This is a genomic window from Mesorhizobium sp. LSJC280B00 (assembly GCF_000502835.1).
Taxonomy (GTDB): Bacteria; Pseudomonadota; Alphaproteobacteria; order Rhizobiales; family Rhizobiaceae; genus Mesorhizobium.
The window spans coordinates 1-44,008 of record NZ_AYVL01000038.1 but is presented as its reverse complement, the minus strand read 5'-3'; the positions used below and the strand labels follow the sequence as shown (position 1 = coordinate 44,008).

Below are 44,008 nucleotides of genomic sequence, written 5' to 3'. Positions count from 1 at the left end.
TCGGGGAATGCGATCTGCAACAGAACCATTCCGGCGCAGCGCCGATGCCGGCCGCGATGCCGCCTGGACCGCGACGGGCGGCACGCCGACCGCATCAATGACCGGAAACCCTGCCGCGTCAGGTGCCAATGCCGCGCCGGCGTGGGCGAGGCGCTTGCGTTCCGAACAGACCGCGCGCGCCCATCGCCACGCCGCCACGCAGGCCGTCCGCGATGGCGATCGGGGTGGAAGCGGCGCCAACCCCTCTCTCAACGATAAGGAAGACTAGATGCTCTTCAAGCGACCTGTTCAGCGTTACGGGAAGACGCCCCACCCCGTCACACCATACCAGAAGGCCGCCCAACTTTGGGACGAGCGCATCGGCACTGCGCGCGTGCAGGCAAGGAACTGGCGCCTGATGGCCTTTGGCTGCCTCGCTCTGGCCACCGGGCTCTCTGGTGGACTCTTGTGGCAGTCGATGCAGGGCCGCGTCGTGCCCTATGTCGTCGAGGTTGATCGTTTCGGCGAGGCGCGCGCCGTCGCTCCAGCAATCCGGGACTACGAGCCCACCGATGCCCAGATCGCCTGGCATCTCGGCCGCTTCATCCAGAATGTCCGCTCTGTTTCCACCGATGCGGTGCTGGTGCGGCAGAATTGGCTCTCGGCCTACGACTTTGCCACCGACCGCGGAGCCCTCTTTCTCAACGAGTACGCTAAGGCCAACGACCCGTTCGGCAAGATCGGCACGCGCAGCGTCTCGGTGCAGGTGACGAGCGTGGTTCGAGCGTCCGACAGCTCCTTTCAAGTCAAATGGACCGAGCAGGTCTTTGAGCGCGGCAGCCTCGCCAGCACAACGCGTTGGACCGGGATCCTCACCATTGTGATCCGGCCGCCGAACAATACCGATCAGCTGCGCAAAAACCCGCTCGGCGTCTTCATCAATGCCATCGACTGGTCGCGCGAGCTCGACAGTGCCGCGCAGACTTCCGTTCCCCCAAAGGAGCCCGCCAATGATAAATAGACTCTCGTCGCTCCGCACTGCGCTGGTCCTGTCGACGTCGGCTGCGGTCATCTCCGCCTGTGCCTCGAAGCCGGTGCCGCTACCTCAGATTTCCTATGATGCTGCCAAGTTCCAACCGGCGGCAATCGAGAAGGCGCCGGAGAAGCCCGTCAAAGTCGTGGAAGTGCCGAAACCGCTACCGCTGCCCGGCCAGTTGCAGCCCGAGCCGGGCAAGGCTGCTGAAGACAGGCGCTCGCCTGAAGAACGTGTCGCCGATGCCAACAAGGCGGCGACGCAGCAACCCACCAAATATGGCTATGTGAATGCGGTGCAGGTTTACCCCTTTGCCGAAGGCGCGCTCTACCAGCTCTATGCCGCACCGGAGCGCGTCAGCGATATCGCTCTGCAGTCAGGCGAGAAACTCCAATCCGTGTCGGCCGGCGATACAGTGCGCTGGGTAATTGGCGACACCGTCAGTGGCTCCGGCGATGACCAGCGCACCCATGTGCTGGTGAAGCCCTTCGCGCCAGGACTTGCCACCAATCTGGTGATCACCACGGACCGGCGAAGCTATCACTTGCAGCTTCAAAGCACGGATAAGACCGCCATGGCGGCAATCTCCTGGACCTACAGCGAGGACCAGATTATCGCGCTACGCCGGCGCGATGCGCAGGCCGAGGCTGCTATGCCAGTGGCGTCGAATGTGGCTCTCGAAAATATTCGCTTCCGCTATTCGATTACCGGCGACATGCCGCCCTGGAGGCCGACGCGCGCGTTCGATGATGGCAGCAAGGTCTACATCGAGTTTCCGCGCCGCATCGATCAGGGTGAGGCCCCGCCGCTCTTCATCGTCGGTGCTGACGGGGACAACCAGCTCGTCAACTACCGCATACGCGGCAACTATTACATTGTCGATCGCCTCTTCGCCGCGGCCGAACTGCGCCTCGGCGCCAAGCAGCAACAGGTGGTGCGCATCACGAGGACCGACGGCAGGCAAGCGCCGCTGCGGAAATTGCTCTTTTCGCGTTCCAGCAGGTGAGGGACGGCCCATGACGGATACTTCCCGCTCCGATGCTTCACCGAAACTCGATCCAGAACAGCTGCAGCTGCGGGCCTCGCCTCGCCGCGCTGTGCGCTTCAAGCGCGGCATTATTGTCGCCATTGCTGCTGTTGGTTCCGGGACCGTTCTAGGCGTCACCATGATGGCGCTGCAGGGACCGGCGCTGCGCATCAAAGAGCAGGCTGAAGAGCTTTACAACACTGAGCGGAAGCCAACCGCGGAGGCAATTGAAAGGCTGCCTAAGGACTATTCCGGGATCAAGCCCAAGCCTCCGGTGCTTGGACCACCGCTGCCCGGCGACCTCGGCCGCCCCATCCTTGAGCACCAACGCCAGCTGGGCATCGCGCCGGGCCAGGAGGTTTCGGCGGAGGAGCAGCGCCTTGCACAGCAGGCGATCGAGGCGCGCGAATCGCAAGTCTTCTTCCGGATCGAAAATCGACCCCGGCAAGCGGATGCCGCCGGCAACGGGCAGGGCGGGCGTCCACCCTTTGATGGAACGGCTCCACAATCCAATGCCGCACGCGATTCAGCTTCCGTTGCACCGGCCGAGGGCGACCAAAACAATCAACAGCGCAAGCTCGATTTTGTCAGCCAGCGGAACACAAGTGGAATCTACAATCTGCATGCACTGCAGACGCCGGCTTCGCCGTATCAGCTGATGGCCGGCAGCGTCATCGCAGCGAGCCTGATCACTGGCATCAATTCCGACTTGCCCGGCCTCGTCGTCGCACAGGTCACCGAGAATGTGCACGACACAGTCACCGGCAGCACCTTGCTCATTCCGCAAGGCTCTCGCCTGATTGGCACCTATGACAGCGTTGTTGCCTTTGGACAAAGGCGCGCGCTGCTGGTCTGGCAACGGATACTGCTGCCCGACGGCTCTTCGATCGAAATCGACAATCTGCCGGCGACGGACACCGCCGGCTATGCCGGGCTTGAGGACAAGGTGGATTTCCACACCTGGCAGCTGATGAAAGGCGTTGCGCTGGCCACGTTGCTGGGGGTCGGCACGGAGCTGAGCCTCGGGCAAGACGAAAGCGACCTGGTCAAAGCAATCCGCGAATCCGCTCAGCAGAACGTTAGTCAAGCTGGCCAGCGCATCACCGAGAAGAACCTCAATATTCAGCCCACGATCACCGTCCGCCCTGGTTGGCCACTGCGCGTCATCGTGCACAAGGATCTTGTGCTACGGCCGTACCCGAATTGACTGGAGTCATCATGACCAATCTGAAACTCGGCAAACTTCCGGATCGGACACCTTCGAAGATCACCATAAGCGTAAGTGCAGACCTGAACCAAGCACTGAAGGACTATGCGGCCCTTTATCGTCAGACCTATGGCGAGTCCGAATCGGTAGCGGAACTGATCCCGTTCATGCTGGCGGAGTTCCTGGAGAGCGATCGAGCGTTTGCCAAGGCCAGAAAGGAAGGGCTCCCTGTCGTCGACAAGTCAGAGAAATCGCGGCGGCAGGCAATTTCAGGGTCCGAATAAGTGACAGCGACCAGTGAGTCCGAGGGGGCACCTTTCTAGGCGGGCGAATGCATTGAAGCAACTTGCCGGCGGCAAGCCGAAAAATAGGGCACAATAGACGAGCTGATCTGCCCCGAACCAATGCCGGCTCTGCGCCGCAAAACAGCCATTCGAGATCGTTCGTACTGACGCCGGAAGCGGACATGTCCATGACCGAATGAGCATACGCAGGTGTGCCGCGACTCTATTGGCGCGCGCTCGTTTGACTGGAGTTGAGCCGGACGTCGGGAAGCGGTTCGTATTACCTTCTGAATCGCGTTGTAGTGTCTGCACCTCGCATTCTCTATCGCAAATAGCCTGCGGGCGGATACTTCCAGCCATCTTGCTTACCCTCGCCAAGCAGACGCCGCCCCTTCATGCCTTCGATGTTATCGATCTCGAAGAACGATATCGTGGCTTGGGGCTGACCGTGGGTGTGGAACACCTGTCGCTCATAGGCTCCCCCCTTGGGGACATGGGCGTTGCTTCCTCCATAGGCTCCGTTGTTTGCGATCAGGACGAGCTGGTACATATGATAGTGCAGCGCCTGCGCCATCTGATCGAAGGTGCCCACATCGAGATTCAGCGCCGGGATCGCGAAAACGTCTGACCGATCGCGAAGATCACTTGCTAACCTCAGATCGGTTGCATCGTAGCAGATGGACGCTGTGAGCCACAGCGGATCACTGGCCGGATTATTTGACCATTCGTACCCGACCAGCCATTGGCACGGCCGGAATCCAGTTACCAATTCAACTGGCGAATTGAACGGCAGCTCCATCGGAGAAAGGTGCTGCTTCCCTTGCCGCCTGATGATGGTCTGCAGGCCCTGACCCTCCACCATTCTCGGTATGATCCACAGAGCGGAATTGATCAGCGGCTGGCCAGGAACGACGCGTTCGTAGACCATTCCGGCCAAAATAGCGGTCTTGAACGCTCGAGCGAACGGAATGAGGTGAGTGGCCACATCATCCGGATGTACCGACAGCTCTGGTAGGATCAGCCAGTCCAGGCGCTTGTTCGCTGGTTTGTGGGTTTCGCGCAGGTCCAGCATTTTTTCCACTGCGGCCAGTGCCGTCGACAGATGCCTCCGGTGTTTCCGCCGAACAGCGCGCGAGCGCATTTCGAGATCGGCCGTTGAGAAATCATTCTTCTCGGGCATGATCGATTGGACGACGCATGCCCGGAGCGGCCGACCCTTAAGTGCCGTACCCGGGATCGGCGCATTCACCTTGAGCATAAGCGTGCCCGTTGCCGAGCCGACTGCGGCGTAGGCGTTGGTCAGCGCGGTGCGGATCCGAGATGCTGTCTCACCAAGAGAAAGCTGATCCGCCTCGGACTTGCTGGTGCGGCAGCCCGGCCAGATCAGAAGGTCGAACAGAAGATCCTGTGTGAATTGAGATATTGGAAGCCAGTCGTCGCCGAACGCCTCGTGTCCATTGTAGAACCCGTACTGCCTCTGGAACCAATGCCCCCTTGTGGGTCGATAGACGGGCTCTGCTTCCCTCCACGACGAAGGCCGAACTGGAAGGCTGAAATCTATCCTAGCCGTCAAAATGAAGCGCATCAGATAACCGAGCTGAAACCTCCAGCGTTGGGAGTCCGGGGCCCATGAGGGAGCCGTGTAGATCGACCTGTAGGCTTGGGTGATCTGAGCGGATCTGAAGACTACCTGATCCACACGGACATATTTCCCGACATCACTCACCGCGATCTGCGTTGTGGAGGGCGTTACGACATCCGGCACGTTTCCCTGCGCGATATGCTCGATGAACTTCTCGGCGAAGCTCAGAACGCCTATCTCGTTTCGCAGCGGATTCAGCGGTCCCTTGTCCTGAACGTACGACTGCAAGGAATGCATGTCGGGCGAACTCGACCACTCGATGGCCCCCAAATCCTCGGCGATTCCCGCTGGCATGGTGAATTGCCGGTCGACGGTGCGGAACAGGTCCCGAGCGAATTCGATGTCCCGGGCAGCAATCTCAGCAAACCTATCCGGAGTCAGCGTCCTTCCGACCAGTTCCACAGCCTGTCCTTTGCCCAAGAAAGACCGACGGATGACGACTGCGAGTATCGCATATTCCCGTTCCGACGATGGTTCTCGTCTTCCCGTCAAGAAGGAGAGGAGCCTCCAATATTGTCGATTGGTCTTCAGAAGTTTGGGCGGACGTATCGACTGAGGGTTATGTACGGCAATGTAGAGGAGAGCCTGCTGGGTGAGGTACCATGGTACCTGCGTCGCTTCGCCGTTGGCCACCCGGATTGCGGACTTCAGGAGAAATGACCGGTATCCAGCGACATCAACCGAAGCCGGAAGGCATTCGAGATCATCGACGAAGCCGGTCTCCGTGGCTCCAGCACGAAAGATCTCCGCGAGGCAGTAGTAGGCGATCCGACGGCTGCCGGCCGTCTTGATACGCCCGTCCAGATAGGGATCGATGAGCTTTAGCACCTCGGCCAACATCTCGGGAGAGGGCCAAAGGTCCAGGGCGACACGAAGCAGTCGCACATTGGATGGATCGGAAATCCACCGCTCAACGAGGATCAGTGCGAAAGCGTGCGCTTCATCGTCCAGTTCCGCCTGCGAAAGCCGGGTACGCCGGAACGTCTCTTCGCCGAACTCGGGGAGATCCATGAAGGGGCGATCGTCGAGGAGCGGTCTGAGAGAACGGAAGGTCTTTCTAAAGCGACCCGCGGCGAACCTGCCGATCGTCTCGTCCTTGACGTCAGGCACTGCCCTCAGGCTAGCAGGGCCCGACGCCCGCTCGGTGTCATTGAGATTCAGTTGGGACCTGACCAGCGCTTCGATCGCCTGTATTACTTCTTCACCGCCGCTTGCGTCGAACCCGCCGGAGATTGCAGTCTGAATGCGCTCCATCTTTCGGGACTGGCGAACGAGAGGCGTCTGCTCGCCGCCCACCGAGGCCGTGGAGGTCTTTTCGGGAGCGAGTTCCAGGGCTGGACTGGTGTTCGTGAGCGTTTCCTGCAGCCAGGCAAAAACGCGTGTCTGAGCCTCTGCTTGCGAAACTCCAGGCGCCACGGTGATGGTTAGCCTAATGTCGTCGACGTACCGACATGCGTCCTGGAGCCAGACTCCGTTGGCTATCTCCCGCCCAAGCTGGCCCAGCACGGTCTGGTCGAAAGCCAGAAGCACTATGTTCGAGAAGAATCCGGCTGCCACTAGCCCCTGAGGAAGGGAGACGCCGTCGAACTCTGGTATCGAGGCACCCTGCTTGTAGCTTTCGAACCGGCGCTGATCGGCGCCGCCCCAAGACCAATTGAGCACTTGGCTGGCAAGATCGAAGAACCCCCCGTCGTCGTCGGGAGCCTGCAGCGTCCGAATCTTGGAGTTTAGAAGTTCGGGCGTCACCCGATCATAGAACTGCATCAGGTCGGTCTGGACGATCAGGATACGATCCTCGTCAACGAGGGTTGCCGCAACCAATTCTGGCCGGTGGAGAAAGGACCGGTAATCCTGAAAATAAGCGCGATAGAGCTTGGAGGAGCCCCAACGATGGACCAGGCGGTCACCTGCCTCCGCGCGATCGCAGAATAGCCGATTGCCGTAGGACATCACTGACCGTCGGACTGCGGGGGATCCGACGTTCCCACGAGGGTCTCCTTGCGCGGTTTCAGCCCGTTCGCTCAGGCAAAGGAGAAGCGCCGTCGCGGCAACCTGGTCGGCTAGCGAGACGTGGGCGAGCGGCCGCGTCTTCGTTGGTCCGGATCGAGTGGGTTTCCAGAGCCCCTGGGCGTCGAGCTGCCAGCGCTGGCTCTTAGGAGCGGGAACGAGTTTCAGCTCGTCGGTTTCGTAATGTCCCGATCGGAGACGCCTCGATAGTCGGGATATGAAATTCGGAAGGTCCGCGGCGGCCCGGTCGAGCTCTAGGGTGTCGGAGAACCAGTTGTGATAGCGGATGTAGCCAGCCGCCTTTTTCCAAGCCTGAACGAGGACATATTCCTGAGATATCTGATCGAGTGTCGGAAAAAGCCGCTGCACTTTCTCACCTGTTTCACGCGCCGCGCGTCTTGGCACGAAGCCCCAATGGTCGGGCCAGTATTTACTTCAGCACCTGTCAGCGCTCTTGGAATTGATATCCCATGGGCCAAAGACAGACCTAGATGTAGTACTTGAATGGTAGCGGCGGTGTGTTGTCGGTTGGCCCGGCTGTCAAAATTTCACCGACTAAGTCCGCAAACCGCAGTGTCACCGGGAGTCCATCCGAGAATCCGGCATTGTTGAAGTTTAGCTTGGTTAGCGCCAGAAGAGTCGGCGAGAACGCGTTCAATATCAGCCTCGCCGCGAACGATGTCCACGGTGAGCGGGTTGGGCACCTCCCGGCCGGGATAGGTGTTGAGACGAGGTGTGAATCCGGCGCTCCAAAGATAGGCCTTTCGGGTCCCTGCAATCATGGCCGTCCCCCGCAATACGGGACGGTCACCAAAGCGAAACAGTTTGATCTCGGTCTGCCTCTTGATGCGCACGCCGACGAGTTTGGTGCCTTCCGGCACCGTGCTTGCAAAGCCGGACCACTCATCGTCGCCGAAGGCTGCCTGGCCGTGGATGAAAAGCTCTGCGGGCGGATTACCGTGCATCTCTTTGTAAGCCTTGACGACCATATCCATGAGTTCGGCTGCTTTCGCCTTCGAGAGCTGGTACTGGTCGTTGGCCTGTGAATACCAAGGGCCCACCGCGCCTTTGAAAACGACGCCATCCCCACTGGCAAGGAACATCTGAGCGCCGCAACAGGCATTGTCGCGCCCTTTGGCATTTTCGATCAGCTTGTAGACCAGTCCGACATAACAGACATCTTCGCGCACATCGGCGATACGCCACGGCCGCCCGCCGGACTTGTAGAAGCTCGTCGTGGTGAGATTCCATGCGACCGAAGCGGGATCCTGCAACGATCGCCGGCTGTCTTCTTCAGCGAGGAGCGGCGCGAGCGTCGTCTCGCGAACCACTTGGATCACCTGTTTTGTATCGAGGAGCCGCGCCTTCAACTGGTTGTGAAAATTGAGCTCGTACTCATAGATTGCAGCGGCCTCGACCTCTTCGGGAAAGAGGGAACCTTCACGAAGGATCCTTTGCGCTACACGCTTACCTAGCCCTCCCTTTGCGGGCTCGCGAATATCGCGTGGTACACTCGATTGCGGCCGCCCGTAACGGAAGACTTCCTCGGGAACGATCGCGTACCATAGCTGCGGCCGTGCTTCTTCTTCCCGCATGTAGCGGCGCAGGGCTTCTTCATACAGGTCAACCGCCTTATAGATCGCCTCATGGCGGTCAGCGCCGCGTATCCGGCGGCTGAGTTCTGCGCCGTCGATCTGGCAAAAGGCGAAGGGCTTGGCGGGCCAAGGAATGCCGAAGACGGCCTGAAAACCTGGCCACATCATCTTGTTCTCGGGTTTCCCTTTTTCCGCTTCGGCAATCGTCGCCTGGATCGACTGGACCCAGCTTTCATAGATCGCCGTCGCCCGAGTGGTGCCGATGATGCCGATATCCATGCGTGCCGGATTCTGGTTGGAGGCCGGCGGGCCGAACAGGAACAGGCCATCTTTCGGATGTTCCGCTTTCTGGCCAAAACCGAATGCCAGCTGCGGCTCGTCAATATGGACCAGACGCCACCCTTTCATTCCGCCGCCTCCGATGCATCCTCGTCGGCCTCCTCAAGTAAGAAGTCGTCATCACCGTACTCGTCAATTTCCGACTCGGCGGGGTCTTCTGCATCCTCCGGTTCCAACAGCGCCAGATCGTCCGACATCCGGCGCGCGGCCGGCAGCTCAAGCAGGGACCCGTTCAGGACCAACCCCTGAGCGCCAAGGCTGATGGGGATGTTCTGACCGTCAGCGACAAGGAACGCGCAGAAAGCCTGCTGCAATTGCCGCCAGTGCTTGTTCCACCAGTTCATGCAGAACCGCCGACGGATCGCCGACGTCTTCTTTGCATCGGCGATGGCAGCGAGGCCTTCTTCGGAAAAGCAGATATAGGGCTTGAAGCGCACGAATGGCGTTTCGCCCAGTGTGAGGTTGACCTTCATGGCTAGATGCCAGAACACCTTATGTCGCTCGCTCCGGCCGACGACATTTTTCCTCGCGGCTTTACCCGACGCGGCCAGATACGCGACCTTGTCGTTCGTGACCAAACCTTTGGGGAAATAATATGCGGCGCCGGACGACGTTTCGTAACGTTTGAGCCCGCGGCTAACGAGATGGCTTTCAACATGCTCGCGCAGAAGATGGGTGGCGATATTTCGCGCGTCCGCAGCGCGCGGTGAAGTGACAGCCGCCGTCTTGCCTGACAGAAAATCTGCCAGCGGCACCTGTGCCCGGAACAAGAGCGTGTTGGACGGCAGCATGCTGGATTGCAGGCTGGCCAGGTCGAGAAAAGATATGATTAGCCTGTGGAAAGGCCGATGCGGCAGCCCCGCACCCTGCAACGCCTTCCTGATCACATCTTCGGAACCCGCATACTCGTAGAAATTCACGGAACTCGGCAGCGCCGCGATGGGCAACCAGTTAGTCAGGACCCGTTCTTCGGCCTCTTCGACGAAAACGGCTTTGCTGGTAAAACCGTCTCGCCAGGCCTCGAATTCGGCGGTGCGATCGTTCTGATTCCGCGGAACGTTGGCCGCCTCAAGAGTATCCAGCAGCTCGATAAATCGGGCGCCCCAATCGCGCGAAAAGTCGATTGCGTTGAGCTGGTGGACCTGGATCGGAAATTCGCCGAACGGGACATCATCTACCCGCACCGGAATGATGAAATCTGGATCGCGCAAGGATTTCTTGAGAGCATCCGCGACCGAGAGCTCGTTGCGGACTCCCGATCGCGCTGGGTCTACGCTCTGGCGGGAAACGACGAAGATGACTTTGATTGCCCGCTGGCGCAGTGCCTCTTCGATCGTGACCCAGAAAGGGGTCCCTCCCTTCAATTCGAACAGGTCTGCCCAGACGCGATATCCATGCCCGCTCAGCCGCGCGCCGAGCCACCTGACGAACATATTGTCGTCAGGAGTCGCATGGCTGATAAAAACCGTATCCCGTATCATCCCGCTCCCACGTTCCTCAATTATTATCTAAGATTCTTGCTACGAGTTTGTCGAAGAAAAACGCTCAGTAGCAGTTATCCACATCCTTGTTTTTGTTTTGTTCCTAGGCTCTCATTCGGAGATGACTGCAATCGATACGAGTCCCGCGCTGGCGTAGGTATGCCTGCTTTCACGGAAGCTCCCAAAAGGCGACAATGAAGTTGGGAGGCGAACGTCAAACTATCGCATATCGAAGCCAGCACCGGACAGTCCGCTCACGGGCCCCATTTTGACATTCAGTCAGACGGTCCCGCAATGCGCCGACGACAATTCTTTCTCTGAGATGCCTCAGTTGGCTCCACTTTGCATTCTGCTGGAGCTTCGTCGAAGAACATTCCTGCCGCTAACCCAAAGGTTATCGTGGAATTTTGCTAGCCACTTTCTTTGACAAGCGGCTTGGTTTCAATCGCTCCTTGAGGATAGGTTCTTCGCTTCAACTTTAGTTGGCGACGCTCTTGATGCCAGATGCGACCGCTGCGTTATCAGCGGATTGGGTTATGCTGTTGAAAAGGACACACGCACTTTCTTTTTTGCGGAAATTGAACCCTAAGCAGGATTTGTCGTTTGCACATTGCAGTATGCAGTCTGGATATCGGAGCGGAGAGGTCCAATAGGCGTTGCCAGAAATTTCCGTTTTTGTGGCGAACACCAAATTCGAGTAGCGCAAATTGCTCTCGACCACTTTTTTTGCGGCCATGATCGACTCTTCGCTTTTGACCAGTAGCGATGCGTCCCCTTTCATGAAACAAGCTCGAAATTTTGTGTTATAAGTAACCGCTAGACACCTGAAGTCGGTGTCGCAGGCGGTTTGACACTGCTCAGAACTCACGTTCCTAATTGGCATATCCGGCAGGTCGTTTCCGATCGCGTCCCACCCGGACACGACAACAAATCCACTATCTGGATCGACCTCTGTCGCAGGAGTTTCTGCGGGGACAGTTGCGGCCTGCTCTCGTGACGAGTCAGGAATGATGTCTGAAGACGCAAATGTGCGACCATCCAGCCACGCGCATCTTGTTGCAAGATCGACGGCGGATGAATCATTAAGGCCGACCAACTGAAGCGTCTGAGCAGCAGCGCCAGGCCCGGCTGGTGGCGCTGTCGGTGCAGAACGAGCTGCCAATGATACATTTACGTCTACGCCGTTCACACTCCGCCGAGAGTAACACCACGCTCGGTCCCAGGTTTGGTCGTTCTCATCCTTGAAGTGGTGACCTGTGATTAACTCCCAAGTGGTGCCTTGGAACTCGACGTTCTTGGTGGCGAACTTGTTGAAGTCGACGGTCACCACGTCAGGCTTGGTAGGGACGTCAGCCTGGGGCGCCTGCTCCTGAGTTGGCTTTGGAGTTGGAACAGGAATAGGCGGCTCATCTTTTGGGGAGGTGAGATCGCTTGGCTGCTCTATGGTCGGCAAAGCCGCCGGCTCCGGCAAGGTTTTGTCCCATAGACCAAGATTGATGCCTAGCCCAATCCCGACCGCCGCCACTGCAATGGCTCCGCCAGTCGCCATTCGGCGAAAGGCGGTCGCTCGGGCTGTCTTCTCTTGGGCCGCGGCTTGAGCCTGCAAGGTTGGAATCGCTGACCTTTTGACGGCGAGATCGACGGCTTGCTCAAGCAGGGTGGTATTATGCCGGACGAGCACTTTTGCGACCCTTCATTGATACCGTCACGAGGTCTGAGACCTCAGGCGGCAAATCCTGGTCGAGGGCCTTGCGAAGGACTTCGGGATCATCGGTGAAGAGCGGAACATAGAGGATCTCTTTGACCACCTTTTCCACAGGCACCTCAACCCGCTTCTCAACCTCTTTCTCGACCATAACTTCGACTGGTACCTTAATCGTTCGAATTCGGCGCCACCGCCAACTCAGAAGCATTCTGCGGAGCAGCCTGGAAATCTTGCTGTCTGAATTGTCCTCTTCTCGGGCGGCAATGCGCTGGAGCGCTAGAGCGACCATTGCCGAAATTGGTCCCGCGAGCGCGGCGATGAGCGCGAGCGAGCCGAACCAAATCACAGAGATTATTCCGGCCTGTGCCTCAGTCACCAGTTCAGGTTTGCTGCCGTACCACCGTGAGGCAATACGGCGGACCTGATCTGTCCGCGCCATTGGGATCCGCTCCTTGGCCAAGGCGCTGAGGGCTTTGGCAATCTGGTCCTGTCTGACCTGGTTTTGCGCCGAGGTGTTTGCCTTGTTGGCTTCTGCCGCCTGGGCATCTGCGAGCCGTTTGCCCGCTTCATCCAATCGACGCTGCCAAGCCGCGGCATCACTATCGCGCGTTTGCTCCAGAGACGAACGCCTATCGACAAGCTTCTGCCTCTGGTCAGTAGTCATAGGAGGGCTATTTGCCCGCAAACGATCGAAATTTTCGCGCAGCGCAGCAATCTCTTGATCGAGCGGCTCAATCCGAGTGTCGAACTTGGTGATAATTTTCGTGCGGGGGTTGGCAAGTTTAGCCACTTCCGATTCTAGCCTGCGTGCCGAGTCGCTGTCGCCTGAATCGCGCGCCATCTTGATACGTTCAACAAAGCTGTCGCGTTGGCGCTCAAACTGATCGACAGCGTCTTTAACTTCGCGATCACGCTGTTGAATCAGCGCCGATCGAACAGCATTTTTCTCATCCACTTGATCGCGAACACGCGAGGCCTCTGGAGTAAGGGCTGTCGTTCCCTCCAATTCCGCATTGGCCTCGGCAATTTGCGACTGAGAGGTCGCACGCGATTTTTCTGCAAGAGAGGTTAGCTGCTCAATTTCGGAACGGGCTTGATCGACCTGATCGGCTCTTCGACCAAGTTCGTCAGCAGAGGCGAGCTTTGTCGCTTCCTGCTCAAGGGCATCAATCTCGTTTACGAGCTCCTCATAACGCAGCTGACGCAATGCGCCTGCCCTCTCCATCCCCATAAAGACAGTTTCGAAAGTGATGCCTGCAAGAACCAGGAGGAAGACCAAGATTATGGGCTTCCAGAGCCAAGACGCGCTGAAAAGCAGTGTAGCTATCGGTATCTTGGTGAGCTCCGCGATTGCCACCATGAGAAAGGGTGCACTGGCGAGCGTCAAATCCATTGCAGTGACAGACTCGCTTGCAGAAAACGCTTGTACGCCTAATGCTACACCTGTCGTAAGACCAATCGCTGCGGCCGCAATCTCTAGGGCCCAGGCACCACGGTAGGTCCACTGGCCATAGCTTGCCAGCTTTTGACTCATCACAGTCTGCATTTTACTCGCCCCCCCGACAGGGCAACATCACGCCTTGATCGCCTGCCAGCATACATTTAACGGTTTTGAAAGTCTTAGTTAAGGCGTCTCTTCTCTCTATTGTCGCAATAACTTTTTCTGCCCTTCAGATATAGAATACCTCGTCAAAAAATGGGGTTAGCAGACCGCGTCGCCCATGCATGGTTTTCGTTGGATCGGTGTAAGCGGAAAGCCGAACAGGCCGTAGCGCGCTTACTCCGTTACATTTCAGCTAGCAGAGTGTTTCGCATGGGATCCCATCCTTGTCGCGATCGAGTTTTCCGCCCCATGAGCAGTTTTGCAGGTACCAGTTGGCTTCGTCGCAGGAACCGATCTGCTTGCACGTTCTCCGCGGCTCGCAAGAATAGCCGCTCTGCGCGACCAGCTTACGGCTGATGATGCCCAGCGGGCGACTCGACGGCGCCGCGCCGTCGGCGTGCGCAGCGCGCCATTCCCAGGGTGCCTGAAACGTCCCGGCCCACAGGCCGATCTTTGAGGCTTGGGCTTGCGCCTGCTGCCCCCCATAGGCGCCCTGGCTGTAGTGAGGCCAATCCAGCGCCTGGCCGTGCTTGACCATCCAGGCGGCCACGCCCGCGCCGTCGGCGCGCCGACAATCGCCGACAAAGCGGTGGTAGCGGTCCCACGTCACGAATGTGCATTCGAGCGGCCTCGACGCGGCCAGGAAAGTGTCCAGCGCTTCGGCCGATCGCCGGCCGCAAGGATACTCGGCGCCATTCGCATCGCGGCACAGCTGCCGGCTCTCTGGCGCGTCGATGCCGTTGAAGCGGACGCGCTGGCCGTGGATTTCGATCGTATCGCCGTCAATGACGGAAGCGACACCGGTAAGCGAGGCGGGCGCCGCCCTTTGTGGGCTGGCCTTTGATGCATCGTCGCTACGTTGCGCGCCCGACGGCGCCAGGAAGGCGGCCACCGCCGCCGCTGCCGTAAGACCGAGCATTGCCGGCACGCTCGCAAGTTGGCGCCGCCACAGCTTGGCACCGGTGGGTCTCTGCCACCGATTGGATCGATATTTGCGGTATGGCCTGCTCATCCGCTACGCCGACCAGCCCGGCCATGCGCTGTCGACCATGGGCAGGCCGGCGCAATAGTAATCGTCAAGGAACCGCCCGGTGGACCGGTCGCGGCAGCGCCAGATAACGCTGTAGTTCTGGCCATAGAATTGGTCCCACGCGACGCCATAGGTTTGTGGTGGCGGTGGCCGGTAATATGTTCCGCCTCCATAGCCGTTGTTGGCAGCGACACCCACAGCTGCGCCGCCGACAGCCGCGATCGCTATGCCTGTCGCGACAGCATTGTCGGTTTGCACAAGCCTGGTGCACCTCTCTGCTGTTGCGCCCCTGCGCACTAGAAGGGCCGCTACCCTGCTACGATACTGTTCGTCCGTGCTGCTGGCGAGAACGTGACATAGCGCAACGGTATTCATTGCCGTGAGATCGCTGTCCGACACGACAGCGCTCGTAGAGCAGCCGCTGACGCACAGGGCTGCACTTGCGATGAGTGCTCCAATTTTCATGTGAATCCCCCAAACAAATATTGGGGCGAGTCCGACCTAGAAGTCCAGAGTTTTGTTTTTCACTTTGCTACGATTCACAGCATGCTGCGGCTAGCTGGCATCCACTGCAACCAACCCTTCCGCCGGTCGTTGACTGATGCTGGGTTGATCTCAGCCACTCCAGAACTTGCCCGCTGGCTCAAAACCGGCGGGCTTTTTTTCCGCGACGCCGGAAGGCTCTATCTCGCCGTATGTTGGGGTACATCGCCACGCCGTCATCGGGCCGTGCCGTTGACCGAGGTGGTCCCTCCGCCATGGTCGGCCGGCGCAGCCTTGACCGTCCGCGCGGGCCATCCCAATCAAGCCCGCTGGCTTCGGTCGGCGGCTTTTTATTTGATGCCCGGCGCCGTCGGCTTGGATCTAGATCCTCGCCAGTGCCGGATTGAAGGTAAGCTGCGGCGGTATGATCGCACTTCGCGCGGGACGGACCATTGGTGTGCAGCAAGAGCGCCGAGTTCATTCGGCCAAGATTCTGCACTAGGCCGAGGTAGGTGAAGGCAGATAGCTATCCGGTAATCGCTGAGATATTGGAGATAATGTTCCCCCATGGAGGTGTGTACCAGTATTACAAGTTTCCAAACTTCATGTACGAACGCCGTGGACGAGCTGCTGTGTGCGCTTGCCGTAAATCGCTTCCGCGAGTTCACAGTCGGAGGTTGGCTAGGACCCTAACGCGAGAGCTTCAACGGCCCCCTTCGCGATGAACTCCTCAACGAGCCGCGGTTCACGTCCCTGGCCCAGGCCCGCGCGAGGCTCAATGTATGGCGCGCCGATTACAACGGCGCGCGTCCGCACTCGCACATCGGATGGCAGACACCCAACGAATGTGCATCGACCTTCAACCCGCGACGGTCGCTCGCGCTGCGCAACGTGAAACGCTCCGCGCCAGCACCCGTCGCGTCCACCGGCCATCAGGGCAAATCCACCCCCGGAAACGAACTCACGACTGGATAGAATTGGGGGAAACGTCAGGGCGGCCATAACTTTGCAGTCTTCAGACGCGAGGCGGCCTACAACAGCGCTGCCCACCATGCTTGTGGCCCGCGACCCACACGGCTTTTCCCTTCAGATCGTACATTATGCTTCCTTCATGATTACCGATGTCTGCATGACCTTGAGGTCTTCCCGCACCATTTCCGCGGCGAGCTCGCGCACGGATGTCTCATGCACCCAGCCGAGCTTCTCCTTCGCCTTGGTGGCATCGCCCAGGAGAAGATCGACTTCCGTGGGGCGGAAGTAGCGTGGGTCTACCTGGACTAGGCATCTGCCGGTCTCGACATCATAGCCCTTTTCGTCGACTCCCTCACCACGCCATTCGAGCGCGACGCCGACATCTTCGAAAACCCATTCGACGAATTGGCGGACAGGGGTCGTCTTGCCCGTCGCCAGCACGTAATCATCCGGTTGATCCTGCTGCATCATCATCCACATACCACGCACGTACTCACGCGCATGGCCCCAATCGCGTTGAGCATCCAGATTGCCGAGATAAAGCTTGTCCTGCTTGCCGAGGTAGATAGCAGCGGCGGCGCGGGTGATCTTGCGCGTCACAAAAGTTTCGCCGCGCAGTGGGCTTTCATGATTGAAGAGAATGCCGTTGGAAGCATGGATACCATAGGCCTCGCGATAGTTGACCACGATCCAGTAGGCGTAGAGCTTGGCGGCGGCGTAAGGGCTGCGCGGATAAAAGGGCGTTGTTTCGTTCTGCGGTACGGATTGCACGAGGCCGTAGAGCTCTGAAGTCGAGGCCTGATAGAAGCGGGTCTTGTCCTTCAGACCGAGGAGGCGGATCGCCTCAAGAAGTCGCAATGTTCCGATACCGTCGGCGTTTGCTGTGTATTCCGGCGTTTCGAACGACACCTGGACATGGCTCTGAGCGGCCAAGTGGTAAATCTCGTCTGGCTGGGATTCCTGAACTACTCGGATGAGATTAGTCGCATCAGTGAGGTCACCGTAATGCAAAATTAGGCGCGGATCGGGATCGTGCGGGTCTTGGTAGATGTCTTCGATGCGACCCGTGTTGAAGGAAGAGGAACGTCGCTTAATCCCATGAACGACGTAGCCTTTTTCCAGCAGAAGACGGGTAAGATAGGCACCATCCTGTCCCGTTATGCCCGTAACCAGAGCAACTTTCCTGTTCTCGCCCATTTTCTTCCTGCTCTATTATAGTTGAAGTTTCGACTCCGGCTCGCCACACCGCCAGCAAACTGCGGCCCGCCCATACCCTATGGTAGGATTTCGACAGATGCGGCGCGGAGCTCGTCATTGACAGTGTCAGCCAGCGAGCACACCTGCTCCTGCTTGGAGGCATAGCAAAACAGAGTCTCGCCGCTAACCTGCCTAAGTCGCACATGCGGCCTGAGTGCCGAACTCAGCTCACGGGGTGAGCGACATAGATTTCAATCACGTCGCACCCGATTTGCTCATCAATCAGCGAGTGAGGACGCACGTCCGTTCTCAAGCACGCAGGTCGGTTGCATAGCCGCTCCGCTTCTTCCACGAAGTGGGTGGCCAGTAGAATCGTCTTGCCCTGCGCCAACAGGGCACGTAGCCATTCCCAGATAAAATGGCGGGCATGTGGGTCCAAGCCGACAACTCCACCTTACCGCTCTCTTGCGCTAACCAAGTAATCTTAATCATTGCCTGCTTCAGCGTCTTCTAATGGAAATTGTTTTGATCAGTGAAATCGATTGTTTGGATGAGGTGCATCCATAAAATGGATTGTTTGACAGGGCAGCGCGGCACATTGGCGGCACAAAGTCGTGGGCGCGAGGTTTCGCTCCGCGCGAAGACAAAGTTCGTGGCAGTCGGGGGCTTTGGGCGAACCGCACATTTGAGACGGCGGCGAAAAGCCGGGTAGGGCATTACGTATTGACCTCCAAGGAATTTCGGGCGCGCTAGCCCGAAAACGGTAGCTGGGCTTCAACGATGGGGGGACGAGGCGACCATCAAACTGTGTTTCATACTGTAGGCGATCGCAGTGCGGCGAATTTGAACGGCCGCCTTTGCCAGCCCTCGCCATCGCATCCGGCTACAGGTGCCGAAGATCTTCTCGATCCGAGTACAAATTCTGTGGATCGGTTGGTTCCAGGCGTCGAGCTTTCGGCCTCGTCGCGCCCCCACAGCGGTTGCGACGATGCGCGGCCTTCCACCCTTGGCGCGCACCGCGTCGCCGAGATGATTGCCTCGGTAGGCGCTGTCGGCAAACACTTCGCCGGGATTGTCGGGCAGAGCATCAGGAACGGCGTTGCCGTCCTCGGTGTGGGCGCCGTGACGGCGATCTCCTCGACAAGGGCCGTATCGGCGTAGGCACCGAAATGGGCTTTGAAGCAATGAAACGCTGGTCGGCGCTTGTACTTGACCCAATGGTCCTCTTCATCATCTTCGCTGGCCGAGGCGATGATCGCCGCATCGACAGGCGTGCCGATCTTCACCTGGATCGCTGAACTGGCGGGTGATCTCGGCGAACAACAGGGTCATGAACCTCAAGGGCCTGTCGAAAACGGACGAGAGCGGGTTCGCACAGGTGTCGGCTCCGACACCGAGAACCCGCAGAACCGTCGGAACGATCCTCCACATGGCTGCAGACGCCAAAATTCCTCTCTCGGCCGTCGTCGCACAGCATCGCGTGCCAGTCGCTCAGTCCGGCCGGATCGAAAGCTATCCGGTCGACACGAGTTGCGCCATGTTGGCGCACTTGAAAGCGTCAGAGGGCGCCGTGTCGCATCTTTCGATGGGACCGGACGCCATGATGGCCATAAATGACGTGGATGGCCTGCGCCTGACATTCGACGGCTGGCGGGTCCTGCACATCCGTCCTTCAGGAAACGCCCGCAAATGACATGTTACGTTGAGGCAGTTAAGAATTGGACTTGAAAAAGGGACTTTGTGGACTGCCTCGAACGGCTGTTTCGCTTAGCAAAGCGCGGCCTCGCGTCAGCAGAGGCCCATCGTCAAGGAATGCCTTCGTATCCAACACATGGATGGGCCACATCCACGCAATCAATTTTACAGATGTCGCCCGGCGCATTAGAGAACGCTGAATTTAACCGGAAGCGGGAGTACCCGGCGTCAAGATTTGCGAGCGTCACAGAGATAAGGATAGGCAGTGCAGAGGGAGCTCTTCTGCCCCACGCGCAGCCTCTACCAAATCGCCCGGCGTAACGGTCGACTAGTATCGATTAAGAGATCCCAAGCCAGATGCAACCTCGTCTCTGAAACGAAATTTCCGAAAATGCAGGTCAGTGGATTGGTAAAACGCAGGTTCGTCGTCTCTCAGAGGCGTACGGGGTTCGGTGATTGTCTATGGTCGCTGGCGGCCGCTTGGCGCTACGCTCAGCGGTCGGGACGAACGCTAGCCGTCGACTGGCGCGGGTCCTGCTATCTCGACCAACCCTTCACAAATGCCTTTCCGGTGTTCTTCGAACCGATCAATGACATCGCTGGCGTACCGGCTATTTGCGACGACCGGATCAACGACTTTTCCTTCCCGGGTCCATTCTTCCCGGAGTGGTGGAATAGGCCAGCGATCGACTGCCTTTACCGCCCAGATGAGCAGATTTTCCAAGAGCGCGACGAGTTGGGCGAGCTCTTTCAGGCCGAACACGATGTCGAAGCGAACACAGTAGTGTGTGACGCTTGCTTGATGTGGCGCTGCGATGAGGATGCCGAGCGGCAGGTCTTCCAGAGTGTCAAGCCTCGGTCTGAAATTCAAACACGCATAAATGCCATTTACCAAGAATGTTTTGAGGGGCACAGCATCATCGGGGTTCATGTTCGACATGGTAACGGTGAAGACATCATGGACCATGCGCCCTACTGGGCCGATCCGGAGTTCGCCGTTCGACAAGTGTGCACTGCGGTTGATAAGGCTAAAGCGTTACCGCACCCCAAGCCTGTGCGGCTGTTCTTGTGCACGGACAGCGCGCAAATCCTGGATCACCTGTCGGCCAGGTTTCCCGATCTTCTCACCGTCCCCAAGCATTTCCGATCCGATCAAGACGGCCCCTTACACACTGCAGCACTTGGGATGGACGGCGCAATTTCCGCCCTCGTTGAGATGTATCTTCTCGGGCGCTGCGATACTGTAATTCGGTTTCCTCCGACGAGCGCCTTTACACGATATGCACGCCTTTTCGTACCACGCGTAATTGAGTTCGATCTGAAGGAGCCAAGTCGTTTGATTTTGATAGAAGACAGCCAAAGAATCTCTGGTCTCAGTTAAGACCCGTCACCTGCACAATTCGGCGGATGCAACCAACAGACATAGTTGAATGTCCATTTCTCATCGAGGCCATGGAAGCGTCGTACGATACCGATAGCGTCGTCATCTGACGCCGTTCGGCAACGCGCCAGAACTTCGCTGTTACTCGGAGGCCGCAGACCAAGCCAGAGCGACGGCGATCGTGACGCTAACGCTCGAAAGGGCGCGGGCAATCACTCCAGAGACGAAATCGAGGTTGTTATATGAAAGTGGTTCCCGTCATCATCAGCGGCGGAGCCGGATCGCGGCTATGGCCCGCCTCAAGGCAATCGCACCCTAAACCTTTCCTCAAAGTGGCAGACGGGCATTCACTGATGCAGCACACTGTGTTGCGCGCCGGTTCGATAAAGGGCGTAGTGGAACTCGTCGCCGTGACATCTGGGGAACACCTCTTCCTTACCAAGGACGACTTCGACGAACTAGAGTCCGTGGTCCTGCCACGCACCTTTCTGCTCGAGCCTGAAGGCCGGGATACGGCCGCAGCCGTTGCGGCAGCCGCCATCCATGCCAAGGCAACGCAAGGCCCTGACGCGATTCTATGCGTCTTCCCAGCCGATCACATGGTTGGCAACCTGCCTGCATTTTTAGACGTCATGTGCCGGGCCATCGAACATGCGAAGCTCGGGCGGATCGCCACATTGGGCATCACCCCAACCAGACCGGACACGGCATTCGGCTATATCGAAGCGGATGGTGAGAAAGTCGTCCGTTTCGTTGAAAAACCGGATCTGGACACAGCCAAAGCCTATGTCGCGTCCAAGCGCTTCTTTTGGAACGCCGGCATTTTCTGCTTTAGCGCACAAACCATGCTCGACGAGATGGCATCGCATTGCCCCGCGGTGATCCAGGCCGTCTCCGACAGCTACGAGAACGGCCGCTTCAGTCAAGGCGAAGGCTTTGCCAAGATCGAACTCGCGCCTGAGCATTTCGGCTCCGCCCCGCGAATCTCGCTCGACTACGCTGTCATGGAGAAGACGAACAAACTTGCCGTGGTTGCCTGCGACATGGATTGGAACGACATCGGATCCTGGAACGCAATGGCCGATTTGATCGCCCCCGACGAAAGCGGGAACAGGATACGCGGCGATGTGCATATGGTCGACACGACCGGCAGCTATGTGAGCTCCGACAAGCGCGTCATCGGCACGGTCGGCGTCAGCGATCTGGTGATCGTCGATTCCCCGGACGCTTTGCTTGTCGCATCCCGCGACCGCGTTCAGGACGTCAAGAAGCTGTTCGAGGGCCTCAAGGCTTCAGGACATGAAGCTCACCTGGTCCATAGCACGGTACACCGGCCGTGGGGTACCTACACGGTTCTTGAGGAAGGCGAGCGCTTCAAGATCAAACGCATCGAGGTGAAGCCCGGTCGGCGGCTGAGCCTGCAGATGCACTATCATCGTTCGGAGCACTGGGTCGTGGTCAGCGGCTCCGCGAAAATCGTCAATGGCGAGCAGGAGTTGTTCCTGGCGACAAACGAATCAGCCTACATCCCCTGCGGCCATAAGCATCGGCTGGAGAACCCAGGCAGAATTGACCTGGTGATCATTGAAGTGCAGAGCGGCGATTATCTCGGCGAGGATGATATCGTTCGCTTCGACGACGTATATGGTCGAACGTAGATTTCACCCGCGTGACGAGAACGGTCAACGTGTCGCTGACTAATTACCACTAGGAAGCCCGTCTGCCCACTCAGGACCGGATGCTTGTGGAATCGGGAATTGACCAAGGCAGCGGCGAATGACCGCAATCGGCATCAGGGGTGGGACAAATCAACCGGAAAAGACCGGAGAGCATAGTAACGCAACACAGTCCCACTGTCGAATAGCCTTTGATATTTCTGACTTTCCAAGCACCCTCAGGGCCCACCAAAATTATATCAATGGCTTATGGCCGACTTCGCTCTGAAGTGGGCCAAATCGACCTCGCTATCCCCGCAGCACTCAGTTCGATTGTTTTCGCATGAAAACGAGCAAGGACAGGGGGAGGGCGATCTTGTGCTGGCTTCTATGTCCAATCTTGCTCCTGTTCGTCGTCAGGTTGTGTGCACACATAGCGCGGCTATCGCGAGGCTGGAAGGCCTCCGATCGATAGGTGCGGCGAACGGCGGCAACGAGGTGCGAATAGGATGGCTGAGCGTATGATCGAGAATACCGCAGTTGCGGTCTAGCGCGAAATGCAGCGTCTGTGATTCATCGGTCATTGCAGCGGGAATCATGACCCTAAGCCGCCCTTCATCAGCCCACCAGCGCCCAGAAGAAGGCGAAGATCCGTCAAATCGAGCCGGAAACTGACCGGCCGGTGGGCCCAAAAATGACATTCAGTTGCCTCCAGCCTTTCGACACGAGCCACTTCACGATCTCGCGATTGCCAGCTAGCGGCTTGTTGCTCGAGCTGCGCGATCCTAGTCTGTGGTCGCTATGCCTCAGCAAGAAGAGTCCGGTTCCTAGCCGGGCGGAGGCGCAACGAGATAGCCAGCTCAGGACAAGGAGAGCAAGCCATGGTCGCTTTTACCCTCAATGGCGAAGCGCGAACACTCGACGTCGATCCAGAGATGCCGCTGCTCTGGGCGATCCGTGACGGCATCGGACTCACAGGAACGAAATTCGGTTGCGGCCTTGCCCAGTGCGGCGCTTGCACGGTTCACGTTAACGGCATGCCGACGCGCTCGTGCCAGACCGCAGTCGGCGACATCGAAGGAGCCTCGATCACCACCATTGAGGGCGTGTCGGGCAAGATCGGCGAAACGATCCAGGCCGTGTGGGCCGAGTTCGACGTACCTCAATGCGGCTATTGCCAGTCTGGCCAGATCATGTCGGCCGTGGCCCTCCTGACAGAGACGCCGAAGCCGACGGACGATGATATTGATTCGGCGATGAGCGGCAATCTCTGCCGCTGCGCCACCTATCATCGCATCCGCGCGGCCATCCACGAGACCGCCAACCGGCTGGAGACTTGAGGCATGTTGCAGTTTCTCCCGAAGCATAATGCCGTGGGGCCCACGCGGCGCCAGTTCCTCCTCGGCACGGCCGTCACCACCGCGGGCTTCGCCGTGGGCTACCGGCTAATGATGGCCGCGCCCGCCAACGCACAAACGACGCCTGCAGCGGTCCAGGCGAACCCCTTCCAGACCTATGTCGAGATCACACCGGAGAACCGAATCGTCATCCACTCGTCGCAGTTCGAGATGGGACAAGGCTCCTATTTCGGCATCGCCACCCTGGTTATGGAAGAGCTCGACGGCGCCTGGGCGCAGGTCCACGTGGTCGGCGGATATGGCAATACCGCGCTCTACGGCAATCTCGCCTGGGGCGGGGCCGCGCAGGGAACCGGTGGCTCCACGTCGATGAGCTCGTCGTGGGAGCGCTACCGCAAGGCGGGTGCTGCCGCACGGGCCATGCTGGTGGCGGCCGCGGCGCAGCGGTGGGACGTGCCAGCCGGCGAGATCACAGTCGCTTCCGGGGTCGTGTCGCACGCCTCAGGGATGCAGGCGCGCTTCGGTGACCTGGCTAAAGCCGCAGCGGGAATGCCGGTTCCCGACGACGTGCCGCTAAAGCCGCGCGACAAGTGGGCCCAGATCGGATCGGACAGCCTCAAGCGCTACGATTCCGCCGGCAAGACCAATGGCGCGCAGACCTACACGATCGACCTCAAGATAGATGGACTCAATACGGCCGTTATGATCCATCCGCCGAAGTTCGGCGCTGAGATCGAGAGCTTCGACGCCTCCAAGGCCAAGGCACTCGACGGCATTGTCGATGTCGTCCAGACGCCGCGCGGCATTGCCGTGGTCGGCAGGGACATGTGGACGGCGCTCAAGGGCCGCGATCTCGTGGAGGTGACCTGGAACGAAGAGAAGGCCGAAAGGCGCGGCACGGCCGAGATCATGGCCGAATACACTAAGGCAGCAGACGATCCGGGCGCGGCCACCGCGCGCGACGACGGTAACACTCCCGCAGCGTTGGCCAGTGCTGAGAAAGTCATCCAAGGGCACTACGAATTCCCCTATCTTGTCCATGCTTCGATCGAGCCACTCAACGCGGCCGCCAGAATCAACGAAGACGGCACCATCGACGTCTGGGGCGGACACCAGATGCCCGACCTTTATCAGGCGGCTGCCGCTCAAGTAGGCGGCACCACGCCAGACAAGGTGAGGCTGCACGTGATGAAGACCGGCGGCAGCTTCGGCCGCCGAGCGGTCTCGGACGCAGATCTCATTATCGAAGCTGTTTCCACAGCGCGTGCACTGGGACCCGGCAAGCCAGTGAAGGTGCAGTGGACCCGCGAGAACGACATGCGGGGTGGGCGGTACCGGCCGGCCTATGTGCACGCAGTCGAGGCGGGGCTCGACAAGGAAGGCAATGTCGTCGCTCTCCATGACCACATCGTGGGCCAATCGATCGCGGGCGGTTCGCCCTTTGCGGCGATGATCGAGAACGGCATCGATCCGACCTCCGTAGAGGGCGCCACCAACCTGCCCTATGCGATCCCGAACCTGAAGGTCGAGCTGACCACCACGGACGTGAACATCCCAGTGCTGTGGTGGCGTTCGGTAGGCTCCACCCACACCGCTTACGCAATGGAAACCCTGATCGATGAGCTCGCCGCCGCTGCGAACCGTGATCCGGTCGACTTCCGCTTGTCGATGCTCGGTCACCATCCACGGCATGCCGGCGTGCTGAAATTGGCTGCTGAGAAGGCAGGCTGGGACAAGCCTCTGCCGGAAGGCCGTTTCCGCGGCGTGGCCCTGCATGAAAGCCTCTCGACTTATGTCGCCGAGGTGGTGGAGATCACCTTCAACGATGGAAATGATTTCAAAGTCGACCGCGTCGTCTGCGCGGTAGATTGCGGCACCGCGATAAATCCTGACCAGATTCGCGCTCAGATGGAGGGCGGTATCGGCTTCGGGCTAGGCGCGATCCTCCAGGAGGAGCTGACCCTGACGGGCGGTGTCGTAGACCAAGAGAACTACGACACCTATATGCCGCTCAGGATCGAGCAGATGCCGCGCGTCGAGGTGCACATTGTGCCGTCCGACGAGCCGCCCACGGGCGTTGGCGAGCCGGGTGTGCCGCCGATCGGCCCGGCCGTCGCCAACGCGCTACGGGCGGCGACGGGCAAGACGATCCGCAAGCTGCCGATCATAAAGAACTTGTCAGCATAGCCGGGAATGACACCATGAAAACGGCCGCGATGAAGATCGCGGTCGTAGGTCGTTTTTGAACGCCTCCTGACATGCGAGATACCCTCCGGCGAAGGCCGCCTTGCGAGAGGACGGCACGGTAGCGAGGCTGCGCTCTTAAGGTCGCCCTTACGNGATACCCTCCGGCGAAGGCCGCCTTGCGAGAGGACGGCACGGTAGCGAGGCTGCGCTCTTAAGGTCGCCCTTACGAGCGAAGTTAGCAGCACAGCATGAGCCATGTGACGTTATTGACCGGGCCTGAGCGTCGTCGTCGTTGGCGTGAAGCGGATCAGTGCCGGATATTGGCCGCGGCATTCGCGCCCGGGGCCACAGTGGCGGCGGTAGCGCGTCAGTACGATGTCGCGACCAGCCTGATCTATAAGTGGCGCCGCACGGTGAGAGCCCGCGAGACGGGCTTTGCCGAAGTTGTCGTGGCTCCCGATGAGCCTGTCGCCGTTTCGCGGCCGGCGGCATCCCCAGCGGTGATCGAGCTGGAGGTCGCCGGCAAGGTGCGGCTGCGGATTCCGCTGACCACGCCGCCAACACTGGCGGCAGCGATGGTGAAGGCGCTGGGCGTTTCATGATCCCGGTTCCGAGCCAGGTGCGGATCTGGTTGGCGGTCGGCCGGACCGATATGCGTCGCGGGATGCAAGGCCTCGCTCTGCAGGTTCAGGAGACGCTGGGCCGGGACCCGCATGCCGGCGATATTTATGTCTTCCGCGGCCGCAGCGGCAATCTGATCAAGATTATCTGGCATGATGGGCTCGGCATGTCGCTGTATGCAAAACGGCTCGAGAAGGGCCGGTTTCTATGGCCGTCGCCGGCGGACGGCACGGTTTCCATATCCCCGGCGCAGCTCGCCTACATGCTCGACGGGATCGATTGGCGCAACCCGCTTCACACGTTCCGCCCGCAGCGCGCGGGCTGAGTTTTTCTTTGAGTTTGCGCCATTTTCCGCGAGTCAGCGGACGCGTTTTATGATTCACTCCAGGGCATGGTTGCCACCGCCCAGGATGANTGTTCCGGACGATATTGGCGCGCTGAGAGCAGCGCTGACCGCGGCGCTGGCCAGAGCCGAAGACGAGGCCGCCCGCGCTGCGCTGGTCGAGGCCGAACTGGCGGTCGCCAGGGCCAAGGCATCGGATGATGCGGCGCTGATCGCGCATCAGCATCTGACGATCCGGAAGCTGCAGCGGGCGCTGCATGGTCAGAGTTCTGAACGCTCAGCCCGCCTGCACGACCAGATGGAACTCACCTTCGAGGAACTCGAGAGCACCGCGACGGAAGACGAGATCGCCGCCGAACAGGCCGCGGCCCGGACCACCGAGGTGGCGCCTTACATGCGCAAGCGACCGGCGCGCCAGCCATTTCCCGAGCATCTGCCGCGCGAACGCGTGGTCGAGCCGGCGCCGGCCGCTTGCCATTGCTGCGGCGGTCATCGGCTGCGCAAGCTGGGTGAGGATATCACCGAGACGCTGGAGGTGGTGCCGCGGCAATGGAAGGTGATCCAGCACGTGCGGGAGAAGTTCACCTGCCGCGACTGCGAGACGATCAGCCAGGCTCCGGCGCCCTTCCACGCCACCCCGCGCGGCTGGGCCGGTCCCGGCCTGCTGGCGATGATCCTGTTCGAGAAGTTCGGCCAGCATCAGCCGCTTAACCGCCAGGCCGAACGCTATGCCCGCGAAGGCGTGCCGCTCAGCCTGTCGACGCTCGCCGACCAGGTCGGCGCCGGCGCCGCGGCGCTGATGCCGCTGTTCAAGCAGCTCGAAGCCCATGTGCTGGCCGCTTCGCGTCTGCACGGCGACGACACGACGGTGCCGGTCCTGGCCAAGGGCAAGACCGATACCGGCCGATTATGGACCTATGTGCGCGATNGGCGACGACACGACGGTGCCGGTCCTGGCCAAGGGCAAGACCGATACCGGCCGATTATGGACCTATGTGCGCGATGACCGACCGTTCGGCGGCGCCGATCCGCCGGCGGCAGTGTTCTACTATTCCCGCGATCGCCGAGGCGAACATCCCGCGACGCATCTCGCCGGCTGGAGCGGCATTCTGCAGGCCGATGCCTTTGGTGGTTATGGCGATCTCTATGCGACGGGTCGTCAGCCGGCGCCTGTTCTGGAGGCCAGCTGCTGGGCCCACAGCCGGCGCAAAGTGTTTGAGCTGGCCGATGTCGAAGCGGCGGCGCGCAAGAAGGCGCACGGCGAGAAGCCCAACCTGGTCTATCCGCTGGCGGTCGAAGCCGTGAAGCGCATCGATGCCCTGTTCGATATCGAGCGCGCGATCAACGGCCTGTCGCCGGCCCAACGCCACGCCGTGCGCCAGGAGCGGAGCGCGCCGCTGGTCACCGAGCTCGAGCGCTGGATGATCAAGACGCGCGACAAGCTCTCGCGCGGGCACGACCTGACCAAGGCCTTCAACTACATGCTGCGCCGCTGGTCATCCTTCACCCGGTTCCTCGACGATGGGCGGATCTGCCTATCCAACAATGCAGCCGAGCGAGCCCTGCGCGGCATCGCGAAGACCNCTTCACCCGGTTCCTCGACGATGGGCGGATCTGCCTATCCAACAATGCAGCCGAGCGAGCCCTGCGCGGCATCGCTCTCGGCAGAAAGTCCTGGCTCTTCTGCGGTTCCGATCGCGGCGGACAGCGCGCGGCCGTTCTCTACAGCCTGATCGTCAGCGCCAAGATGAACGATGTCGACCCGCAGGCCTGGCTCGCCGACGTCCTCGCCCGACTGCCCGCCTATCCGGCCCATCGGATCGATGATTTGCTGCCGTGGAATTGGAGATCCGCAAAATTGCGGACCCAACCAGCGGCGGCCTGATCATGCAGCGCAATAAGGTGCATCACGTCTACACCGTCGATCGTGTCGCCAGGGACCTCGGCGTCAGCGAAGCGCTCATCCAGGACCTGACCCTCGGTCTCGAGCCCGAGGACGGCGTCATCTGGGTCTACGGCGCCAACGATGACGACGGGATCTTGGCCTTCACCGATGAAGGCATCGAGGAGGTCAAACTCCTCCTCGAAGAATATCATCGCGTCTCCCCAAAGAAAGCTTGACCCCAGCACTCCGGTGCTCAGGTTCTCCTGGCTGCCGGATGCGCACGTCTGCGGTCTTCACCGGATGCGTACACATGCGATCACCTCGATTCGATCAATTTCCGGCGGCTGCCCGGTCCAATATACGGTTTAGAGACGGTAACCCGTGTTCTGAACGACCGCAGACGGTCGTTGGTGCTGGTAGCACTAAAGATCCGCTTTCGAGACGCAAATGCCGCACGCAAATGTCTCTAAAGGGTCACGCTAGAGATTTTGTACCACCTAGTTGCATGTCTGCTATCGCTTCTTGGCGCGAGAAGCGGCCGGTCCTCTAACGGCCCCATAACAGGACATTGATGTCTTCGCGCTGAGCGTCAGCAGTTGGCGCTACCGCGACCTTCCTCAGGAAGGCTGCACACCGACGCGATCTTCCTTTCGCCTTGCGCAAACCTCCCTTCCGAGTGAGGCGTTCAGTGCGTCGGCTTGGTGGACTGAGGCACTTCTGAGTGGGACAACAACATCGAAAAACATTGGAAAAGATTTGAATACTCTGAAGTCCCACTGATCTCTAAGAAATTGATTTTTATCGCTTTCTGAACACCCTCCGGGCCCACCATGACCATTGATTTTGTTTATAAAAAGTGGCCTCGGCCCAAAACGTTTTGGGCCCGTTATGGGCCCAACAAAAAGGGCGGCCGATAGGCCACCCTGCATGTGGTCGGTTTGAAACCGCTCATTTGATGACGCGCAGCGGTGTCCGTTGCTTCATGGCGTCGCGTTTGGCCTCCCGCTCGTTAATGGCGCGGGCGATATCGACAGCCATCCGTTTCTTATTGGCCTCTCGCACATACTCGTCTGTTACCGTCATTGAAGAATGCCCCATCGCCTCCATGATAGCGCGCGCTTGGATGTTGCATTCGGCGAGATACGTACCGAAGGTACGGCGCAGCCCGTGCAGGGTGTAGCCCTCCGGGATGCCGGCTTGCTTGTTCCAATGTGCCATCATGCCGGTGAGGCTCTTTTCGGAGAACGGACGCCCATAGCCGTTCTTCAATACCGTGCCACCCTTAGAGCGATCTAGTGGCACTAAAAGCTTGCGCCAGCTTGTCCACAACCGGGATGAACATCTCGCGCCCGCCATGACGGTTACGATTTTTCTGCTGTCGGAAGTCGAAGGCTTCGATTGTTTCCAAGGAGCCATCGAACAATTCGATCTCCTCGAAGACCAAATCGTCCCACTCCAGTGAGGCGATATCGCCGCGTCGGTTGCCGAGCCAGAAACCAAGCGCATAGCAGGTGCGCGGCGCTGAGCCGATTGGATGGTGCGCCTCGAACTTTTCACGAATGGCGATCGGCCAGGCGGGATTGGCAGTCGATTTTGGAAATGCGGACGCGGATCGACAGCGAGGGATCGTCCTGCGGTTTGATCCATTTCTCAACTTCGATCGCCACCCACAGGAGCTTCTTGATTGCCACCAGCAGGTGCTTGGCAACCGTCCGGTTGGTGGCAAAGACACTTTCGATAATCGCACGCAGATGGTCGGCATCGAGATGTTCCACCGGCGTGTTGCGCCAAGTCAGCGGATAGGCAGGATCGACCTGCATCTGAAGGAAGCGCTCAATAAGCCGAGCATTCTTCTGCTGCGTCGCTTCGTCGAAGTCCAGCCATTCCATCGTCGCTTCAAGTCGGCGCGCAGCATGACCAAATGTCTTTGGCAACGCCCGACCGGGCAAGTCAATGATGACGGCCTTTTGACCTTGGCCTTGCGTTGCCTGTTCATAGGCTTCGAACTCAGGATCGCCTGGTCCGCCAGGAAGCCGAATTTCGGGCATTCCTTTGCCGCGATAGCGATAGACGAGCTTTCCGTTCTTGATGCGCGACGAAACGCCGGGGTAGCGGATATCTTTGAATGGCCTGGCCATTAAATCTCCCTTTGAGTTTTCCGCTGCCGTTGCTCAACAGGCGGGGAATCCTCCAGCATTGCCTGAAGCGAAAGGGTCTTGCTTTCTATAGCAACGCGCAGGAGTACCGGGTAAGGGAAGCCCCGACCTTGCTCTATGCCTTCAAAAGTGCGTTTCGGTATTCCCAAGACCTTGGCTGCACTCTCGGCGGTGAATCCTCCCTTCGCCCGCCAGGCTTTCACTTCTCGCGCGAGCTTTTCATTGTCGTTCACGTCATCTCATCCGCTCAGGCGATGACTGTACTACGCCTGCAGCGTATACGCAATGTGCGTAGTTGCTTATCTCCTTGTCGGCTCTCGTTTGCTCCGCTCCAATAGTTGTTGGAGACCATTGTCTTTGTCTGGCAGGGCGGAGAAAGCGATATCGAGCGCCACACGATCCCAGATCGCGCGACTGTTGACGTGCTTGGGCCTCGGCATGCGGCCGTCAGCAACCATGTCGTCGAATAGTGTCGATCCGACGCCGACATAGCGCGCTGCTTCCTCACGAGAGAGGCCGCGGGGCGGGTACGAAAGCGCGTCACTCTTCATAGACGCGGCCTCGAGAACGTCGGTACTGAAACAGCACAACGATATCAAATCCAGGCGGTTGACTGTTTCGACAAGCCTCGGTCCCGGTAAACGGGGCCATATTGCACTCGGCACAACAAATCCACATCCCGCACATCCGGTAATGAAGAGACCGTGTTGCCCAAGATAAGAGATGTTGCGTGGTGCGGAAGCTGCTTGGCCGGCTCGTTCGGGAAAGGCGAATAGCGACGTGCAAATCGGACAGGGTAAGATGCGGCAGAATGTTTCGGTGCTGACGTCGGGGGTTCAAGTCGCTAGAGTCTGTTGAAGGTGCGTTCGGCGGCGATATCGACTATGCCATGCTGATCAAGCTCTATGGCACTTCGCCTGACAGCGCCAAGGGGCGCTATAGCCCCGCCGAATGCACTGGCGCGCGGAAAGAACGGATCGAAGGAAATCCTGACATCAAGCATGTCAGCACGTCATTTGCGGAACGCCAGAACCTGACCATGCGGATGCACATGCGCCGCTTCACTCGCCTGACCAATGGCTTTTCCAAGAAGGTGGAGGCTCACGCCAATGCGGTGGCGTTGCATTTCATGTACTACAATTTTGTTCGCATCCATGCCACGTTGCGCATGACGCCTGCGATGGCCACTGGCGTCACTGACAAGCTTTGGGAGATTGGTGACATCGTTGCGCTGATCGAAGCGAGAGAAGCCGAGAAACCGGCTATTCGCGGCCCTTACAAAAAGAGCCTTTCAAGCTAGCCGTCGCCTTCGGACGTTGGCTCATACTGCTTAGCGGAACGCATGGGAGGGAAGGATGCGTGTCACAAGCCGGTTTTTCCTATTAGCCGGTCTCACGATGCCAATTGCAGCCTTCGCTCAAGGCGAAGTATCGGTCGAACGAGGGTTGCAGGTATCAATCATCGGCGGGTGTCACGATTGCCATACCGAAGGCTACNTGGGGCACGACCTATGCGACCAATCTTCGGATAGATGCTTCGGTAATGACCGAGCGTGGATTTGTAGGGATGCTGAAGCGCATTAGAACATCTCCACCGATGCCTTGGTACAATCTTCGAGCGATGGACGAGAGCGATATGCAATCGCTCTATCAATACATTAGGTCGCTCGGCAAACACGGGAAGCCGGCCCCCAGTCGCATTCGCCCTGATAAGGAACCGACGACGCCATACGTTCAACTTGTGCCACCGCAAATGCCGAAGAACTGACAAATATGCCCAGAGCTGAGCGAAGAACGGCGCCCCGGCAAGAAGCGCAGCGTCAGATTTCAAACTGACCCACTACCCGGAATTCTCTTCACTAGACATCCGGCTCCCGTTTGAGGACTATTGGTCCAATCGGGCTGCGATACGTCCATGAATTTAGGGAAATGGCTGCAGAGCCTCGGTCTTGTTCAATATGAAGCTTCGTTCAGTGAGAACGGGATAGACAGCGAAGTGCTGCCTGACCTTACGGACGCCGACCTGGAAAAGATCGGCGTGCTTCTCGGGCATCGCAAGCGGTTGTTGAAGGCAATCGAACGCCTTGGTGCGCGGCAATTGGAACCCGAGCCCATAGAGCCGACGACGCCGCATGTCGACACAGCTGAGCGACGTCAGATTACAGTTATGTTCTGCGATCTCGTCGGCTCGACGCAAATGTCGACACGGCTGGATCCGGAGGAGATGCGCAACGTACTGCGCGCTTACCAAGAAGCTTGCTCCGTCATCATCGCCCGGTACGGGGGTTTTGTTGCGAAGTTCATGGGTGACGGCGTGTTGGCCTATTTCGGCTATCCGCTTGCCCATGAAGACGACGCGGAGCGTTCCGTGCGTGCCGCTCTGGAGATCGTAGCTGCGGTTGCCACGATTGAAACGGCGGCAGCAGGCACACTCCAGGCGCGCGTCGGAATTGCGACTGGCCTGGTGGTGGTGGGGGACGTGATCGGCCATGGTGCATCGCGCGAGCATGCGGTGGTCGGCGATACGCCGAATCTCGCGGCCCGGCTTCAGGGTCTGGCCAACGCAGGCCGCATCGTCATCGCGCCTTCGACGCGCCTACTACTTGGCGAGGTATTCGAGCTCAAGGCCTTGGGCGTCCACGTCATCAAAGGCTTTGATGCTCCGATTTCGGCCTGGGAGGTCCTCCGCGAGACGGAGAACGTCAATCGGTTCGAGGCGTCCCGGTCGAACGCGCCCCTGGTGGGACGTGATCAGGAAGTGGCGTTGCTTGCCGACCGCTGGAGCGACGCGTGCGGGGGGGAAGGCCAAGTAGTGTTGCTGACCGGCGAGGCAGGCATCGGCAAGTCACGCCTGTTGGAGGCACTGCGCGAACGGATCGTGGGTCAACCTTATGGCCTTGTGCGTTACCAGTGTTCTCCGCACCATCGCAACGTCTCGATGTATCCGGTCGTCCGACAGATATCATCTTCGCTGGGTCTTAGGTCCGGCGAGCCGCCGACAGCGCAAATCGAAAGGCTCGAAGCTTTAATCGCCCGCTCGGGCCTCGGTGGCCGGGGCGTCGCATCCTATCTCGCCTCGCTTCTGTCGATCTCGACCGAGGGACACTTTCAGGACCTCGGAGTAGTGCCGAGCGAGGCAAAGGAGCAGACGATTGCCGCGTTGATTGAGCTGTTCGCCGGGCTGACGCGAGAGGCGCCCGTGTTTGCCGTGCTGGAGGACGCGCACTGGATAGACCCCACCTCGCTGGATTTCTTCAGCGGCATCGTCGAGCGAGTACCGGGATTGCGGGCGCTGTTGATAGTGACCTCTCGCCCGGAGTTTACAAATCCCTGGGTCGGTCAAGGCCATGTGACAGGGCTGGCGCTCAACCGATTCGGACGGCGTCACGCTGCAGCCATGATCGATCGCATCACCGGCGGCAAGGAGATTCCTGCAGAAGTGCAAAGCGCGATAATCTCTAAGACTGACGGCGTTCCCTTATTCGTTGAGGAGCTGACCAAGGCGGTCCTTGAATCGGGGCAACTGCGCGAGCAAAGCCAGTGTTTTGTGCTGGCCGCGCCGTTGACGGCACTGGCGATTCCATCGACGCTGCAGGACTCCCTAATGGCGCGGTTGGATAGGCTCGGGTCGATCCGGGAAATCGCACAGATTGGCGCGGCGATCGGCCGGGAATTTTCGTACCGTCTGCTGGAAGCGATCTCGCCGATTACCGGAACCGCGCTTAAGGAGGCGTTACACAAACTGGTCGAGTCGGAGCTGGTATTCTCTCGCGCCGCCATAGGTGACACGATCTATGTTTTCAAACACGCGCTCGTGCAGGATGCAGCCCACAACTCGCTGCTTCGCTCCCGCAGACAGCGCATCCATGCGGACATCGCCCGGTCAATTGTCGAGCGCTTTGCTGATAGCAGCGAATCCGCGCCGGCGGTGATCGCCCATCACTACACTGAGGCGGGACTCTCGGAGCCGGCGGCGCACTATTGGCTGACTGCTGCGGAATTGGCCCTGTCGCGGTCAGCTCTTGCCGAGGCCACTCAGCACACCGGGGCCGGATTGACGGCAGCCCGGCAAATCGAAGACGAGCAGGTGCGTCGACCACTTGAACCTGGCTCTATTGGTCGCCCGCGCCAACTCGCTGCTGCCGTTCCAGGAAACAGTTGCGGCGTTGACTAGTGCCAAATCACTGCTTGACGCAGGTGTCGGTTCCGACTTGCAACGCTTCTCGGTTCTGCATGGCCTTTGCGCGAGCAGCTATTTCGCGGGGAAGATGGAGGATGCGTTCGCCCTAGCGCGGCAGATTGTAGAGTTTGCGGACCGCCAGGTCGACCCGACATTCAAGTTGGTCGCCTATCGGCTTCTCGGGACGACCCAGGTCCTGACCGGACGTTCTCGCGAGGCTCTGGAAAGTCTGCAGTCGGCTGAAAGATATCGTGACCCCGACCGCTAGAAGGTGTTGAGCTCCTGGTTTGGCATCGACCCCGGCCTGAACGTCCTGTACTGGAAGACAATGGCGTTAGCTCTGCTGGGACAGTACGAGGGCGTCGCGAAATCCAGTGAACAGGTGCGGTCAGAGCTGTTAAATCATGGCAACGCTCACACCGTCGCGGCAGGCAACTTCTACACGATCGTGTGGCCACAATTTCTGTTCGGCAATCTCGACGCTTGCGAGAGCGATGCTGTTGCGCTCGTCACCTATTGCGGCGAACGGAAGGTCGAGCACCTGAAGCGAAACGGCGTTCTATGCCATGCATGTGTGCGAGCCCGGCGCGAGCCAACCGACGAGAACATAGCGACGATCCGTCAGGCGCTCGATTCCAATCGAACGCGCGACGCTCACCTATTCGAGTCAGTGTTCGTCGCGCAGCTTGCCGAATGCCTTCTGAAGGCCGGCAATACGGTGGCAGCAGAGGCTGCGGTGCGGGAAGGTTTCGCCTTCGTTGGCCGGTCGGGCGAGCAGTTCTGGCTGGCTGAACTTCATCGGCTCGATGGCCTGGTGGCACTGAAGCAACCACAGCCGGACCTCTCCCGGGTGGAACCAGCCTCCTCGCCGCAATGGAGGTTGCGCGGCAGCAGGACGCCCGAATGTTGGAACTTCGAGCCGCGACAGATCTCGCGCGTTTCGCACACGAGGCCAGCCCTGGGCTCTATCCCTGCTCGATGCTGGAGCAACTCCTGGTTCCCTTTGCAGATGCAGAGTTCTCTCGGGACATACGCGACGCTCGCAATTTCCTGGCCTCGCAGGTTTCCGGTGACGTATTGGTAACCACAATGGCAACGAAGCCAGGCCTGCCTTAATGTCGGGAGCGGGATCGCCGCGTTGGGAGCACACCTCGCTGGCGACAAGGCGGGTCATGCTCTGGAGTTTTAGGTAATGCCAATCATCGACTTCTGGTTCTCAATAGGCAGCACCTACACATACCTGTCGGTCATGCGCATCGAGCAGGTCGAGAAGCAGACTGGCGTTCGTTTCGTCTGGAAACCCTTCAATGTGCGGGTGGTGATGATCGAGATGAACAACGTCCCCTTTGTGAACAAGCCGGCAAAGGCCGCCTATATGTGGAGGGACATCGAGCGGCGCTCGCAAATGCGCGGGCTCTCGCCGAAGCTCCCGGCGCCGTACCCTCTAGCGGAGCTGGAACGGGCGAACCGTGTAGCAATCGTGGGGGCAGCAGAAGGCTGGTGTCCCGCCTATGTCCGGGCAAGCTACAGGCGATGGATCGAAGAAGGACTTCCTGCCGGAAATGAGCCGAACATCAGCCAGAGTATCACGGAGGCCGGCGCCGATGTGGAGGATGTGCTGGCACGCGCGGACGCGGAAGAAGCCGTGGCGGGGCTTGTTGACGCGACGAACCAAGCCAAGAGCCTCGGCATTTTCGGCTCGCCGACTTTCGTCGTCGGCAAGGAGATTTTCTGGGGTGACGACCGGCTTGAGGACGCGATCTCTTGGAAGAATCGCCAGGGGAAATAACACCGGTCTATGCGGCGTGGATCATACTCTCACTAGAGCAAAATCTCTCAAACCTGTCGATGGGCGTTCGCGTTCGTCGTCGGGTTCTCTCGCTCCAGCGCAGCAGGCCGCAAACTCGATGCTAGGCGCTATGCGCCAAGCACTTGAATTCATTGAGATCGCCAACCTGTGTGCTAAATAGCGTAGCACAGAAGTATGGAGAAGAACGGCTTTCTAGAGAGCAATTCGGCTGATTTGGCGCACGGCCCAGCAAACAGCTTTCGGCGCCATCCTGGGCTTCAGAGCGCGCTGTATTCCAACAGAGAATTGTTTGGAATTTGAGGGTGGGAGACCGCTACATCGCAAGACCCACTATTGAGGGGGCGTTCTTTTGCTATCGCCGGCATGCGGCCTGACAGCACCCGGGATCCAGCGTCACGAGCTCGAAAGTACGAGTCGGACGATGATGAGGAAGCCGCGTAAAGTCACCCGGGAAGGGGAAGACGTTCTCGTAGGCATATCCGTGGACGTAATACATTCTAGCCACCCGTCAGCACTTTTAAGTCTGCCGCCGACCAGGATCATTGACCGTAGCAGCGAACTGGGCTGCATCAACGGCTCGGCTCTTTCAATGTCGCCGACATCATCCGAGGCCGTGGCGGCAACGATGCGCTGAACGGCGCTGGCACGATGTTACATAAGTCTCGCAAGAACAACCGATTAAGGACCAGCGGAGTCACGAAGAAGCGATATCATGACCCAGCGCAGCTCGATCTACTCGACTGGGCAGCGAGCGCCCGATCGCCAAGATCATGAGCGCCATCCCCGGCACCGCGAAACGGATGTGGAGGGAACGCCACACAAACAACCCGCCGCACATCGTGCCGATGCGGGGGCGGGCATGAGCGTGGCGGCCTTACTGATGCAGCGTGAGCCGATCCATGGGCGCGTTTGCTTCGGCCAACCTAGCCAGCGCTTGCTCGACGTTTTGAGCCGAGGTGTCAGTGCGCTTGATGTGCCGGATCATTTGCCGCGTCAGTCGCGCGAGCCTGGCGGCGCGATATACATCGCCGTATCTCGCAGTTTCAAGGTGGAGGGTCGCGAGCCTCATGGGCGACAATCCAATTGTCTAGCGGTAGAATTCGCGAATCCGCCTTTGGTTCCGCTGTCCGATCTTACGCTCGCAAAGAGCTGGCCGGAGGGCCGTGACGAATGAGAGGCCGGTCCTCACATATTGCTGCGCGGTCTGAGGCGCTAGCCGTGACGACATGGGGCAGCGGCGGATCGGAAGGCTTTCACGGCCCGGATGGTTCAACGTGTGCGAACTCCGTCAGCGCTGGTGGGATCGATCTTCGTCAACCGCGATCTGGCCTCCACCACGCGCCGTTGCGCAGCCCGTATCCTGCTGCACAGCGCGATATTGATGCCGACGCCGCAGTCTTCATCCAGCATTTCATTCGCACGTTTAAGGGAAAGCTGCGCTCCGTTGAGCCGCTGTCGGGCTCTCGCCAGTTCCATATCCAAAAATTCCATTATCCTGCATCCATTGCAGTCCCTTCGATTGGTAAACCGCTTGTGGCCGCCGTTGGTTCCGGCTGGCGCGAGCGTCCAACCCAAGCGTCGATATGGAATCTCCGGACTTGGTTCAGTCGGCGGAGCTGGCTGCAAACTTGCCCGAAACATTCGTTCAACCCTCATGAGGCCATACAACTCCTCCGCCACCCGCACGGCGGGCGCTTGGAGGAGCGACCGAACCGTAGTGATGTTCAAAATGCCGCGTCAACGACATGAGTGTCGTGGCCTTCTGCTTCCAGAACTCGGTGGACCCAGAAGCCATCAAGGCCGGCCCCTTGAATGATGACGAACGGATAGTCGCGGCCGGTTCGGCTACGAGCCTTTGCTTCAACTGAGCGAGGCGGCCAAGAAGCCCGGCAATATCCGCGCCGGGGATGGTATGGCGCGATAACCCGCCAGCTCCCGGCGAATCGAGGTGACCAGCCAGGACTTCTTGCTCAGCTCCACCGAAACAAAGATCTCGTCCAGCTCTTTGTGCGCTGCCTTGCTTTCAAAACCACTCGGCGTCGCTGCTGGCGTTCAAGCGTGGCGAACCGCGAGTCTGCTCCATGCTACGCGTGCCGAGCCCTTATGAGGAGGATCGCCGCCGCATCGTCCGGGAGCGCAAGGTGTTGATGGAAGAACGCATCCGGCACGGCAACCGGATCAAGGGTCTGCTCTTCTCGCAGGGCATCACCGGCTACGATCCTTTGCGGCGTGATCGTCGCGATCGGCTGGAAACTCTTCACACCGGCGATGGACGGGATCTGCCCGCAAATATGAAGCGCCAGGTTCTGCGTGAGGTCGACCGAATGGAAATGTTGCTCGATCAGATCAAGGCAGTCGAGGCGGAACGGGACGCCATGCTCGCCGAAGAACGCCAATCGGCGCGTGAAGTGGTTATGCTGTCGAAAGTCGTCGGTATCGGACCAGAGTTTGCGGCCGTGCTGTGGGGAGAGGGCTTGTTTCGGTGTTTCGACAATCGCCGGCAGCTGGCGGCCTATGCCGGCCTTGCGCCGACGCCATGGCAAAGCGGGTCGATCGACCGGGAACAGGGGATCGGAAAGTCCGGAAACCCACGCTTGCGATCGACGCTGCTGGAAATGGCGTGGCTCTGGTTGCGGCACCAGCCCGCCTCGGCGCTCAGCCGCTGGTTCAACGAGCGAGTTGCCCAGAATGGCGGATGCTTCAAGAAGGTGATGATTACCGCGCTGGCCCGCAAGCTGATCGTGGCTTTGTGGAAATACGTCCGCGCCGGCGTGGTGATCGAAGGAGCGTTTGTAAGACCATGACGATCTGACCGCATTCCAGTTCGGCCAGGGCCTGATCAGCCCCGCCGGAACCAGGTGGACGACCGCATTGCGGCATGGCTTTGAACGCCGTCATCGAGACTGGTCTCGTCCTCCTGAGCCCTTGCCGCCGCAGGCGGGATTATGGTGCGGCCGCTCGAGCGGCGACCGGATGTGAGGTTGATACGTGCAAACGCGCGGATCAGGAATGGGCTCAGACCTCAGGTTCATGTGGCGGTAGGGATCGCGCTGCTTGTGCCGAATGCGATTGAGCACCCTTGACAGGACGCCTCGCACCGAGCGGAGCGTCCTCCAGAAACGACCACTCAGCAGCTCAGAGCCACAGCTTGACGAGTGGTCCCTCATGTGAGGCCGCAATGGGCGCGGCCCGAGAAACAGAAGGACCACCACAATGGCGACGATCGGCACATTCTCCCGCACCGCGAACGGCTTCTCCGGCTCAGTCAAAACCCTCAACCTCAACGTCAAGACAGTGTCGTTCACCCCGGTCGACGGCGACAATGAAAAAGGTCCGGACTTCCGCATCTTCGCCGGCGCCATCGAGTTCGGGGCGGCATGGAAGAAGACCTCGCGCGAGGGCCGCGACTATCACTCAGTCAAGCTCGACGATCCCAGCTTCCCCGCTCCGATCTATGCGAGCCTGGTCGAAACCGACCCCGGGGGCGAGTTCTCGCTCATCTGGTCCCGCCGCGCCGCCGAGTGATCCGAGCTAACACGAAGCCCCGCGCAAGGCGGGGCTTCGCCATGTTCAGGTTCGCCACTGCACCTCTATCTGGTGCAGCACGCTATGCTTTGACGGGTGTTTTGCGCGCCTTCTTCACCGGCGATTTGATTGCCGTGGCAATTGCTGCCGCCGCTGGCGCGCGAGCAGCTCGTTTTGGTTTTTCCGCCGCAGCTGTCGCTGGCGCTGCCGCCTTGCGGCCCAATCCTATTGATTTTGCCAGGGCCGAGCGAGTCGCCGCGTAGTTCGGCGCAACCATAGGATAGTCGGAGGGCAGGTTCCATTTCTGGCGGTATTCGTCCGGACTCAGGTTGTAGTGCGTTCCGATATGCCGCTTCAAGGATTTGAACTTTTTCCCGTCTTCCAGGCATATGATGAAATCAGGTGACACTGACTTCTTGATCGACACCGCCGGCTCCAGTTTGGCTGCGGTCGGAGCCACAGGTGTGCCGATCCCTTGCAAAGCGACATAGACATCCCCGATCAGCTTCGACAACTCGCCGACCGGCAACGGATTGTTCGAAACGTAGGCGGAAACGATGTCAGCGGTGATTGATACGAGATCAGCCTGGTCGCTTGGGTCTGGAGAAACGGTCATCGAATTTCCTCTTGTCCAAAGCGCGCTTTGAAAACGGATGGTCTGTCTATTCGCCAATCCAGGCAAATAATTCGTTACTCCGCCAACAAACCTCATTCCGTGTAAATATCAAGCAGGCAAGTGTCGCTGCGATCGTTCGGTCCGGCTGCAGACAAGTTGCCGATCGCGTCGGGGAAGCAGGAAGGCTTTCCCCCTCGCTTCTCCGCGCGCCAAGCGCACAGCCCAACGCAAGCCAGCGCCATGAATCATGGCTCCTGCGTCGCAGGATTGAGCCATGAACAATTGTCGTCGCGACACTCTGTGCCGCGGTCCTGGTCTCGCCCCGGCATGAATTGGCCCTCGCGTGTACCTCTTGTGGGACTCATTCAGGTGGGCTGCACCGCCTCGCGCCGATCGGCAGGATGGATGTTGCTGACATGGCAGCCGGCATGCGCCCGAACGGCTGCCGCCTACTGGCTCAACGAATATCTGATGAACGGCGTGCTGCTTTTGAAGCGCTTGCCACCCCGCAGCTGACAACTCGTTTGACACCACGGCGCCGCGAGCCCATCGAGCCCCTTGCGCATGTCGGTATGACCGAGCGCCAGATGCACCTTCACCCCCGTCGGAACGACGATCATGATGCGTTCTTCCTCGCCGCGAGATGCTGCTGGACTGCATCTGCATTGTGCCGACGGATGCAAAGACGCGCCGCCCGTCGTCCAGTTGGGCTGTCATCACGCCGTCCGGCGGTCGTACGAGATTGCGCAGGGCAGTCAGTACCGGCGGTTCGGTTTCCGTCCCATGGATGAGTGCAACCGTTGCCAATTGCGGCGCCTTGCGAGCGGTCACGCCGAACTGGACACGCCGGCCGAAGGCATGCTGGTGGCCATCCCATGGCGGCGGCAAACCTCCGCCACACTGACGCCGGGCTTCTCCGTCTCCTGCACGATCGCCTGCTTCTGTGCGTCGCTGAAGCGGCGCCGGTTCGACCGCCCGTCAACCGCGGTGTCAAGTGACATTGGCGCCGTACGCAATTAGCAGCGCTGCTGAATTGAGCCCGCGCACTCGGATGCAACAGAGATCGCCAGTCCACTTCGGCCTCGAATTCCTCGGGGACGAGGGCGCCATTTGCGCAGCGCATGGGGCGAAAGTCCGAGCGCCGCGGCATATTCGGCAAGCCCCAACCCGCTCCAGTTCATCGCCTCCACATGCTTGCCCCAGAACGCCTGCAGGGCAATCGGACCGGTGTCCGTACGCACGCTGTAGCGGTAGCGGCGCGGGCTCTTGCGTCGCTTCGGCGGCCCTTTCTTGCCCCGCTTTTCCGGCTTTTCCTGGCGCAATTTCCGCAGATATTCCGCACGTTTGCGCCGATCTTCCGGGCTCACCAGATGGCGCACTCACAGCTCAAAAGTCTTCGTCGAAAGCTTGCGCCGGCGGCAATATTCCTCCGCCTCAAAACGGCCCGATACCAGGTCGCGTCATGCGTCGACCAGCACGGGTTGTTGGCCTTGTCCCAGGAACGTTGAGGCACCGCCGGAAATCTCTCAATAGCAAGGAACGTCACATGTTGCGAGATTGCACGACCCGAAAGATGTGCAGGATCCGGACGGTTACCGAGGGTGGTGGGGGACAGCGAGGGTGGTGGGGGACAGCAAGATAAAGCGAGCTGGCGCTCGCCCTCGCTTTGCTCGTAAGTGTCTGTCTGCACATTGTTTTTTCCGGCACATGCGGACACCGGGAGGCACCACGCGAGGTGTGGCGGGTGCCGGTTGGTCCGCTATCCTGCTGATCTGAAAAGTAAAGGTGCGGTGCCCGGGCGATGTGCGATCCGCCGTTTATACGCCACAGCAAGGCTTTGCGCGCCATAGTACGCGCCGCGCTCCAGCCATCTTGAAGCGCGAAATCCGACTCCCGATGCTGTCGTCATGGCAAATCGTGACAGCGACCAATTCCAGGTTCGCACCGGCCGGACGCGGCATGGCGGCGCGCCGGTCAATTCGCGCACGCTGCCCTTTGTGCGCCAGGTCGAGATTGCCATCCGCAAGCAGGGCGGCAATCCCTATCGCCTCGGTGCAAGCAGCGGTGCCGGGAAGGGGAGTGGCCGCTTCAACGCCCGCGGCCGCGGCGGCAAGCTGGCAGCAGAGTTGCCAAGGGATGGTGGCGGTTGGAAGCAGGACGGCAATGGCGTCCGCTTTCGCTCCCGCCGCGTCGTCGTGAAGGCGCGCGTCGTCAAGTTGCCAGGACGAGGCAAGGGGACCACCGGGCGCGGCCAAAAGTTCGTGTCGACCAGCAAGGCCGTCGATGCGCATCTGCGCTATCTCCAGCGCGACGGCGTCACCAGAGACGGCGAGAAGGGCAGGGTGTACTCGGCCGTCGACGACGAGGCCGACGCAAAGGCCTTCGTCGAGCGCGGCCGCGGCGACCGGCATCAGTTCCGCTTCATCGTCGCGCCGGAGGATGCCGCGGAGATGGAAGACCTGCGCCCCTTCACCCGCGATCTCATGCGGCAGATGGAGACCGACCTCAACACGCGCCTCGACTGGATCGCCGTCGACCACCACAACACCGGTCATCCGCACACCCATATCCTGGTGCGCGGCGTCACCGATGACAGCAAGATCCTGAACATCGCCGGCGACTACATCGCCCATGGCATTCGTCACCGGGCAAGCGAGCTGGTCGAACGGGAACTCGGCCTGCAAAGCGAGGTCGAAGTCGCCCGCAAGCTGGCCAACGAAGTCGGGGCCGAACGGCTGACCCGGCTCGACCGCATGCTGATTGCCGAACNGGTCGCCCGCAAGCTGGCCAACGAAGTCGGGGCCGAACGGCTGACCCGGCTCGACCGCATGCTGATTGCCGAACAGCAGGAGCACGATGTTGTCGATCTCCGTCCCAACGCCAGCGACAGCTACACCATTTCCAGCAATCGCTATCTGCTGATCGATCGGGCAAAGAAGCTGGAGCACTTCGGCCTGGCGAACGAGATGGAGCCCGGCCGTTGGTTGATCTCCGACAGAGCCGAAAGCACGTT

At 59.7% G+C, this 44,008-nt stretch carries 35 protein-coding genes and 7 pseudogenes; 24 read left to right on the top strand and 18 right to left on the bottom strand.

What is annotated here, in order from left to right; translation table 11 throughout:
- From X773_RS77850 to X773_RS69890, 5 genes and pseudogenes are all read left to right on the top strand, one after another.
- Window positions 1-268 (top strand): annotated as a pseudogene (locus X773_RS77850) (P-type conjugative transfer protein TrbL); the annotation flags it as partial.
- On the top strand, window positions 269-1,000 hold the full coding sequence (trbF, locus tag X773_RS69905) for a conjugal transfer protein TrbF (protein WP_031212913.1): 732 nt from the start codon (window positions 269-271) through the stop codon (window positions 998-1,000).
- Complete coding sequence (trbG, locus tag X773_RS69900) at window positions 990-2,018, top strand: P-type conjugative transfer protein TrbG (protein WP_023680071.1); 1,029 nt, start codon at window positions 990-992, stop codon at window positions 2,016-2,018. Before trbF ends, trbG begins: the two co-directional genes overlap by 11 nt.
- A gap of 10 nt (window positions 2,019-2,028) precedes the next feature.
- Window positions 2,029-3,246, top strand: coding sequence for a TrbI/VirB10 family protein (locus X773_RS69895; protein WP_023680070.1), 1,218 nt, complete (start codon window positions 2,029-2,031; stop codon window positions 3,244-3,246).
- Between the two features lie 11 nt (window positions 3,247-3,257).
- The gene (locus tag X773_RS69890; protein ID WP_023680069.1) at window positions 3,258-3,530 is read left to right on the top strand and encodes a DUF2274 domain-containing protein; all 273 of its coding nucleotides are present in this window, start codon (window positions 3,258-3,260) and stop codon (window positions 3,528-3,530) included.
- Window positions 3,531-3,852: 322 nt separating this feature from the next.
- On the opposite strand, the gene X773_RS69885 is transcribed toward X773_RS69890, so the two are convergent.
- The 7 genes from X773_RS69885 to X773_RS69860 all read right to left on the bottom strand — a co-directional run bounded on the left by X773_RS69885 (window position 3,853) and on the right by X773_RS69860 (window position 15,190).
- On the bottom strand, window positions 3,853-7,548 hold the full coding sequence (locus tag X773_RS69885; RefSeq protein WP_031212911.1) for a hypothetical protein: 3,696 nt from the start codon (window positions 7,546-7,548) through the stop codon (window positions 3,853-3,855).
- A gap of 179 nt (window positions 7,549-7,727) precedes the next feature.
- Window positions 7,728-9,182, bottom strand: coding sequence for a hypothetical protein (locus X773_RS69880; RefSeq protein ID WP_023680067.1), 1,455 nt, complete (start codon window positions 9,180-9,182; stop codon window positions 7,728-7,730).
- A complete protein-coding gene (locus X773_RS69875) occupies window positions 9,179-10,594 on the bottom strand; it encodes a toll/interleukin-1 receptor domain-containing protein (RefSeq protein WP_023680066.1) in 1,416 nt (471 codons plus the stop codon). The genes X773_RS69880 and X773_RS69875 overlap by 4 nt, the downstream gene beginning before the upstream one ends.
- A gap of 478 nt (window positions 10,595-11,072) precedes the next feature.
- Window positions 11,073-12,275, bottom strand: a complete 1,203-nt coding sequence (locus tag X773_RS69870) for a PAN domain-containing protein (protein WP_023680065.1) — start codon at window positions 12,273-12,275, stop codon at window positions 11,073-11,075.
- Window positions 12,259-13,845 (bottom strand): hypothetical protein, encoded by a 1,587-nt coding sequence (locus X773_RS69865; RefSeq protein ID WP_031212908.1) that lies wholly within the window; start codon window positions 13,843-13,845, stop codon window positions 12,259-12,261. The genes X773_RS69870 and X773_RS69865 overlap by 17 nt, the downstream gene beginning before the upstream one ends.
- A gap of 250 nt (window positions 13,846-14,095) precedes the next feature.
- Window positions 14,096-14,794 carry a thermonuclease family protein gene (locus X773_RS75505; RefSeq protein WP_245274837.1) on the bottom strand — a complete coding sequence of 233 codons (699 nt, stop codon included), beginning with the start codon at window positions 14,792-14,794 and terminating at the stop codon, window positions 14,096-14,098.
- Between the two features lie 123 nt (window positions 14,795-14,917).
- The gene (locus tag X773_RS69860; protein ID WP_023680062.1) at window positions 14,918-15,190 is read right to left on the bottom strand and encodes a hypothetical protein; all 273 of its coding nucleotides are present in this window, start codon (window positions 15,188-15,190) and stop codon (window positions 14,918-14,920) included.
- 921 nt (window positions 15,191-16,111) lie between these two features.
- Between X773_RS69860 and X773_RS75500 the strand changes: the two are divergent.
- A pseudogene (locus X773_RS75500) lies at window positions 16,112-16,390 on the top strand (transposase); the annotation flags it as partial.
- Between the two features lie 123 nt (window positions 16,391-16,513).
- Here the strand turns inward: X773_RS75500 and gmd are convergent.
- Both gmd and X773_RS78570 read right to left on the bottom strand, forming a co-directional pair.
- Window positions 16,514-17,584, bottom strand: a complete 1,071-nt coding sequence (gmd, locus tag X773_RS0139600) for a GDP-mannose 4,6-dehydratase (protein WP_031212904.1) — start codon at window positions 17,582-17,584, stop codon at window positions 16,514-16,516.
- A 140-nt stretch (window positions 17,585-17,724) separates the two neighbouring features.
- Window positions 17,725-18,026, bottom strand: a pseudogene (locus tag X773_RS78570) (nodulation factor ABC transporter ATP-binding protein NodI); the annotation flags it as partial.
- 888 nt (window positions 18,027-18,914) lie between these two features.
- Here X773_RS78570 and X773_RS76865 point away from each other — a divergent pair.
- From X773_RS76865 to X773_RS69810, 9 genes and pseudogenes are all read left to right on the top strand, one after another.
- Entirely contained in the window at window positions 18,915-19,277 is a 363-nt protein-coding gene (locus X773_RS76865; RefSeq protein ID WP_156937465.1) for a hypothetical protein, read from the top strand.
- Between the two features lie 393 nt (window positions 19,278-19,670).
- Window positions 19,671-20,660, top strand: a complete 990-nt coding sequence (locus X773_RS69840) for a nodulation protein NodZ (protein ID WP_023680057.1) — start codon at window positions 19,671-19,673, stop codon at window positions 20,658-20,660.
- Between the two features lie 242 nt (window positions 20,661-20,902).
- Window positions 20,903-22,318 carry a mannose-1-phosphate guanylyltransferase/mannose-6-phosphate isomerase gene (locus tag X773_RS69835; protein ID WP_031212902.1) on the top strand — a complete coding sequence of 472 codons (1,416 nt, stop codon included), beginning with the start codon at window positions 20,903-20,905 and terminating at the stop codon, window positions 22,316-22,318.
- Window positions 22,319-23,196: 878 nt separating this feature from the next.
- Window positions 23,197-23,655, top strand: coding sequence for a (2Fe-2S)-binding protein (locus X773_RS69830; protein ID WP_023680055.1), 459 nt, complete (start codon window positions 23,197-23,199; stop codon window positions 23,653-23,655).
- A gap of 3 nt (window positions 23,656-23,658) precedes the next feature.
- Entirely contained in the window at window positions 23,659-25,860 is a 2,202-nt protein-coding gene (locus tag X773_RS69825; protein WP_023680054.1) for a xanthine dehydrogenase family protein molybdopterin-binding subunit, read from the top strand.
- A gap of 248 nt (window positions 25,861-26,108) precedes the next feature.
- Complete coding sequence (locus X773_RS0139590; protein WP_031212900.1) at window positions 26,109-26,462, top strand: transposase; 354 nt, start codon at window positions 26,109-26,111, stop codon at window positions 26,460-26,462.
- Entirely contained in the window at window positions 26,459-26,806 is a 348-nt protein-coding gene (gene tnpB / locus X773_RS69820) for an IS66 family insertion sequence element accessory protein TnpB (RefSeq protein ID WP_023680052.1), read from the top strand. Before X773_RS0139590 ends, tnpB begins: the two co-directional genes overlap by 4 nt.
- Window positions 26,807-26,872: 66 nt before the next feature.
- Window positions 26,873-28,709, top strand: a pseudogene (locus X773_RS69815) (IS66 family transposase).
- A complete protein-coding gene (locus X773_RS69810) occupies window positions 28,661-28,945 on the top strand; it encodes a hypothetical protein (protein ID WP_023680049.1) in 285 nt (94 codons plus the stop codon). Before X773_RS69815 ends, X773_RS69810 begins: the two are co-directional and overlap by 49 nt.
- 712 nt (window positions 28,946-29,657) lie before the next feature.
- Here X773_RS69810 and X773_RS78565 read toward each other — a convergent pair.
- The 5 genes from X773_RS78565 to X773_RS78550 form a co-directional block, all read right to left on the bottom strand.
- The gene (locus X773_RS78565) at window positions 29,658-29,978 is read right to left on the bottom strand and encodes a site-specific integrase (RefSeq protein WP_023680048.1); all 321 of its coding nucleotides are present in this window, start codon (window positions 29,976-29,978) and stop codon (window positions 29,658-29,660) included.
- Between the two features lie 13 nt (window positions 29,979-29,991).
- The gene (locus tag X773_RS78560; protein WP_245274836.1) at window positions 29,992-30,132 is read right to left on the bottom strand and encodes a hypothetical protein; all 141 of its coding nucleotides are present in this window, start codon (window positions 30,130-30,132) and stop codon (window positions 29,992-29,994) included.
- 130 nt (window positions 30,133-30,262) lie between these two features.
- A complete protein-coding gene (locus X773_RS78555; protein ID WP_023680046.1) occupies window positions 30,263-30,847 on the bottom strand; it encodes a hypothetical protein in 585 nt (194 codons plus the stop codon).
- Complete coding sequence (locus tag X773_RS69800; RefSeq protein ID WP_023680045.1) at window positions 30,847-31,098, bottom strand: helix-turn-helix domain-containing protein; 252 nt, start codon at window positions 31,096-31,098, stop codon at window positions 30,847-30,849. Before X773_RS69800 ends, X773_RS78555 begins: the two co-directional genes overlap by 1 nt.
- 66 nt (window positions 31,099-31,164) lie before the next feature.
- Window positions 31,165-31,416 carry a hypothetical protein gene (locus X773_RS78550; protein ID WP_031212899.1) on the bottom strand — a complete coding sequence of 84 codons (252 nt, stop codon included), beginning with the start codon at window positions 31,414-31,416 and terminating at the stop codon, window positions 31,165-31,167.
- A 293-nt stretch (window positions 31,417-31,709) separates the two neighbouring features.
- Here X773_RS78550 and X773_RS69790 point away from each other — a divergent pair.
- The 5 genes and pseudogenes from X773_RS69790 to X773_RS76855 all read left to right on the top strand — a co-directional run.
- Window positions 31,710-32,165, top strand: a pseudogene (locus X773_RS69790) (IS1 family transposase); the annotation flags it as partial.
- Between the two features lie 614 nt (window positions 32,166-32,779).
- Window positions 32,780-35,038 carry an adenylate/guanylate cyclase domain-containing protein gene (locus X773_RS69785; RefSeq protein ID WP_023680042.1) on the top strand — a complete coding sequence of 753 codons (2,259 nt, stop codon included), beginning with the start codon at window positions 32,780-32,782 and terminating at the stop codon, window positions 35,036-35,038.
- 280 nt (window positions 35,039-35,318) lie between these two features.
- Window positions 35,319-36,128 (top strand): hypothetical protein, encoded by an 810-nt coding sequence (locus X773_RS73935; RefSeq protein ID WP_156937463.1) that lies wholly within the window; start codon window positions 35,319-35,321, stop codon window positions 36,126-36,128.
- Window positions 36,129-36,236: 108 nt separating this feature from the next.
- Entirely contained in the window at window positions 36,237-36,833 is a 597-nt protein-coding gene (locus X773_RS69780) for a 2-hydroxychromene-2-carboxylate isomerase (protein WP_023680039.1), read from the top strand.
- A gap of 733 nt (window positions 36,834-37,566) precedes the next feature.
- Window positions 37,567-38,028: a hypothetical protein gene (locus tag X773_RS76855; protein WP_156937462.1), complete on the top strand. Its 462-nt coding sequence runs from the start codon at window positions 37,567-37,569 to the stop codon at window positions 38,026-38,028.
- Between the two features lie 95 nt (window positions 38,029-38,123).
- Here the strand turns inward: X773_RS76855 and X773_RS69770 are convergent, their stop codons facing one another.
- A complete protein-coding gene (locus tag X773_RS69770; protein ID WP_023680037.1) occupies window positions 38,124-38,345 on the bottom strand; it encodes a hypothetical protein in 222 nt (73 codons plus the stop codon).
- Between the two features lie 548 nt (window positions 38,346-38,893).
- On the opposite strand from X773_RS69770, the pseudogene X773_RS69765 reads away from it, so the two are divergent.
- Window positions 38,894-39,658, top strand: a pseudogene (locus X773_RS69765) (IS110 family transposase); the annotation flags it as partial.
- Window positions 39,659-40,067: 409 nt separating this feature from the next.
- Window positions 40,068-40,379, top strand: coding sequence for a DUF736 domain-containing protein (locus tag X773_RS69760; RefSeq protein WP_023680034.1), 312 nt, complete (start codon window positions 40,068-40,070; stop codon window positions 40,377-40,379).
- Between the two features lie 82 nt (window positions 40,380-40,461).
- Here the strand turns inward: X773_RS69760 and X773_RS69755 are convergent, their stop codons facing one another.
- Both X773_RS69755 and X773_RS78545 read right to left on the bottom strand, forming a co-directional pair.
- Window positions 40,462-40,995: a MucR family transcriptional regulator gene (locus X773_RS69755; RefSeq protein ID WP_023680033.1), complete on the bottom strand. Its 534-nt coding sequence runs from the start codon at window positions 40,993-40,995 to the stop codon at window positions 40,462-40,464.
- Window positions 40,996-41,444: 449 nt separating this feature from the next.
- Complete coding sequence (locus X773_RS78545) at window positions 41,445-41,615, bottom strand: hypothetical protein (RefSeq protein ID WP_245274835.1); 171 nt, start codon at window positions 41,613-41,615, stop codon at window positions 41,445-41,447.
- Between X773_RS78545 and X773_RS78540 the strand changes: the two genes are divergently transcribed.
- Window positions 41,614-42,015, top strand: coding sequence for a hypothetical protein (locus tag X773_RS78540; protein WP_245274834.1), 402 nt, complete (start codon window positions 41,614-41,616; stop codon window positions 42,013-42,015). The two genes, X773_RS78545 and X773_RS78540, sit on opposite strands and share 2 nt — an antisense overlap.
- Here X773_RS78540 and X773_RS76850 read toward each other — a convergent pair.
- Complete coding sequence (locus X773_RS76850) at window positions 42,012-42,374, bottom strand: hypothetical protein (RefSeq protein ID WP_156937461.1); 363 nt, start codon at window positions 42,372-42,374, stop codon at window positions 42,012-42,014. The genes X773_RS78540 and X773_RS76850 overlap by 4 nt on opposite strands.
- Before the next feature lie 528 nt (window positions 42,375-42,902).
- On the opposite strand from X773_RS76850, the pseudogene X773_RS78535 reads away from it, so the two are divergent.
- Window positions 42,903-44,008: pseudogene (locus X773_RS78535) on the top strand (relaxase/mobilization nuclease domain-containing protein); the annotation flags it as partial.

What these genes read in the sequence shown, in the direction of transcription:
- X773_RS78540 (WP_245274834.1), top strand. Translation starts at nt 41,614, where the DNA reads ATGATGCGTTCTTCCTCGCCGCGAGATGCTGCTGGACTGCATCTGCAT.
- X773_RS69760 (WP_023680034.1), top strand. Translation starts at nt 40,068, where the DNA reads ATGGCGACGATCGGCACATTCTCCCGCACCGCGAACGGCTTCTCCGGC.
- X773_RS78555 (WP_023680046.1), bottom strand. Translation starts at nt 30,847, where the DNA reads ATGGCCAGGCCATTCAAAGATATCCGCTACCCCGGCGTTTCGTCGCGC.
- trbF (WP_031212913.1), top strand. Translation starts at nt 269, where the DNA reads ATGCTCTTCAAGCGACCTGTTCAGCGTTACGGGAAGACGCCCCACCCC.
- X773_RS69890 (WP_023680069.1), top strand. Translation starts at nt 3,258, where the DNA reads ATGACCAATCTGAAACTCGGCAAACTTCCGGATCGGACACCTTCGAAG.
- X773_RS69840 (WP_023680057.1), top strand. Translation starts at nt 19,671, where the DNA reads ATGCAGGTCAGTGGATTGGTAAAACGCAGGTTCGTCGTCTCTCAGAGG.
- X773_RS69825 (WP_023680054.1), top strand. Translation starts at nt 23,659, where the DNA reads ATGTTGCAGTTTCTCCCGAAGCATAATGCCGTGGGGCCCACGCGGCGC.
- X773_RS0139590 (WP_031212900.1), top strand. Translation starts at nt 26,109, where the DNA reads ATGAGCCATGTGACGTTATTGACCGGGCCTGAGCGTCGTCGTCGTTGG.
- tnpB (WP_023680052.1), top strand. Translation starts at nt 26,459, where the DNA reads ATGATCCCGGTTCCGAGCCAGGTGCGGATCTGGTTGGCGGTCGGCCGG.
- X773_RS69875 (WP_023680066.1), bottom strand. Translation starts at nt 10,594, where the DNA reads ATGATACGGGATACGGTTTTTATCAGCCATGCGACTCCTGACGACAAT.
- X773_RS69830 (WP_023680055.1), top strand. Translation starts at nt 23,197, where the DNA reads ATGGTCGCTTTTACCCTCAATGGCGAAGCGCGAACACTCGACGTCGAT.
- X773_RS76865 (WP_156937465.1), top strand. Translation starts at nt 18,915, where the DNA reads ATGAACCTCAAGGGCCTGTCGAAAACGGACGAGAGCGGGTTCGCACAG.
- X773_RS69895 (WP_023680070.1), top strand. Translation starts at nt 2,029, where the DNA reads ATGACGGATACTTCCCGCTCCGATGCTTCACCGAAACTCGATCCAGAA.
- gmd (WP_031212904.1), bottom strand. Translation starts at nt 17,584, where the DNA reads ATGGGCGAGAACAGGAAAGTTGCTCTGGTTACGGGCATAACGGGACAG.
- X773_RS78545 (WP_245274835.1), bottom strand. Translation starts at nt 41,615, where the DNA reads ATGATCGTCGTTCCGACGGGGGTGAAGGTGCATCTGGCGCTCGGTCAT.
- X773_RS69865 (WP_031212908.1), bottom strand. Translation starts at nt 13,845, where the DNA reads ATGCAGACTGTGATGAGTCAAAAGCTGGCAAGCTATGGCCAGTGGACC.
- X773_RS69880 (WP_023680067.1), bottom strand. Translation starts at nt 9,182, where the DNA reads ATGAAAGGGTGGCGTCTGGTCCATATTGACGAGCCGCAGCTGGCATTC.
- X773_RS69755 (WP_023680033.1), bottom strand. Translation starts at nt 40,995, where the DNA reads ATGACCGTTTCTCCAGACCCAAGCGACCAGGCTGATCTCGTATCAATC.
- X773_RS69770 (WP_023680037.1), bottom strand. Translation starts at nt 38,345, where the DNA reads ATGGAATTTTTGGATATGGAACTGGCGAGAGCCCGACAGCGGCTCAAC.
- X773_RS69785 (WP_023680042.1), top strand. Translation starts at nt 32,780, where the DNA reads ATGAATTTAGGGAAATGGCTGCAGAGCCTCGGTCTTGTTCAATATGAA.
- X773_RS69835 (WP_031212902.1), top strand. Translation starts at nt 20,903, where the DNA reads ATGAAAGTGGTTCCCGTCATCATCAGCGGCGGAGCCGGATCGCGGCTA.
- X773_RS76855 (WP_156937462.1), top strand. Translation starts at nt 37,567, where the DNA reads ATGACCCAGCGCAGCTCGATCTACTCGACTGGGCAGCGAGCGCCCGAT.
- trbG (WP_023680071.1), top strand. Translation starts at nt 990, where the DNA reads ATGATAAATAGACTCTCGTCGCTCCGCACTGCGCTGGTCCTGTCGACG.
- X773_RS69780 (WP_023680039.1), top strand. Translation starts at nt 36,237, where the DNA reads ATGCCAATCATCGACTTCTGGTTCTCAATAGGCAGCACCTACACATAC.
- X773_RS78550 (WP_031212899.1), bottom strand. Translation starts at nt 31,416, where the DNA reads ATGAAGAGTGACGCGCTTTCGTACCCGCCCCGCGGCCTCTCTCGTGAG.